At 71.4% G+C, this 57,671-nt stretch carries 45 protein-coding genes (2 of these 45 cut by a window edge); 26 read left to right on the plus strand and 19 right to left on the minus strand.

All coding sequences use genetic code 11. The features are described 5' to 3' along the window. Positions 1–740: the 5' portion of a DUF3866 family protein gene (locus ABD259_RS07735; RefSeq protein ID WP_344105104.1), read on the minus strand. The gene continues 421 nt to the left of window position 1, outside the view; only the first 740 of its 1,161 coding nucleotides appear in the window; it begins with the start codon at positions 738–740; its stop codon lies beyond the left edge, outside the window. Positions 741–825: 85 nt separating this feature from the next. Between ABD259_RS07735 and ABD259_RS07740 the strand changes: the two genes are divergently transcribed. The 7 genes from ABD259_RS07740 to ABD259_RS07770 all read left to right on the plus strand — a co-directional run bounded on the left by ABD259_RS07740 (position 826) and on the right by ABD259_RS07770 (position 9,245). Then, positions 826–2,832 carry a helix-turn-helix transcriptional regulator gene (locus ABD259_RS07740; RefSeq protein ID WP_344161175.1) on the plus strand — a complete coding sequence of 669 codons (2,007 nt, stop codon included), beginning with the start codon at positions 826–828 and terminating at the stop codon, positions 2,830–2,832. Positions 2,833–2,968: 136 nt separating this feature from the next. Further along, positions 2,969–3,217 (plus strand): hypothetical protein, encoded by a 249-nt coding sequence (locus ABD259_RS07745; RefSeq protein WP_344105108.1) that lies wholly within the window; start codon positions 2,969–2,971, stop codon positions 3,215–3,217. A gap of 9 nt (positions 3,218–3,226) precedes the next feature. After that, positions 3,227–3,568 carry a twin-arginine translocase TatA/TatE family subunit gene (locus ABD259_RS07750; RefSeq protein ID WP_344105165.1) on the plus strand — a complete coding sequence of 114 codons (342 nt, stop codon included), beginning with the start codon at positions 3,227–3,229 and terminating at the stop codon, positions 3,566–3,568. A gap of 362 nt (positions 3,569–3,930) precedes the next feature. Further along, the gene (tatC, locus tag ABD259_RS07755) at positions 3,931–4,758 is read left to right on the plus strand and encodes a twin-arginine translocase subunit TatC (protein ID WP_344105167.1); all 828 of its coding nucleotides are present in this window, start codon (positions 3,931–3,933) and stop codon (positions 4,756–4,758) included. Positions 4,759–4,841: 83 nt separating this feature from the next. Beyond that, positions 4,842–5,240, plus strand: coding sequence for a DUF397 domain-containing protein (locus ABD259_RS07760; protein WP_344105110.1), 399 nt, complete (start codon positions 4,842–4,844; stop codon positions 5,238–5,240). Between the two features lie 140 nt (positions 5,241–5,380). Beyond that, positions 5,381–6,265 (plus strand): diacylglycerol/lipid kinase family protein, encoded by an 885-nt coding sequence (locus ABD259_RS07765; protein ID WP_344105169.1) that lies wholly within the window; start codon positions 5,381–5,383, stop codon positions 6,263–6,265. A 121-nt stretch (positions 6,266–6,386) separates the two neighbouring features. Continuing rightward, positions 6,387–9,245, plus strand: coding sequence for a DEAD/DEAH box helicase (locus tag ABD259_RS07770; RefSeq protein WP_344161178.1), 2,859 nt, complete (start codon positions 6,387–6,389; stop codon positions 9,243–9,245). Positions 9,246–9,267: 22 nt separating this feature from the next. Here ABD259_RS07770 and ABD259_RS07775 read toward each other — a convergent pair whose 3' ends face one another. Beyond that, entirely contained in the window at positions 9,268–10,914 is a 1,647-nt protein-coding gene (locus ABD259_RS07775) for a glycoside hydrolase family 13 protein (RefSeq protein WP_344105114.1), read from the minus strand. A 159-nt stretch (positions 10,915–11,073) separates the two neighbouring features. On the opposite strand from ABD259_RS07775, the gene ABD259_RS07780 reads away from it, so the two are divergent. The 6 genes from ABD259_RS07780 (at position 11,074) to ABD259_RS07805 (ending at position 19,252) form a co-directional block, all read left to right on the plus strand. Further along, on the plus strand, positions 11,074–12,231 hold the full coding sequence (locus ABD259_RS07780; protein WP_344105116.1) for a glycosyltransferase family 4 protein: 1,158 nt from the start codon (positions 11,074–11,076) through the stop codon (positions 12,229–12,231). A gap of 651 nt (positions 12,232–12,882) precedes the next feature. Continuing rightward, entirely contained in the window at positions 12,883–14,037 is a 1,155-nt protein-coding gene (locus tag ABD259_RS07785) for an acyl-CoA dehydrogenase family protein (protein ID WP_344161181.1), read from the plus strand. A gap of 281 nt (positions 14,038–14,318) precedes the next feature. Continuing rightward, on the plus strand, positions 14,319–15,563 hold the full coding sequence (locus tag ABD259_RS07790; RefSeq protein ID WP_344105121.1) for an ABC transporter ATP-binding protein: 1,245 nt from the start codon (positions 14,319–14,321) through the stop codon (positions 15,561–15,563). Next, positions 15,556–16,857 carry an ABC transporter substrate-binding protein gene (locus tag ABD259_RS07795; protein WP_344105124.1) on the plus strand — a complete coding sequence of 434 codons (1,302 nt, stop codon included), beginning with the start codon at positions 15,556–15,558 and terminating at the stop codon, positions 16,855–16,857. Before ABD259_RS07790 ends, ABD259_RS07795 begins: the two co-directional genes overlap by 8 nt. A 33-nt stretch (positions 16,858–16,890) precedes the next feature. After that, the gene (locus ABD259_RS07800) at positions 16,891–18,270 is read left to right on the plus strand and encodes a carbohydrate ABC transporter permease (RefSeq protein WP_344105126.1); all 1,380 of its coding nucleotides are present in this window, start codon (positions 16,891–16,893) and stop codon (positions 18,268–18,270) included. A 34-nt stretch (positions 18,271–18,304) separates the two neighbouring features. Then, entirely contained in the window at positions 18,305–19,252 is a 948-nt protein-coding gene (locus ABD259_RS07805; RefSeq protein ID WP_344105128.1) for a carbohydrate ABC transporter permease, read from the plus strand. Positions 19,253–19,379: 127 nt separating this feature from the next. Here ABD259_RS07805 and ABD259_RS07810 read toward each other — a convergent pair whose 3' ends face one another. Then, the gene (locus ABD259_RS07810; RefSeq protein ID WP_344105131.1) at positions 19,380–20,597 is read right to left on the minus strand and encodes an ABC transporter ATP-binding protein; all 1,218 of its coding nucleotides are present in this window, start codon (positions 20,595–20,597) and stop codon (positions 19,380–19,382) included. Positions 20,598–21,392: 795 nt separating this feature from the next. Here ABD259_RS07810 and lnt point away from each other — a divergent pair. The 3 genes from lnt (at position 21,393) to ABD259_RS07825 (ending at position 24,672) form a co-directional block, all read left to right on the plus strand. Beyond that, the gene (gene lnt / locus ABD259_RS07815; protein ID WP_344161238.1) at positions 21,393–23,066 is read left to right on the plus strand and encodes an apolipoprotein N-acyltransferase; all 1,674 of its coding nucleotides are present in this window, start codon (positions 21,393–21,395) and stop codon (positions 23,064–23,066) included. Positions 23,067–23,157: 91 nt separating this feature from the next. Beyond that, complete coding sequence (locus ABD259_RS07820; RefSeq protein WP_344105135.1) at positions 23,158–23,682, plus strand: FxsA family protein; 525 nt, start codon at positions 23,158–23,160, stop codon at positions 23,680–23,682. Between the two features lie 168 nt (positions 23,683–23,850). Beyond that, the gene (locus tag ABD259_RS07825; RefSeq protein WP_344105171.1) at positions 23,851–24,672 is read left to right on the plus strand and encodes an HAD-IIA family hydrolase; all 822 of its coding nucleotides are present in this window, start codon (positions 23,851–23,853) and stop codon (positions 24,670–24,672) included. 104 nt (positions 24,673–24,776) lie between these two features. On the opposite strand, the gene ABD259_RS07830 is transcribed toward ABD259_RS07825, so the two are convergent. From ABD259_RS07830 to ABD259_RS07845, 4 genes are all read right to left on the minus strand, one after another. After that, positions 24,777–25,163 (minus strand): RNA polymerase-binding protein RbpA, encoded by a 387-nt coding sequence (locus tag ABD259_RS07830; RefSeq protein WP_344105137.1) that lies wholly within the window; start codon positions 25,161–25,163, stop codon positions 24,777–24,779. 332 nt (positions 25,164–25,495) lie between these two features. Beyond that, positions 25,496–25,903: a nitroreductase family deazaflavin-dependent oxidoreductase gene (locus ABD259_RS07835; protein WP_344161184.1), complete on the minus strand. Its 408-nt coding sequence runs from the start codon at positions 25,901–25,903 to the stop codon at positions 25,496–25,498. 126 nt (positions 25,904–26,029) lie between these two features. After that, complete coding sequence (locus tag ABD259_RS07840; protein WP_344161187.1) at positions 26,030–27,628, minus strand: MFS transporter; 1,599 nt, start codon at positions 27,626–27,628, stop codon at positions 26,030–26,032. A gap of 146 nt (positions 27,629–27,774) precedes the next feature. Further along, positions 27,775–30,993: an AfsR/SARP family transcriptional regulator gene (locus ABD259_RS07845; RefSeq protein ID WP_344161190.1), complete on the minus strand. Its 3,219-nt coding sequence runs from the start codon at positions 30,991–30,993 to the stop codon at positions 27,775–27,777. A gap of 532 nt (positions 30,994–31,525) precedes the next feature. Between ABD259_RS07845 and ABD259_RS07850 the strand changes: the two genes are divergently transcribed. Then, on the plus strand, positions 31,526–32,986 hold the full coding sequence (locus ABD259_RS07850; RefSeq protein WP_344161193.1) for a S28 family serine protease: 1,461 nt from the start codon (positions 31,526–31,528) through the stop codon (positions 32,984–32,986). A 101-nt stretch (positions 32,987–33,087) separates the two neighbouring features. Here ABD259_RS07850 and ABD259_RS07855 read toward each other — a convergent pair whose 3' ends face one another. Further along, complete coding sequence (locus ABD259_RS07855) at positions 33,088–34,485, minus strand: MFS transporter (protein ID WP_344161196.1); 1,398 nt, start codon at positions 34,483–34,485, stop codon at positions 33,088–33,090. A 17-nt stretch (positions 34,486–34,502) separates the two neighbouring features. Beyond that, positions 34,503–35,309 (minus strand): glycerophosphodiester phosphodiesterase family protein, encoded by an 807-nt coding sequence (locus tag ABD259_RS07860; protein ID WP_344161199.1) that lies wholly within the window; start codon positions 35,307–35,309, stop codon positions 34,503–34,505. A 348-nt stretch (positions 35,310–35,657) separates the two neighbouring features. On the opposite strand from ABD259_RS07860, the gene ABD259_RS07865 reads away from it, so the two are divergent. After that, positions 35,658–36,023: an Rv3235 family protein gene (locus ABD259_RS07865; protein ID WP_344161202.1), complete on the plus strand. Its 366-nt coding sequence runs from the start codon at positions 35,658–35,660 to the stop codon at positions 36,021–36,023. A 345-nt stretch (positions 36,024–36,368) separates the two neighbouring features. Here the strand turns inward: ABD259_RS07865 and ABD259_RS07870 are convergent, their stop codons facing one another. Then, on the minus strand, positions 36,369–38,393 hold the full coding sequence (locus ABD259_RS07870; RefSeq protein WP_344161205.1) for a heavy metal translocating P-type ATPase: 2,025 nt from the start codon (positions 38,391–38,393) through the stop codon (positions 36,369–36,371). Positions 38,394–38,611: 218 nt separating this feature from the next. Here ABD259_RS07870 and ABD259_RS07875 point away from each other — a divergent pair, with 218 nt between their 5' ends. Then, the gene (locus tag ABD259_RS07875) at positions 38,612–38,974 is read left to right on the plus strand and encodes an ArsR/SmtB family transcription factor (RefSeq protein WP_344108459.1); all 363 of its coding nucleotides are present in this window, start codon (positions 38,612–38,614) and stop codon (positions 38,972–38,974) included. Positions 38,975–39,447: 473 nt separating this feature from the next. Next, positions 39,448–41,025: a glycosyltransferase gene (locus tag ABD259_RS07880; protein ID WP_344161241.1), complete on the plus strand. Its 1,578-nt coding sequence runs from the start codon at positions 39,448–39,450 to the stop codon at positions 41,023–41,025. A 220-nt stretch (positions 41,026–41,245) separates the two neighbouring features. Here ABD259_RS07880 and pstS read toward each other — a convergent pair whose 3' ends face one another. Together pstS and aroQ are read right to left on the minus strand one after the other, a co-directional pair. Beyond that, positions 41,246–42,355, minus strand: coding sequence for a phosphate ABC transporter substrate-binding protein PstS (gene pstS / locus ABD259_RS07885; RefSeq protein WP_344108456.1), 1,110 nt, complete (start codon positions 42,353–42,355; stop codon positions 41,246–41,248). Positions 42,356–42,613: 258 nt separating this feature from the next. Then, the gene (aroQ, locus tag ABD259_RS07890) at positions 42,614–43,081 is read right to left on the minus strand and encodes a type II 3-dehydroquinate dehydratase (protein WP_344108453.1); all 468 of its coding nucleotides are present in this window, start codon (positions 43,079–43,081) and stop codon (positions 42,614–42,616) included. 134 nt (positions 43,082–43,215) lie between these two features. Between aroQ and treY the strand changes: the two genes are divergently transcribed. Next, positions 43,216–45,636 carry a malto-oligosyltrehalose synthase gene (treY, locus tag ABD259_RS07895; RefSeq protein WP_344108451.1) on the plus strand — a complete coding sequence of 807 codons (2,421 nt, stop codon included), beginning with the start codon at positions 43,216–43,218 and terminating at the stop codon, positions 45,634–45,636. Positions 45,637–45,680: 44 nt separating this feature from the next. On the opposite strand, the gene ABD259_RS07900 is transcribed toward treY, so the two are convergent. After that, positions 45,681–46,067, minus strand: a complete 387-nt coding sequence (locus ABD259_RS07900; protein WP_344108450.1) for a hypothetical protein — start codon at positions 46,065–46,067, stop codon at positions 45,681–45,683. A 374-nt stretch (positions 46,068–46,441) separates the two neighbouring features. Here ABD259_RS07900 and ABD259_RS07905 point away from each other — a divergent pair, with 374 nt between their 5' ends. Together ABD259_RS07905 and treZ are read left to right on the plus strand one after the other, a co-directional pair. After that, complete coding sequence (locus tag ABD259_RS07905; protein ID WP_412759477.1) at positions 46,442–47,305, plus strand: putative RNA methyltransferase; 864 nt, start codon at positions 46,442–46,444, stop codon at positions 47,303–47,305. Positions 47,306–47,343: 38 nt separating this feature from the next. Continuing rightward, complete coding sequence (treZ, locus tag ABD259_RS07910) at positions 47,344–49,140, plus strand: malto-oligosyltrehalose trehalohydrolase (protein ID WP_344108446.1); 1,797 nt, start codon at positions 47,344–47,346, stop codon at positions 49,138–49,140. A gap of 49 nt (positions 49,141–49,189) precedes the next feature. On the opposite strand, the gene ABD259_RS07915 is transcribed toward treZ, so the two are convergent. Then, positions 49,190–50,188 (minus strand): aldo/keto reductase, encoded by a 999-nt coding sequence (locus tag ABD259_RS07915; RefSeq protein ID WP_344161208.1) that lies wholly within the window; start codon positions 50,186–50,188, stop codon positions 49,190–49,192. Positions 50,189–50,517: 329 nt separating this feature from the next. On the opposite strand from ABD259_RS07915, the gene ABD259_RS07920 reads away from it, so the two are divergent. Further along, on the plus strand, positions 50,518–51,492 hold the full coding sequence (locus ABD259_RS07920; protein ID WP_344108442.1) for an acyl-CoA desaturase: 975 nt from the start codon (positions 50,518–50,520) through the stop codon (positions 51,490–51,492). Positions 51,493–51,732: 240 nt separating this feature from the next. On the opposite strand, the gene ABD259_RS07925 is transcribed toward ABD259_RS07920, so the two are convergent. From ABD259_RS07925 to ABD259_RS07940, 4 genes are all read right to left on the minus strand, one after another. Further along, positions 51,733–52,407 (minus strand): LutC/YkgG family protein, encoded by a 675-nt coding sequence (locus tag ABD259_RS07925; RefSeq protein ID WP_344161211.1) that lies wholly within the window; start codon positions 52,405–52,407, stop codon positions 51,733–51,735. Next, the gene (locus ABD259_RS07930; RefSeq protein WP_344108438.1) at positions 52,404–53,843 is read right to left on the minus strand and encodes a lactate utilization protein B; all 1,440 of its coding nucleotides are present in this window, start codon (positions 53,841–53,843) and stop codon (positions 52,404–52,406) included. Before ABD259_RS07930 ends, ABD259_RS07925 begins: the two co-directional genes overlap by 4 nt. Continuing rightward, positions 53,840–54,580, minus strand: coding sequence for a (Fe-S)-binding protein (locus ABD259_RS07935; RefSeq protein ID WP_344108436.1), 741 nt, complete (start codon positions 54,578–54,580; stop codon positions 53,840–53,842). The genes ABD259_RS07930 and ABD259_RS07935 overlap by 4 nt, the downstream gene beginning before the upstream one ends. 247 nt (positions 54,581–54,827) lie before the next feature. After that, a complete protein-coding gene (locus ABD259_RS07940) occupies positions 54,828–55,694 on the minus strand; it encodes a fumarylacetoacetate hydrolase family protein (RefSeq protein ID WP_344108433.1) in 867 nt (288 codons plus the stop codon). Positions 55,695–56,084: 390 nt separating this feature from the next. Here ABD259_RS07940 and ABD259_RS07945 point away from each other — a divergent pair, with 390 nt between their 5' ends. Further along, a complete protein-coding gene (locus ABD259_RS07945) occupies positions 56,085–56,789 on the plus strand; it encodes a FadR/GntR family transcriptional regulator (protein ID WP_344108478.1) in 705 nt (234 codons plus the stop codon). Positions 56,790–56,797: 8 nt separating this feature from the next. Further along, on the plus strand, positions 56,798–57,379 hold the full coding sequence (locus ABD259_RS07950) for an HhH-GPD-type base excision DNA repair protein (protein WP_344108431.1): 582 nt from the start codon (positions 56,798–56,800) through the stop codon (positions 57,377–57,379). A 16-nt stretch (positions 57,380–57,395) separates the two neighbouring features. Here ABD259_RS07950 and fdhD read toward each other — a convergent pair whose 3' ends face one another. Further along, positions 57,396–57,671 carry the 3' end of a formate dehydrogenase accessory sulfurtransferase FdhD gene (gene fdhD / locus ABD259_RS07955; RefSeq protein ID WP_344108429.1) on the minus strand. It continues 591 nt past the right edge of the window, so the window shows 276 of its 867 coding nt (coding positions 592–867); the start codon falls outside the window, past its right edge — the gene reads right to left on this strand; the stop codon is at positions 57,396–57,398.

A 57,671-nucleotide genomic window follows, 5' to 3' on the forward strand; every position in this document is an offset into this window, starting at 1 on the left:
AGGTTGCCCGGGCCCTGGGTCACGATCGCGACGTCGGCGCCGAGGATGTGCCGCGCAGCGAGCAGCCCCGTGTGCACCGTCACCGTCTCCAAATCCCCGCCGAACGCTTGGCCCACCGTGACCGTGGCCGCGAGCAAGCCGGCCTCGCGTAGACCGGCGACAGAGCGGGAGAAGGCGGCGGGCAGGGCGCCGCCGTCGAGCATCACGTAGACCACGCGGGCCTCGGGCCCAGAATCGTGGACTCCCGCCAGGATCGCGGGCAGGGCCGAGTGCAGGTCGGCGGTGACCACCGGCATGCCGTCGACGCCGTCGGCGTCGCGCAGCAGGGCGTGGTGCGGGGAGTCCTGCTCGTCGGCGCCGAGCACCGTCGTCTGCAGCGGTGTGTAGCGCGCCTTGACCAGATGCCCGGGTGCCGGGTCCGGGTCGGGCGGGAGGCGGTCGGGGAGCGCGACGACCATGGCGTAGCCGCCCGTGCCCAGCCCCATATCCAGCGCCGTGGTGTTGAGCAGCACCCGGTCGCCCTTCTCCGGTCGGCCGACGAGGTCGGTGTAGGCGAGTGCGCGGCAGGTGCGGTCGCCGTTCTCCTCGCTGCCCTGTGCCCGTTGCCCCGTTCCGACGGCGCTGTCCGCTCTGGGGTCGTCGCTGGTGGGGCCGCCCTCGGTGACGCGGACATCGAGTTCGGCCGCCCCGGGCCAGGTGCGTCGGATTGCGGTGACTTCTCCTGAGCGCCATCTGATCACCCTTGGCACGGTACCGTCATGGCCCAGAGGCGTAGGGGGAGAACGCGCGAGAATCGCCTGTGGGCGCGGGAGAAAGGAAGCGGCGATGTCGCGGAAGAAGACCGAACGGCAGCTCAATCTCGTGATCTGCCTGCTCGCCACGCGACGGTTCCTCACCGCGCGCGAGATCCGCGCGACGGTGGCCGGATACTCCGAGGCCGAGAGTGACGCCGCGTTCAAGCGGATGTTCGAGCGCGACAAGAAGGAACTGCGCGAGAGCGGCATCCCCATCGAGACGGGCGGCGGCGATATCTGGAACGACGAGGAGGGCTACCGGATCTCCCGGGCCGACTACGAGCTGCCGGAGATCGAACTGCTGCCCGACGAGGCGGCCGTCCTCGGCCTGGCGGCGCGGGCGTGGCGGCACGCGGCGCTGGGCGACGCCGCGGCCAACGCGGTGATGAAGCTGCGCGCGGCCGGGGTACCGGTGGACTCGGACGCCGCCCCCGGGATCACCCCGGTCCTCGGCACGGACGAACCGGCGTTCCTGCCGATGTGGCAGGCGGTGCGGGACGGCCGCGCGGTGGCCTTCGACTACCGCAAACCGGGCCAGCAGACCTCCGCCCGGCGGGAACTGGAACCCTGGGGCGTGGTCAACGTCAAGGGCCACTGGTATGTGGCCGGCTACGACCGCCAGCGCCAGGCGCGGCGCGTGTTCCGGCTGGGCCGCGTCACCGGCCCGGTGGTGCCGCTCGCGGGCGGCAGGACGGTGCGGGTGCCGGAGAACGTGGACGTGCGGTCGGTGGTCAGCGGCCAACCGCACGAGCCGGAGCGCGTGGCGCGGCTGCGGGTCCACGCCGACTCCGCCCACGAGCTGCGCCGCGGCGCCCTGCGCGTCATCCCCGGCACCGCCGAACAGGGCCAGCACAGGTGGGATGTGGTGGATTACCCCTACACCGACCTGGACCAGCTGGTGGGCACCGTGGCGCGGTTCGGCGACCGGGTGCGAATGGAGGCGCCGGAGGAGGCGCGCGCGGCCCTGGTGCGGCACCTGTCGTTCGTGGCGGACCAGGAGCCGCTGGAAGAGGACGCCGAACCGGTGAACGGCGGCGCCCCGGAGCCCGAATCCCGGCGCTCGGCGTCCACCGCCGAGCAGCTGCGTCGGCTGCTGATGCTGGTGCCCTACGCGCTCAGCCACGACGTCCGGGTCCCGGAGGTGGCCGGGCACTTCGGGCTGTCCGAAGCCCAGGTGCTGAAGGACCTGAGCCTGCTGTGGATGTGCGGGCTGCCCGGGTACACGCCCGGCGACCTGATCGAGGTGGACCTCGAAGCGGCGCGGTCGACCGGCGAGATCATCATCGGCAACGCCGACACCATCGCCCAGCCGCTGCGGCTGACCGCGGACGAGGCGGCGAGCCTGGTCGTGGGCGTGGAGCTGCTCGGCGAACTGCCGGGGATGGGCGGTAGCGACGCGCTGAAGCGGGCCGGGGAGAAGCTGCGCGCCGCGGCGGGGGCCGCGGCCGACCGGTTCGTCGACTCCGTGGGTGTGCGGATCGAGCTCACCGACGAGGTCCGCGAACTGCAGCGCCGCTGCGACGAGGCGCTGCGCGCGGGCCAGCTGGTGCACCTGCGCTACCTGTCCGGCTACGTGGACGAGGTGACCGAGCGCGACGTTGACCCCATGGGGCTCGTGGTGCAGGACGGTCACACGTTCCTGGAAGGCTGGTGCCGCCTGCGCCAGGACGTCCGGCTGTTCCGGCTCGACCGCGTACTGGATCTGACGGTGCTGCCCTATCCGGCCGAGGTGCCGTCGCGGGCGCGCCGCCGCGATCTGAGCGGCGGTGTGTTGCAGCTCTCGGAGGACGACGCGCGGGTGACGCTGGACCTGGACGCGTCGGCGCGTTGGGTGACCGAAGACTACCTGTGCTCGGAGGTGCGGGAGCTGCCCGATGGGCGGCTGCGGGCGACCCTGCGGACGCCGGCCCCCGCGTGGGCGTGCCGTCTGGCGCTGCGGCTGGGGCCGCGGGCGCGTGTGGTGGCCCCGCACGACCTCGCCAAGCGCGTCCGCGAGGACGCGCGCCGCGCCCTGTCCGCCTACGAGGGGGCGGGGTAGCGGATGACGGGCGACCAGCGAGCGGCGACGCCGGGAAACGTGCCGATCACCACACGCGGCGGCGTTCGGATCGTGGCCATGCCCGGTTCGTCCGGGTGTCGGGTGAATTTCGGATACGACGAAGTAAGGTGAGACGGTGCTTGTTTTCGTCGGCCTCGCGGTGGTGACCGCGGTCGGGACACTGGTCGTGGCGGTCCTTGTCGTCCGCATGCTGGCGGAGATGCGGCGGTTGCACGCCGCGATGGAGCGGACCGGCGACGAGCTGGCACCCGGCTACGCGGCGCTGCGCGACGCGGGTGAGCGCGCTCGTGAGCAGGTGCGCGTGGTGCACGCCAGCACTGCGCGTACCATCGATGAGGCAGGTAGCGCCCCGAAGAGAGGTTGAGCCATGGGGATGGATGCCAAGACCATTGCACTTCTGGTGCTGATCGCACTGGTGCTGTTCGGCGCGAAGAAGCTGCCCGAGCTGGCCCGGTCGCTGGGACGTAGCGCCCGGATCCTCAAGGCCGAGAGCAAGGGCCTGATGGACGAGGAGACCGGCGAGCAGCACGGCGAGAAGGCGGACCCCGCCCAGCAGGGGCAGCAGCCCTCGACCCCCGCCCCCCAGGCCTACGATGTCCACCAGGGGCCGACCAATGGGCAGCAGCCTGCGCCCGGCGGCTACCCGGAGCTCCCCTCGGGCCAGCGTATCGTCAACGAGAACGGTGAGCCGGTCCGTCGCGGCTACAACGACTAGTACGACGAGGACGACGAGGACGGCCACCGCGGCCGGGACGGTCGTGCGGACCCGACCGGTGGGACGGCGCGGCCGGTGCGGTCACCGGTTCCTCGCCCGACCGGCCGGACCAGCTGGACCGTCCGGATGTGGCGGCGACCGGAGGATACGGGGGACCCGCCCGGGGGGTGAGGTCGGGAGAAGGCGCCGGAGCCCGGTGCGCTCTCCCGAGACCAACGCCCGGGTGGTAGAGCGAAGAGCAGGACCGGCGGCGCCCCTACGGGACGGGCGGCGCTGGTGACGACGTGCGTTGAGGGTTCGAGGAGCGTAGACGGGCGATGCAGGTGCGGCGACAGCGGCGGGTGAAGGACCCGGAAGGGCGCATGCCGCTGATGGATCATCTGCGCGAACTGCGCAACCGGCTCGTCAAGGCGATGATCGCCATCGCGCTCGGCACCGTGGTCGGCTACTACGTCTACGACCCCGTCTGGGCGGTCCTCAAGGCGCCCTACTGCGCGCTGCCCGAGGCCCAGGCAGTGGTCGACGGCGGGCAGTGCAACCTCATCTTCACCGGGGTCTTCGACGCGTTCTTCGTGGCCTTCAAGGTCTGGGTGATCGTCGGCATCCTGGTCTCCAGCCCCTTCTGGCTCTACCAGCTCTGGGCCTTCGTAGCGCCCGCCCTGCGTCGCCGGGAGCGGAAGTTCACCTACGTCTTCGTGCCGCTGGCCGTCGTGCTGTTCCTGACCGGGGCCGTGCTTGCCTACTACATCACCAAGCTGGCGATGGAGGTGCTCTTCGGCTTCGCCCCCGCCGACGCGGTGCCGATGATCACCATCGACAACTACCTCAACTACATGATGTTGATGATGGTGGTCTTCGGCGTCGGCTTCGTGATGCCACTCCTCGTCGCGCTGCTCAACCTCATGGGCGTCCTGCCGCACGCGGCCATCGCCAAGTGGCGCCGCGTCATCATCTTCTTCTCCTTCGTGCTCGCCGCGGTCCTCACACCCGCCGAGCCGATCTCCATGCTCGCGCTGGCGATCCCGATCATCCTCCTCTTCGAGCTGGCGGAACTCTTCTGCTTCATCAACGACCGCCGCACCCGCGCCGTCGACGCCCTGGCCGACCTCGACGACGACGAGATCTCCTCGCTCGACGACGTGATGGACGAGGATGACAATGAGGGAGCCCGGGGAACGCCGAAGCGCTAGGGTCATCCTCGGATCCGCCCCCTGCGGCCGGATCCGATCCCAACCCGCCGGAGCACATCCCCGAGTAGCAGGAGGCGAGCACGATGAGTGACAAGCCCGCCGAAGAGACCAAGCGCGAGCTTCCGCCCGAGGCGATGGGCAACGAGAAGTGGCACGACACCACCGACGCGGTGTGGATGCGCTCCTCGCTGTCCCGTGAGGACTCCGACGCCATCGTCGAGGTCGCCAAGTTCGACGACGGCTTCCGTGCCGTCCGCGACGGCAAGAACCCGGAGAAGGGCATCCTGTTCTTCACGCCCGCCGAGTGGGAGGCGTTCGTGCTGGGCGCTAAGGACGGCGAGTTCGACATTCCGGAGGAGTACCTCACGCCCGAGGAAGCGGCCATCCAGCGCGGTGAGGTGCCGGTCACTGCGGTTCCCTCGCCGAACAACACCAGGCCCGCCAAGGACGCGGAGACCGACGAGAACACGACGTCGGACTAGCGGAGAACGGCTCGGTCCGGGTAGAGATAGAGGGCACTGACACGGAGCCGGTGGACGGGAACGTGCCGTGCGCGTCGCGGTACATCACCCCCGTGGACCGGCTCCCCGACCGTCCCTCGCTGCCCCCGATCGGAACCGCCATGGCTCAGCAGATCGCGCTTTTGGTCAACCCCGCCGCCGGCCGCGGCCGTTCTGCCGTGGTCGGTGCCCGCCTCCTGAGTGCGCTGCGGGGCCGCGGCGCTGACGTCTCGGTCCACATCGGCCGCAGCCCGGCGGACACCGTGCGCCTGGCCCGCGACGTCGTCGCCGAGGGCCCTGACGCGCTGGCGGTCGTCGGCGGTGACGGACTCGTCCACGGCGCGCTGCAGGCCGTGGTGGGGACCGACGTACCGCTGGGGATCGTTCCCGCGGGAACCGGAAACGACATCGCCCGCGCCTTCGCGGTCCCCCGCTCCGTGCCCGAGGCCGCCGAGGCGATCCTCAACGGCCGCACCACCGACGCCGACACCGTGGCCGCAGGAGGCCGCTACTACCTGAGCGTGCTCGCCTGCGGCTTCGACTCACGCGTCAACGAGCGGGTGAACGGTTTCCGGTTCGGGCTCGGCCGGATGAATTACCTCATCGGGCTGGCCGCCGAACTGTCGTCCTTCTCGCCACTGCCCTTCACCGTGGAGGTCGACGGCGAGCGCCTGGAGGCCGAGGGCATGCTCGTGGCCGTCGGCAACACCTCCTCCTACGGCGGCGGCATGCGCGTCTGCCCGGGAGCCGTCGCCGACGACGGCCTGCTGGAGGTCGTGTTCGTGCACGCCGTTCCCCGCGCCTCGTTCCTCCGCTTCTTCCCCCATGTCTTCGACGGCAGCCACACCGGTCTGGACGAGGTCACCGTCCTGCGCGGGCGCACCGTCGCCATCAGCGCCCCCGACCGCGCCGCCCGCCCGGTCGTCGGCTACGCCGACGGCGAGCGCCTCGCTGAACTGCCCATCACCTGCGAGGTGGTGCCCCGTTCGGTGCGCGTGCTGACCTGACGCGGCGGGCCGCACTGTCGGCCGGTTGTCGCCTTTCCGGGGGGAACCACCGGCCACCGCCACCGCCCGCGGCGGGTTCGCCGTCCGCGTCACTCGCTCACACGCCATAGGCTTGATCAATATGAGTACGCACGCCGCGCGTTACGCCGAATTCCGTCGGCGTCAGGCTGAATCCAGCGGGACGATCGAGGAATTCCAGAGGCTCTACGGTTTCGAGTTCGACCCCTTCCAGATCCGCGCCTGCAAGGTGCTGGAGTCGGGGCACGGCGTGCTGGTAGCGGCGCCCACCGGGTCGGGCAAGACCATCGTCGGCGAATTCGCCGTGCACCTCGCGCTGCGCGACGGCGCCAAGTGCTTCTACACCACCCCGATCAAGGCCCTGTCCAACCAGAAGTACACCGACCTGGTGCGCCGCTACGGCCAGGACAGGGTCGGCCTGCTCACCGGCGACAACAGCGTCAACGGCGAGGCACCGATCGTGGTCATGACCACTGAGGTGCTGCGCAACATGCTCTACGCGGGTTCGCACACCCTCGGCGGTCTCGGGTACGTCGTCATGGACGAGGTGCACTACCTCGCCGACCGCTTCCGCGGAGCGGTCTGGGAGGAAGTCATCATTCACCTGCCGGAGTCGGTGCAGGTCGCCGCGCTCTCGGCAACGGTCAGCAACGCCGAGGAGTTCGGCGAGTGGATGCAGCAGGTGCGCGGCGACACCACGGTGATCGTGGACGAGAAGCGCCCCGTGCCGCTGTGGCAGCACGTGATGGCCGGCAAGCGGATCCACGACCTCTTCGTCCCGATCGAGGACGAGGCCGCGGACGGAGGCGACGACGCCGAGGCGGAAGACGGGCGCGGCCGCAAGCGGAAACGCAAGCGCGACCGCCGCGAGAACGGCGTCCGCAGCGCCGAAGTCGTGTTCAACGGCGAGAAGCAGCGGGTCAACCCCCGGCTCATCCGCCTGGCCCAGGAGGACGACCGGATCACCCAGCTCGCCCATCGGCGCCGCCACCCGCAGACCCGGGCGCGGGGCGGCCCCCGGCCGCGCGCCAAGTTCGCTCCGCCGAGCCGCGTCCAGATCATCGACGAGCTGGACCGCGAAGGCCTGCTCCCGGCCATCACCTTCATCTTCAGCCGCGCCGGGTGCGACGACGCCGTGCGCCAGTGCATGGCCACCGGGCTCTCCCTCACCACCGAGGACGAGGCCGACGAGATCCGCGAGTACGCCGAGCGGCAGTGCGCCGAGATCCCACCCGCCGACCTCGCGGTGCTCGGTTACCACGAGTGGCTGCGCGCCCTGGAGAACGGGGTGGCCTCGCACCACGCTGGACTGCTGCCCACCTTCAAGGAAGTCGTGGAAACCCTGTTCGCTCGGGGGCTGATCCGCGCCGTCTTCGCCACGGAGACCCTGGCGCTGGGCATCAACATGCCGGCGCGCACCGTGGTCATCGAGAAGCTGGACAAGTGGAACGGCGAGACGCACGCGGCCCTCACACCGGGGGAGTACACCCAGCTCACCGGTCGGGCCGGGCGGCGCGGCATCGACGTCGAGGGCCACGCCGTGGTGATCTGGCAGCCCGGAACCGACCCGGAGGCGGTCGCGGGCCTGGCCAGCACCCGGACCTACCCCCTGAACTCCAGCTTCCAGCCCTCCTACAACATGGCCGTCAACCTCGTCGGCCAGGTGGGCCGCGAGCGCAGCCGCAACATGCTGGAGGCGTCCTTCGCCCAGTTCCAGGCCGACCGCGCCGTCGTCGGCCTGGTCAAGCAGCTCCGCAAGCACGAGGAAGCGCTGGAGGGCTACGCCAAGGCGGCCGAGTGCCACCTGGGCGACTTCATGGAGTACGCGCGGCTGCGCAGGGAGCTGAGCGACCGCGAGGCGCAGGCGTCCAAGGGGCGCGCCTCGCGGCGCCGCGAGGAGGCCGTGGCCAGCCTGGAGCGGCTGCGGCCCGGCGACATCATCCGCATCCCCGCCGGGCGGCACACCGGCTTCGCCGTGGTGCTGGACCCCGGCACCCGCGGTGAGCTCCCGGCCCCGCTGGTGCTGACTTCCAACCGGCAGGTCAAACGCGTGAACGCCGCCGACTTCCCGGTGCCGGTGGAACCGGCGGGCCGACTGCGGATCCCGAAGAACTTCTCCGCGCGCTCCGCTCAGGACCGCCGCGACCTCGCCTCGTCGCTGCGCAACCGCCTCAAGGAGACGGGCGGGGAGGGCCGTCCGCCACGCGGCGGCGAAGGCGACCGCGGTCCGGAGGATCCGGAAATCAACCGGATCCGCCGGGAGATGCGGTCCCACCCCTGCCATGGCTGCGCCGACCGCGAGGACCACGCGCGCTGGGCCGAGCGCTACTTCCGCCTGCTCAAGGAGACCGACAGCCTGCGCCGCCGGGTTGAGGGCCGCTCACACGTCATCGCGCGCACCTTCGACCGCGTCTGCGGTGTGCTGCAGGACCTGCACTACCTCGACGGGGACACCGTCACCGAGGAGGGGCGGCGGCTCGCGCAGGTCTACTCCGAGCTCGACCTGCTGGTCGCCGAGTGCCTGCGCCGCGGCCTGTGGGAGGAACTGGACCCGCAGGACCTGGCGACCTGCGTCGCGTCGCTGGTGTATGAGTCGCGGCGCAACGACGACCCCTTCCCGCGCGTGCCCGACGGCGCCCCGGCCCAGGTGCTGGAGGAGATGGAGCGGCTGTGGGGCGAGCTGCACGACGTCGAACACCGCCACAAGGTCTCCTTCCTGCGCCGCCCCGACCTGGGCTTCGTGTGGATCACGCACCGCTGGGCACGCGGCGACCGGCTGGACCGGATCCTGATGGAGGCCGACATGCCGGCGGGTGACTTCGTGCGCACCACCAAGCAGTTGGTCGACATGCTCAGCCAGATCGCCGGTGCCGCCCCCGGAGGCAGCAAGGTGCGGGCCAACGCGCGCAAGGCGATCGACCTCGTCCGGCGCGGCGTGGTGGCGTACTCGTCGGTGGGCTGAGCGGGGGAGGCCCCCGACCGGGTCAGCCGGTGCGCAGCCATACCGCGGCGTCGCCCGGAAGCTCGTACGGGGGCAGATCCGCGCTGGCGACGACCACCTCACCCGGCGGCAGCGGGACCGGTGCGCTCCCCGTGTTGACCAAGATCAGGTGGTCGTCGCGGCGGAAGGCCAGGACATCGCCGACATTCAGCTCACGGTCCCAGGTGAACCGTGTGCCGGAGGAGAGCGCGCGACGCGCGCGCAGAGCCGCCCGGTACATCTCCAGGGTGGAACCGGGGTCGCCGGTCTGGGCCGCCACGGAGAGTTCGGACCACCCCTCCGGCTGGGGAAGCCACCCCGCCGCGCGCCCAAAGCCCAGGGAGGGGCCGGACTTCTCCCAGGGGATGGGCACCCGGCAGCCGTCCCGCCCCTTGGCGGTGTGCCCGCTGCGCTCCCACACCGGATCCTGCAGCTGCTCCGGCGACAGGTCGGCCACCTCCGGCAGTCCCAGCTCCTCGCCCTGGTAAATATAGGCCGCACCCGGCAGGGCCAGCTGCAGCAGCGCCGCCGCCCGCGCGCGGCGCAGCCCCAGGGCGGGGTCGGCGGGCGGCGCCGTGCCGTCGCTCATCAGCCACGACGTCAGGTCCGTTCCCGGCGGCAGGCCGAACTTTGAGGCGGGGCGCACGGTGTCGTGGTTGCCCAACACCCACGTTGGCACGCTCCCGGCGGCGGTCGCCCCGTCCACGGCCTCCTCGATCACCGCGCGGTAGGCCGCCGCATCCCAAGGACACAGCAGGAAGTCGAAGTCGAACGCCTGGTGGAGCTTGTCCGGACCCAGGTAGCGCAGCCTCCGATCGGTCGGCAGCCAGATCTCGCCGATGGCGACGCGCGGCGGAGTGAACCCGTCCAGGATGCGCCGCCACTCCCGGTGGATGTCGCGCACCTCGGGGCGGTCCAGGAACGGGTGGTCGGGGTTGGCGGTCACCTCGTCGGCGTGGCTCGGGACCATGACGACGTCCCGCAGCGGCTCGTTCAGATCCTTGACCATGGCGTAGGCGACGTCGATCCGGAAGCCGTCGACGCCGCGTCGGCACCAGAACCGCAGGATGTCGTCGAACTCGGCGCGCACCTCGGGGTTGGACCAGTTGAGATCCGGCTGGTCCTGGTGGAACAGGTGCAGGTACCACTGCCCGTCGGGCGTCCGCGACCAGGCCGAGCCGCCGAACCGCGACGCCCAGTTGCTCGGGGGCCGCTCGCCACTGGGGCCGATGCCGTCGCGGAACACGTAGCGGTCGCGTTCGGGGGACCCTTTCGGCGCGGCCAAAGCGGCCTGGAACCAGGGGTGGGCCGAGGAGGTGTGGTTCGGGACGATGTCGATGTAGATCCGGATACCCCGCCCGTGTGCGGCCTCGACGAGGGCGTCGAAATCGTCGAGGGACCCGAAGCGCGGGTCGACATCGCGGTAGTCGGCCACGTCATAGCCGCCGTCGGCCATCGGGGAGGGATAGAAGGGAGACAGCCACACGGCGTCGACACCCAGGTCGGCGAGGTGGCCGATCCTCCGGGTGACGCCGATCAGGTCGCCGGTGCCATTGTCGTCGCCATCGGCGAAGCTGCGGGGGTAGATCTGGTAGATGACGGCGTCGCGCCACCACGCATCGGTCTCAGGGGTGCCTCGGGGAGCGCTCATGCCGGGAGTGATCACCGGTCCTCACGCCGGGGAAACGTCCGCGGGCCAGGTCTTCAGCGGGGATCGCAGCGGGTATCGTCCGGGAGGATTCGCCGTTCCCGTCCACGCGAGTCCGTCTTCTTCCGTACGCTTCGGGCCGGAATGTAGGTCTATAGCACCATGCCACCGCGCACTCTGCTGATCACCAATGACTTCCCGCCGCGCCGCGGCGGAATCGAGACCTTCTGCTATGAGGTAGCACGGCGCATGCCCGGCGCTGAGAGCGGGGGCCTGGTCGTCTACACGTCATGCACCGAGGGGCTAGAGGAGGCCGAGCGCGACTTCGACCGGCGGCAGCCGTTCCCAGTAGTCCGCGACAGCTCCCACATGCTGCTGCCCACCCGGCGCGTCGCACACCGGGCCGCCGGACTGCTCGAACGGTATGGATGCGAGCGCGTCCTGATCGGGTCGGCGGCGCCGCTGGGGCTGCTCGCCGGAGGCCTGCGCGACGCGGGGGCGCAGCGGATCATCGCGATGTCCCACGGCCACGAGGTGTGGTGGGCCCGCGTCCCCGGCGCGCGGCTGGCGCTGCGCCGCATCGGGGAGAAGGTCGATGTCCTGACCTACCTGGGCGACTTCACGCGCGACGAGATCGGTCGGGCGCTGCGTCCGGCCGACCGCGATCGCATGGCCCGACTGACGCCGGGCGTCGACCCCGGGGCGTTCACCGCTAACGGAGACGGGACACCGGTGCGAGAACGCTACGGCCTGGGCGACGGCCCGGTCATCCTGTGCGCCTCCCGGCTGGTACCGCGCAAAGGCGTCGACACCCTGATCCGCGCCATGACCTGGGTCCGGACGACCCTGCCCGACGCCCGCCTCGTCGTGGTGGGCCAGGGGCCGGACGAAAAACGCCTGAGAGAACTGGCGGCATGGACAGGAGTCAGTGAACACGTCGTGTTCGCGGGAGGCCACGGCCACAACGACATGCCGTCCTTCTACGCCGCCGCCAACGTCTTCGCCATGCCCTGCCGAACGCGCAAAGCAGGCCTAGAGGCCGAAGGACTCGGCATCGTCTACCTGGAGGCGGCCGCCAGCGGACTCCCCGTCCTGGTCGGCTCCTCCGGCGGCGCCCCCGACACCGTCCGCCACGGCGAAACCGGCTTCGTCGTCAACGGCCGCGAACCCCGCTCCGTCGCCAGCAAGCTCCAACGCCTCCTCATCGCCCCCGATCAAGCCCAGGCCATGGGCCAACGGGGTCGGGAGTGGGTCCTGAAGGAATGGACGTGGGATCTCTCCGCCCAGCGCCTGGAGGAGCTGTTTTCCGCAGGACGGTGACCGACTGCTCTGGTGACTCGCCGCAGGTTTCGGCCGGATCCCCGCCTGTGCGGGGCGCACTCGATCACGGTGGACGGCTGGTACGGGCCGCAGGGACCATCCCCGCCTGTGCGGGGCGCACGGCGTGCACGACGTGGCGCTGTGCGGCAACGGGGGACCATCCCCGCCTGTGCGGGGCGCACACCAGGTGGTGACGGTGCACCCGGATCGCGTGGGGACCATCCCCGCCTGTGCGGGGCGCACTGGATCACCGGCCTGCTCACCTGGGTCATCGGGGGACCATCCCCGCCTGTGCGGGGCGCACCCGGATCGGTCGCCGCGGTAGAGGAAGTTGCGGGGACCATCCCCGCCTGTGCGGGGCGCACCCCCCTCCCGGGGATCTCCGAGTTCACGTTCAATGGACCATCCCCGCCTGTGTGGGGCGCACCTTCGTGGCCTGCGTTGATGCGGGGCGTTATCCAATTTTGGTGTTCGTTTTTTTCCTTCACTGAGAAGTGATCCTAGCTCGGGCTAGAGCCAGGTGGGTCTGCCCGCTGGGAGGCCTGGGGGCCGCCAGGGTCAGACGTATCGTGAGATAAGGTGTTCTGCGTCACCATATAGTTGGACGACCTACTAATTGCTCGGTCGTCTGTGGCGTAGGAGAGGGAAAGCATGGCCGTGGACCGCACGCTTCCAACGTCGGAGGCAGCAGACCTGCTGGAGCTTGTTCGGGAGATCGCGAGCAAGGAGCTCTCGGGGCGGGTCGCGGCCGATGAGGAGAACGCGGCGTTTCCTCGGGACGTGTTCACCCTGCTCGGGCGGGCCGGGCTGCTTGGGCTGCCCTATCCGTCCGAGTACGGCGGGGGTGACCAGCCCTACGAGGTCTACCTTCAGGTGGTCGAGGAACTGGCCACCACCTGGCTGGCCGTCGGCCTCGGGTTAAGCGTGCACACGCTCTCCTGCTTCCCCGTGGCCACCTATGGCACCGAGGAGCAGCGGGCCGCGCTGCTGCCCGACATGCTCGGTGGTGAGCTGCTCGGCGCCTACTGCCTGTCCGAGGCCCAGTCCGGGTCCGATGCCGCGGCGATGTCCACGCGCGTGCGGGCCACCGAGTCGGGATACCGGGTCGACGGTGCGAAGTCGTGGATCACCCACGGCGGGCACGCCGACTTCTACACCCTGTTCGCGCGGACCGGTGCGCCCGACTCTGGCAGCCGAGGCATCAGCTGCTTCCACGTACCCGCCTCCACCCCCGGCGTCTCCGCCGATGCGCCCGAGCGGAAGATGGGGATGAGCGCCTCGCCGACCGCCGTCATGCGGTTCGACGGCGCCGAGGTCGGGGCCGATGCGCGCGTCGGCGAGGAGGGGCAGGGGTTCTCCATCGCTCTGGCCGCGCTGGACTCCGGGCGGCTCGGCATCGCCGCAGGCGCGGTCGGGGTCGCCCAGGCCGCGCTCGATGTCGCTCTCGACTACGCCCGCGAGCGGCAGCAGTTCGGTCGGCCGATCATCGACTTCCAGGGGCTGAGCTTCATGCTCGCCGACATGGCCACCCAGATCGTGGCCGCCCGCGAGCTGTACCTCGCCGCGGCCCGACGCCGCGACGCCGGGCGGCCCTACGGCAAGCAGGCGGCGATGGCCAAGCTCTTCGCCACCGACACCGCGATGCGGGTGACCACCGACGCCGTCCAGGTCCTCGGCGGGTACGGCTACACCCGCGACTTCCCGGTCGAGCGGTTGATGCGCGAGGCCAAGGCGCTGCAGATCGTCGAGGGCACGAACCAGATCCAGCGACTGGTGATCGGCCGCCGCCTCTCCCAGGGGGAGTGAAGGCGACACTGTCTGTTCGCTGAGTGTTGAAACCGATGCTCTCCGAAGTCCTCGGCAAAGTGAACGGATGCCGCACGGGGAACCTTGAGCCCCGCTGTTTCATGGGAACCGTTTGCCCGACACGGATTGGTAACAGGGGATTCGATCCCCTGTTATGTGTGAATATTCGCTGATACGACATGTTCATAGGTCGGTGGGGCATGCGTCACAGCCGCGTGTGTCCCGGTGATCGGACCCGCGCCGTCATGGCGCGCCCATAGTGAGGCCGACGGAGGCGGAACGTGGCGAGAGTCCAGCTGGCGGGGGTTACCAAGACCTACCCTGACGGCACGAGCGCGGTGAGCGGTCTCGACCTCGATATCGACGACGGGGAGTTCCTCGTCCTCGTCGGTCCCTCCGGGTGCGGCAAGAGCACCGCGCTGCGCATGATCGCCGGGCTGGAAGAGATCACCGCGGGGACGCTCACCATCGACGGCCGCGTCGTCAACAGAACGCCCGCCCGCGCCCGCGACGTCGCCATGGTCTTCCAGAGCTACGCGCTCTACCCCCACCTGTCCGTTCGCGACAACATCGGGTTCGGCCTGCAGCTGCGCAAGCTGCCCAAGTCCGAAATCAACAACCGGGTCGAGAAGGCCGCCGACACCCTCGGCCTGACCGAACACCTCGACCGAAGACCGCGCAACCTTTCCGGTGGTCAGCGCCAGCGGGTGGCCATGGGCCGGGCCATCGTGCGCAAACCCAAGGCCTTCCTCATGGACGAGCCCCTGTCCAACCTTGACGCCAAGCTGCGCGTCCAGATGCGCGCGGAGATCTCCCGCATCCAGCGGAACCTCGGCGTCACCACCATCTACGTCACCCACGACCAGGTCGAGGCGATGACGCTCGGCGACCGCGTCGCGGTGCTGAAAAAGGGCGTGCTCCAGCAGGTGGCGCCGCCCCAGGAGCTCTACGAGCGCCCCGCCAACATCTTCGTCGCCGGGTTCATCGGCTCTCCGGCGATGAACCTGTTGCAGGCCCGGGTGGAGCACGACGACCACACGGATGCGGGCGCCCGGCTGGTTGTCGGCGGACAGAAGCTGGACCTTTCCGCCGCGATGGTCGAGGAGCGTGGCCTCGGCGCGTACGTGGGACGCGACATCGCCGTCGGCATCCGGCCCGAGGACATGGAAGACGCCGACCTTTCCGCCGAGGCCGACGGGACCGTGCTGACCTCCACCACCGAACTCGTCGAGGCCCTCGGCTCCGAGTTCCTCGTCCACTTCCGCCTGGACGCCCCGCCGGTCGTCACCGAGGACACCCGCGAGCTCGCCCGCGACGTCGGTGTCGATGTGGACACAGCCGAAGCGGGCTGGGCGGGGAGCGAGATCACGGCGCGGTTCAGCCCGCGTTCGAGTACCGCGATCGGCCGGCCGGTGCGAGTGCGCGTCGACACGGCGCGGTTGTACTTCTTCGACCCCGAGACCGGTGTCGGCATTTGGGGAGACCCGGCGTCCCACAGCAGCGAAGTGGAGGACACACATGCCTAAGCACGTGTGGATAACGCGCGGACTGGCCGCGATCGCCGTCGGCGGACTGCTGGCCGCCACCGCCTGCAAGCCGGGCGACGGGACGTCCGGCGCCGGGGGAGAGCTCGACGGCGTCACCCTGACGGTCGCGGCGAAGTGGACCGGCACGGAGCAGAAGAACTTCGAGGAGGTTCTCGACGGCTTCGAGAAGGACACCGGGGCCACCGTCAACTACGAAGCCACCGGGGAGGACACCGGAGCCTACCTCGGCCCCAAGATCGAGGCGGGGGAACCACCGGACATCGCCGCCCTCCCCCAGCCCGGACTGGTGCGCGAGTACGCCGAACAGGGGGCGCTGAAGCCGCTGCAGGGCGAGGCGGCCACCGCGCTGGAGAGCAACTACACCGGTTACTGGCGCGATCTGGGCTCCGTCGACGGCGAGGCCTACGGGGTCCTGCTCAAGGCCGCGCACAAGTCGATCATCTGGTACCGGCCGAGCGCCTTCGACGCCGCCGGGGTGACACCGCCCGAGACGTGGGACGAACTCGTCGACACGACGTCCCGCACGCTCTCCAACGCCGGTATCACCCCGTTCGCGATGTGCGGCGCCTCCGGGTGGACGCTCACCGACTGGTTCGAGAACGCCTACCTGTCGCACGCGGGCCCGGAGAACTACGACAAGCTCGCCGACCACGAGATCCCGTGGACCGACGACACGGTCGTGCAGACCCTCACCACACTCAGCGAGGTGTGGGGCGAGGACGACATGATGAAGGGCGGTCAGAAGGGAGCCGTCCAGACCGCCTTCCCCACCTGCGTCTCCGAGGTCTACGGCCAAGAGGAGGCCGCCATGGTCTTCGAGGGCGACTTCGTGGGCTCCAGCGCGGCGGAGGCCGGGGCGACGGTGGGCGAGGACGCGGTGGCGTTCCCCTTCCCCGCGGTCGGTGACAAGGCGCCGGTGGTCGTGGGCGGGGATATCGCCGTGGCCATGACCGAAAGGAAGGGCGTCCAGGAACTGATGGCCTACCTGGCGTCGCCCCAGGCGCAGTCCACGTGGGCGGGGCTCGGCGGCTACCTGTCGGCGAACTCCGGTGTGCAGCCCGACGCCTACGCCGACGAGTTCACCCAGGACCTGTCCGCGACCATCGTGGAGGCAGGCGAGAACGTCCGCTACGACCTCTCCGACCAGGTCCCCAGCAGGTTCGGCGCCACCGAGGGCCGGGGCATGTGGTCGATCCTGCAGGACCTCCTGCGCGGCTCCACCGACCCGGAGGGCGCGGCGAAGGCACTGGAGAAGGCCGCCTCGGAGGCGTAGGCGCGAAGCCGACCGGCGGGAAAGTGGGGTTCGATGGCGACGACCGGAACACCTGCGGGCGGGCCGGACGCGGGCGTTCCCGCGCCCGATGAGAGCACGGGGACAGCCCCGCCCGGCGGTACGGGCCGCCTGGGCCCGCCCTCGTGGCTGGCGCTGGTCTTCCTGCTGCCCGCGCTGCTGTTCCTCGGCATCTACATGGTCTATCCGATCCTCTTCTCCATCTACCGGAGCCTGTGGGACGCCCAGGGGACGGCGTTCGTCGGGATCGACAACTACATCACGATGTTCACCAACCCGGAGACGTTCATCGCGCTGCGCAACAACGTCATCTGGGTTGTTGTGGCGCCTGTCCTGGTGACCGTCACCGGGCTCATCTTCGCGGTGCTGACCGAGCGCGTCCGCTGGTCCACCGCTTTCAAGATTGTCGTGTTCATGCCGATGGCCATCTCCTTCCTGGCGTCCGGCGTGATCTTCCGGCTCGTCTACGAGCAGGACCCCGAGCGCGGTCTGGCCAACGCGATCATCACCACGGTCCACGACACCATCTCTCCCTCAGCCGCCTACCCCGACGCCCGCCCGCGCCCCGAGGCGCCGCTCACCGAGGCGTCCGGCGGGGGGTACGAGCTGGCCGGCGAGGTGCGCACGGGGGAGACGGTCCTGGTCCCCCTGGTGGGCCTACCGCCCGACGACGTGCCCGACAGCGCCGAACCCGCTGTGCCGGCGCAGGAGACCGGGGGCGCACTTTCGGGCACCGTGTGGCTCGACTTCACCCGCGGCGGCACCGGCCGGCACGGCGCCATCGACTCCACAGAGATGGGCCTGCCCGCGATGCGGGTCCAGGCGGTGCGGGACGGCGAGGTGGCCGCTCAGGCCCTCACCGAGGACGATGGCACGTTCGAGCTCGCCGGGCTGGACGGCGACGGCCCCTACACCCTCCGGCTCGCCGCGGACAACTTCACCGAGCCCTACCGCGGCCTCACCTGGCTGGGGCCCACGCTTATCACCCCGTCGATCATCCTCGCCTACCTGTGGGTGTGGGCGGGGTTCGCGATGGTGCTCATCGCGGCCGGGCTCGCGTCGATCCCGCGCGAGGCGCTGGAGGCGGCCCGCGTCGACGGGGCCACCGAATGGCAGGTGTTCCGCCGGGTCACGGTGCCGCTGCTGTCGCCGGTGCTGATGGTCGTCTTCGTCACCCTGATGATCTACGTATTGAAGATCTTCGACCTGGTGTTCATCATCGCCCCGGGCTCGGTCCAGCGCGACGCCAACGTGCTGGCCGTGGAGATGTGGCGGGTGTCGTTCGGCGGCGGCAACGACCAGGGGCTGGGCAGCGCGCTGGCGGTCTTCCTGCTGGTGCTCGTGATCCCGGCGATGATCTTCCAGATTCGCCGGTTCCGGCAGGAGAACCAGTGAGGAGCCGGTGCGAGGCGCAATCGGAGGCGAGCCGATGAGTACACGCGAGGAGACGCGTCCGGAACGCCCCGAGGGGGTCCCGGACGCCGCGGCCGGGAGCGGCGTCGCCCCCGGGGACGAGGGCGGGCCGCCGCGGGCCCTGGCGGAGCGGATCGTGGCCCGCGTGGGCTCGGGCGCCATCCAGGTTGTGCTGGTGCTGGTGGCCCTGTTCTGGCTGATGCCCACGCTGGGGCTGTTCGTCTCCAGCCTCCGCTTGCCGCAGGACAACGCCTCCTCCGGGTGGTGGACGGTGCTGGCCGCGCCCTCGCAGCTCACCCTGGAGAACTACGCCGGTCTGCTGGACAACGAGGGGTTCGTCGCCTCGTTCTTCAACACCGTCCTGATCAGCGTGCCCTCCACCGTGTTGATCGTGGTGATCGCCGCGCTGGCCGCCTACGCCTTCGCCTGGTTGGAGTTCCCCGGCCGCGACTGGCTCTTCCTGGGCGTGGTCGGGCTGCTCGTGGTGCCGTTGCAGGTGGCGCTGATCCCCATCGCGCAGGTGTACGGGCCCCTGGGCGTCTACGGCTCGATCCTGGGCGTAGTGCTGTTCCACGTCGGCTTCGGCCTGCCGTTCGCGATCTTCCTGCTGCGCAACTTCTTCGCCGCGATTCCGCGCGATTTGCTGGAGGCGGCGCGGATGGACGGCGGCAAGGAACTGACCATCTTCCGCCGGGTGATCCTGCCGCTGGGGGGTCCGGCCATCGCCTCGCTGGCGATCTTCCAGTTCCTGTGGGTGTGGAACGACCTGCTGGTGGCGCTGGTGTTCGCCGATTCCGCCAACCAGCCGATGACCGTGGCCCTGCAGTCGGAGATGCGCCAGTTCGGCGCCAACATCGACATCATCTCCTCAGGCGCCTTCCTGTCCATGGTGGTGCCGCTGCTGGTGTTCTTCGCGTTCCAGCGCTACTTCGTGCAGGGCGTCATGGCCGGCGCGGTCAAGTAGCCGCCGAAGCGCCCGGAGAACGAGGGCGACGAGGGGGAGGAGCGGGGCGGAAGGCGACCAGCGGCCCGGTCGGACGCGCCCTCGGCGCGACCGACCGGGCCACGGCGGTTCCCGCGGGCCGGAGCGATCAGCGGTTGGCGGGGTGGCCGATGGCCAAGCCGCTCTCCCGGTCGAAGTAGTGCAGCTGGGTGACGTCGACGCTGAGCGTGACGTCCTGGCCCCGGCGCACCCAGCTGCGCGGGCTGACCCGGGCGGTGAACAGTGTCTTGTCCTCGCCCAGCGGCAGCGTGGCCGATTCCGCTCCCGGGCCGCCCGCGGCGTCGGCGGCCAGAGCGGCGGCGTCTTCGTGCTGCACCGGCGGGGCGTTCACCGTGAAGATGACATTGATCTCGGTGCCGAGCTCCTCGGTGACATCGGCGGTCACGGTCATCGCGGCCGGGCCGTGCGAGGAGATCTCGGCGTCTTCGAAGTCGGAGGGGCGCAGGCCGAGGATGACCTGGCGGCCCAGGTAGGCGCGCAGTCCGTCGCGGGCGTCGAGCTCGGCGGCGGAGATCGGCAGCGTGTGGTCGGCGAACTTCAGCTGTGCGCCATCGCCGTCCTGCTGCAACTCGGCGACGACGAAGTTCATGGCGGGCGAGCCGATGAAACCGGCGACGAACAGGTTGACCGGCTGGTCGAAGAGGTTTTTGGGGGTGTCGACCTGCTGGAGGCGGCCCTCGCGCAGCACCGCGACGCGGTCGCCCAGGGTCATCGCCTCGACCTGGTCGTGGGTCACATAGACGGTGGTGACACCCAGGCGCTCGTGGAGCTGGTTGAGGGAGGCGCGCATCTGGACGCGCAGCTTGGCGTCGAGGTTGGACAGGGGCTCGTCCATGAGGAAGGCCTGGGGTTCGCGGACGATGGCCCGGCCCATGGCCACCCGCTGGCGCTGCCCGCCGGACAGCGCCGCCGGCTTGCGCTTGAGGTAGCCCTCAAGGCCGAGCATGGCGGCGGCCTGGTCGACCCGCGCCTTGATCTCGGCCTTGGGGATCTTGCGCAGCTTCAGACCGAAGGCGAGGTTCTGCTCGACCGTCATGTGCGGGTAGAGCGCGTAGTTCTGGAAGACCATGGCGATGTCGCGGTCTTTGGGGGGAAGGTCGTTGACGACCTGGTCACCGATGTACAGCTCGCCGTCGGTGATCTCCTCCAGCCCGGCGATCATCCGCAGCGCGGTGGACTTGCCGCAGCCGGACGGGCCGACCAACACCATGAACTCGCCGTCGTTGATCTCCAGGTTGAGGTCATCGACGGCCTTGACGTTCCCGGAGTAGACCTTGTCGACGCCGTCGAGGACGATCTTCGCCATTGGCGATCATCTCCCGTGCTCGTAGCCCGCCCGGAGGCCCGGAACGAGCAGCTGTTCTTCTGTGATGATCGATTCGTATCGAATCGTTGGATCAATTGAACAGCAGTGCCACATCTTCTGTCGAGAGTTTGCACGGTTCCGATCATGCGGCGACCACGATGTGAGATATCCCGATGCTGGGCGCGGGGGAGCCGGGTGTTCCCGTCCGCGCGGCCCCGCCTCCGACACGTCGCCCGCTGATTTCGGACGTTCGTCCCATACGCCCCTTTGGAAAAAGCGGGGGGCGACACCGCCGGGCCGCCCCATCACCCGCCCCACCACGGCGAATACACTGCTCAGAGAGGGTGCGAGACCGGTGGACTGGCATGGATTCGGCGGGTGCGTTAGCCTGTCGGCGGTTATCCGATTCCAGTTACTTCGTGCGCTCGACGGCCTTGGGTTGGTATGCCCGGCCTGCACGCCCTCGGGTGTGGCCCCGGCGCCCGACACGGGTCGCGGGGGTTGCGGCGGAGGACGGAGAGTCTGGGTAATCTACTGACCAGTCCAGCACTGGACGGACCGGTTGAGCGGTCCGCTTCTCGTCCTACCGGACGTCGCACCACGCACCAGGTGCGGTCGGAGGTTTGGCGGGATTCGGGGTTCCGCGACCGGGCGGGGGGTTGGACCCGGAAAAGGCCCGGACATCCAGTAGACAACGGTCTCCGCGCTCGCCGCCGACGAGACGGATCCGGTCCGAAGGGTGGTCTCGGGCCTTTTCCGCGTCCCCCTTACACGTAGGTGGAGAGGGCGAGCCGCGTGGTGGCTGAGGGCATCCGGCAGGAACCGGCGGAGTCCGCGACAGGACTGACCGGGGCAGCTCAGGACGCGCCAGCCACCGGGTACAGGGAGCGGATCCACCTCGCCGCGCGCGTCCTGGCCGCGGTGGGATCCGGACTGGCCCAGCTGCTCGCCCTTCCGCCTTACGGACTGTGGTGGCTGGGGCCGTTCAGCGCCGCGCTTCTGACACTCGCCGTGCTGGGCGTACGGATGCGCCGTGCGGCCTGGCTCGGATTGGTGTCCGGCGCGACGCTGATGGTCCCCCTGATCAAGTGGCAGGACGTCTTCGGTACCGACGTGTGGCTGCTGATCGCCGCCGCCGAGACCGTCTACTACATCCCGATGGCGATGGGCATCGCCTGCGCCGCCCGCCTGCGCGCCTGGCCGGTGTGGACCGCCGCGCTGTGGGTGCTGCAGGAGGCGGTGCGCGCCCGGTTCCCCCTCGGCGGCTTCCCCTGGGGCAAACTCGCCTTCGCCCAACCCGACACCCCCTTCTCCGGCTACGCCGCGTGGGGCTCCTCAGCGCTGGTCACGTTCATGGTGGCCCTGACCGGGACGGTCCTGCTGGCCGGTCTCCTGCGCGCCGTGCGCTCCTACCGCGAGGCCGGGGTGCGCCGCGCGCTCGCCCCGCTGGCGGCCGGGCTGGCCGCCACCATCGCCATCGGCGCGGCGGGGCTGGCCGTCCCCTGGATCGGCGCCCCCACCCGCGACCACACCGCCACCGTCGCCCTGGTGCAGGGCAACGTCCCACGCGTCGGCACGATGAACATCCTCGGCGAGCGCACGCAGGTGCTGCGGAACCACGTCGACGGCGTACACGAACTCGCCCGCCAAGTGCGCGACGGGGAGGTGCCCCAGCCCGACCTGGTAGTCCTCCCGGAGAACTCCGCCGATATCGACGTCTACAACGACCCGTGGGCCGCCTCGCTCATCTCCGACGCCGCCAGGGACGTCGACGCGCCCCTGCTCTTCGGCCTCACCAAGTTTTATGACGGCGGTGCCAAGCGTGAGATCCGCAGCGTGGTGTGGGACCCCGAGGAGGGCCCCGGCGACTACTACACCAAGCGCTATCTCGTCCCCTTCGGCGAGTACATCCCCTACCGGGACTTCTTCACGCGGTTCGTCTCCCGGCTGGAGAAGATCGGCAGCGACGCCATACCCGGGTCCGCACCGGGCGCGGTGGAGCTGGGCGGCACCACGCTGGCCACCGCCATCTGCTTCGACGTCGCGTTCGACCGGCCGGTGCGCGAGGCGGTGGCGGCCGGGGGACAGATCATCGTGGTGCCCACCAACAACGCCAACTACAACTTCACCGGCCAGTCCGACCAGCAGCTGGCCATCACCCAGCTGCGCGCGGTCGAGCACGGGCGCCCGGCGGTGGTCGCCTCGACCAGCGGCATCAGCGCCGTGACCACGGCCGACGGCACCGTCACCTACCGCTCCCCGGAGAACGAGCCCGCCGTGCACGTGGCCGAGCTCCCGGCGATGTCCGGTCAGACACCCGCGACCCGGCTCGGCGCGCTGCCGGAGGCGGCGCTGAGCGCCGTCGCGGCGGCCGCGGTGATCGCCGGTGTCGTCGCGGCACGCCGGGCGCGGAGGGGCGCCGACGCCAACGGCGGAGCGGCCGCGGTCGGCAGCGCGGCGGACGGCTGACCCGCGCGCCCGCCGGATCGCGGCGGCGGGAACGATCCCGCGGCGCGGGACGTTGCGCGGAGGGACAAGTGCGATGTCGAGGATGGTGCCCATGCCGCTGCTGATCGTTCTAGCGCTGATGGCGCTGCCCTTCCTGGAGATCTGGCTGATGATCCTGGTCGGGTCGCAGATCGGTGTGCCCTGGACGATCGCCGCCCTGTTCCTGCTCAGCGCCTCGGGTGTCGTGGCGCTGCGTGGGGCGGGGACCAAGGCGTTCCGCGAGGCCGACGCGGCCATGCGCACCGGCGCCCCGCCGCGGGGCGGGCTGCTCGACACCCTGATGGTGATGGTCGGCGGCATCCTGCTGATCACGCCGGGCTTCCTCACCGGAGCCGTGGGCGCCGTCCTCGCGCTTCCCTTCACCCGGCCCGCGCTGCGCTGGGCGTTCATCGCCTGGGCCGACCGCAGGATCAAGAAGATGGGTGTCGGCGTGGACGGCGTGTTCGCGCCGAGCGCCGGGCCCGCCCCCGGCGGCCGCCCCGGCTCCGGAAAGGTCGTTCCGGGCGTCATCGTCGAGGACGACGCGCCCGGTGCCGCCTCCGGTGAGGACGGCGACGGCCAGATGCGCCGCGACTGAGGTGCCCGCGGAGATGGCCGAAAATGGGTCCCCCGTTGCGACAGGGCGCCGGAGATTCACCGGCCCCGCGCCATTGTTCCCGCTCAACGGAGTGTCCGGGGTGGCGGGCACGTCCGTGATCGCGGGACAATCGGAGACGTGAGCAAACAAATCCGGTGGAACTACCTCATGGACATGGACGGCGTGCTCGTGCACGAGGAGCACCTCGTCCCCGGCGCCGACACCTTCGTCTCCGAATTGCGGGACCACGGCATCGGCTTCATGGTGCTGACCAATAACTCCATATACACCCCCCGCGATCTGCGGGCGCGCCTCCTGCGCACGGGCCTGGACATTCCCGAGGAGTCCATCTGGACCTCCGCGCTGGCCACCGCCCGTTTCCTGAAGCAGCAGCGGCCCGGCGGCTCGGCGTTCGTCGTGGGGGAGTCCGGACTGACGACGGCCCTGCACAGCATCGGCTACGTGCTGACCGACCGCGACCCCGACTACGTGGTGCTGGGGGAGACGCGCACCTACAGCTTCGAGGCGATAACGCGCGCCATCCGGCTGGTGGAGGGCGGCGCCCGCTTCATCGCCACCAACCCCGACGAGAAGGGACCCAGCCGCGAGGGCTCACTCCCGGCGACAGGCGCCGTCGCGGCGCTCATCGAACGGGCCACCGGACGCGCGCCCTACTACGTGGGCAAGCCGAACCCCCTCATGATGCGCTCGGCGCTGCGCGCCCTGGGCGCCCACTCGGAGAACACGCTGATGATCGGCGACCGGATGGACACCGACGTGCGCTCGGGTCTGGAGGCCGGGCTGCACACGCTGCTGGTCCTCTCGGGGATCTCCGACCACAGGACCGCCGACCTGTTCCCCTACCGGCCCACGCGCGTCCTCGACTCCGTCGCCGACCTGATCGGCGCCACAGCCGACCCGTTCGGCGAGGACTGGTCGGGCGAGGCGGACCTGCCGCAGGAGAAGGTCAAGGAAGCCCAGGCGGACTGAGCGTCCGCGGCGCGCGCCGCACGGCGGCGCCCGCGCGCACGACGAGGGGCGGTGGCCTGGACCAGGCCACCGCCCCTCGTCGAATGTGCGGGGAGACGGACGCGTCAGGCGCTCTGGCGCTCCTCCTCCTGCATCGCCTCCAGGTGCTCCTGCTCCTCCTTGCGGCGGGCGCGAAGGAGCGCGAGGCGTTCGGCGAGGACCTCCTCAAGGTCCTCCATGCTCCGGCGCTCCAGCAGCATGTCCCAGTGCGTCCGGGCGGGCTTCGCCTTCTTCTCCTGCGGCTCCTCCCCGTTGACCATCAGGGCGTTGTCGCCGCAGAACCGACACTCCCAGTTCGTCGGCGTCTCGGCCTCAGTGGCGAAGGTGACGGAGAAGCGATGGCCCCGGGGGCAGTCGTAGGTGACCTCTTGGCGAGGTGCCAGGTCGGTGTTGCGGTCGTTCTCGTAGCTCGTCGCCCCGAGTCGTGTGCCGCGAAGTGCTCGCTCGGCCATCGTGTACGTGCCTCCAGGCGCTCTAGCGGTCTTCGTGGATGTAACGTGTCGGTCCGTGTCAAGATTCCCCTGACAGCGGTAATCCAACCGTGCGATAATGTTCAGCTCTTTGTGGCGGACTTATCGCCCAGTGTGACAGCAGGGCCATTCTCTCGCCCTGCCACTCCTTCGCGTTGCGGCACATCGCCCCTGGTTGTCCGTTATTTTGACGGATTTTTACCGTGCGGTGGTGGTATGCCACACGAGGATGTCAACCTCGTCCGGCGGGAAAAACAAAACAGACCCGCCCGCGCATTCCCTCGACTCTGGGAAGGCGCGGCGCGGGCCGGTGGTCACGCGGCGCGCTGGAGGATGACGACCGGGATCGGGCGGTCGGTTTTGGCCTGGTAGTCGTCGTAGTCCGGCCACACCTCGGTCATGAGCGGCCACAGCCGGGCCTTCTCCTGCGTTGAGGCGCTCCTCGCGTGCGCGGTGAACCGGTCGCCCTTCACCTGGACCCCCACCTGCGGATAGGCGGTGAGGTTCTTGTACCAGGAAGGGGAGTCCGGCGCGCCGCCGTTGGAAGCGACGACCACGTAGTCGTCGCCGTCGGTCCGGTAGATGAGCGGGGTAGTGTGCTGCTTCCCCGTCTTACGGCCTGTTGTGGTGAGGAGAAGGACGGTCGTGCCCTTCAGCCAGTCGTGTCCCTCCTCGCCGTCGGTCGCCTCGTAGCGCTCGACGTGTTCCTTGCCGAACAGCATGATGCCACTCCGCCCTTCGTCGGCCGCGCGGGACCGCTCTCGCCGTCGGCCTTCGGGACGGCCGCGGCGGTAGCGCCGCCTCCGCGGCCGCTCTCAGCGCTGGCGTGCGACGCCCTCCGAGAGCTGTCACCCGTGTCGGCCTCCCGCGCTGGTTGCGTTCTCGGTGTCGCCCGCGGTCGAGTCATCGTAATGCGGGCGGGTGTGCCGCAGCAGATAGGCCGTCAGCACCGCCGTCACGATCAATACCCCGGCACCGAGGTAGGAACTCACGTGGATTCCCTGGGTGAAGGCCGCTCGGGCCACGGCCAGCAGCTCCTGTGCGGCGGCCGGTGGCAGTTCGGCGGCCACGCCCGTGGCCCCGGCCAGGGTGTCGCGAGCGGCGTCCACGGCCGTGTCCGGCAGCCCGCCGGGCGCGCTGGCGCTGATGTAGGCGCGGTACACGGCCGTGGCGACGCTTCCCAGGACGGCGATGCCGACCGCGCCGCCGAACTCGTTGGCAGTCTCCGAGATCGCCGAGGCCGCGCCAGCGCGTTCCGGCGGCGCCGAGCTCACGATGAGGTCGGTGATCAGGGCGGTGACCGCGCCCAGCCCACCGGACATGAGGATGCCGCCGACGACGATGTAGGGCAGCCCGGAGTCCGCGCTGATCCCGGTGATGACCAGGATGCCGGAGGCCGCCACCAGCAGGCCGCCGCTGACGATGGAACCGGCCCGGACGACGCGCACCAGGACCGTGGCGAGCGCGACGCCGACCATCATGCCCAGCAGCGCGGGCATCGTCCACAGGGCGGCCATGAAGGGGCGCAGGCCCAGCACCAGCTGCAGATACTGGGAGATGAAGAACATGGCGCCGAACATGGCGAACATGGCCAGGGTGACCGCGCCGAGAGAGGCGCTGAACGTGCGGGCGCGAAACAGGCGCAGGTCGATCATGGGGTGATCCACCTTCCGTTGCCGCCGCAGGAACACCGCCCCGAGGGCCAGTCCGACGACGACGCACAGCGCGTGGGTCCACGCCCAGCCGTGCTCGGCGAACATCTTCATCCCGTAGATCACCGGGAGGACGGCGGCCAGCGAGAGCACGGAGCTGACCAGGTCGAACCGCCCGGCCCGGGGGTCGCGGAACTCGGGCACCATCAGCGGGGCCAGGGTGAGCACCAGCACCATCGCCGGGAGGTTGAGCAGGAACACCGAACCCCACCAGAACGACTCCACCAGCAGCCCCCCGATGATCGGTCCGAGCATCGCTCCCCCGCTGAACCCGGCCGTCCAGATACCGATGGCGGTCCGCCGCTGCTGGGGCGAGTGGAACATGGTGCGGATCAGCGAGAGTGTCGACGGCGCCAGCGTCGCACCGCCGATCCCGAGCAGGGCGCGGGCGGCGATGAGCATCTCGGCGCTGGCCGAGTAGGCCGCGGCCAGCGACCCGACGGCGAACAGGGCGGCGCCGCCCATCAGCATCCGGCGCCGCCCGATGCGGTCGCCAAGCGAGCCCATGGTGATCAGAAGGCCGGCCAGCAGGAACCCGTAGATGTCGATGATCCACAGCAGTTGGGCGCTGCTCGGCCGCAGGTCCTCACCGAGCCAGGGGAGGGCCATGTACAGCACCGACATGTCCATCGAGACGAGCATGCCGGGCAGGACCAGCAGCCCGAGCCCGATCCATTCCTTCCGTCCTGCGCGCCCGCCGCTGTCCGGGGGTGGGGTGGTCGCGGTTGTCTCCATGCTTGCACCGTGGTCCGCTCCGCTGACAGCGCACGCACCGGGCGCTGACCGCCCCGTCAACGCGGCTGGCAGGACACGCACACGCTGATGCGTTGATGCGGAGGGGTAGATCGGCGCCGAAGAAAAGACGCCGCTGCGGCACCAACTCACGCACCCGCGGCCGAGGGGACGGCGCCGATCAGCGCCAGCGCCTGGTTCAGGGGCATCGCCGAGCCCCGGTCGCGCGCCGCATCGAAGGCGGTGTCGCCCAGGGCGGCGCGGCACCGCTCGGCCAGGTCGCGGCCGTCCGGCGGCACGGACTCGGGGGCGCCGCGCAGAGCGGCCGACGTGCCGAGCAGGACGGCGGCGCCCTCGGCGTCGCCGTCGATCAGCGCGACGGCGGCCAGGCCGTCGGCCACCGGAGCGGAGATCCGCGCACCCGGGATGGACTCCAGTGCCTTGCGGTAGATGGAGCGGGCCCGCGCGGTGTCCCCCGCGGCCGCGGCGATGCCGCCCAGCGTGATGTGGATGAGCGCCCGCGTCTCGATCGCCGAGCTCGACTCCGCCTGGCATTCCGTCAGCGCCGCGTCGCACAGCCGCCGCGCCTCGCCCGGGTCGCCGCGTCGCAGGGCGAGCTCGGCCAATCGGCGGTAGGCCCCGGCCAGGGCCTCGTGGGCCCCGGCCCGGCGGGCGATCTCCGCGGCGTGCCGGTGGTCGGCCTCGGCGCCGTCGATGTCGCCCAGGCTCGCGCGGCCCGCCCCGCGCAGGGACAGGATCTCCACGGTGTCCTCCGTGGCGTCCAGCGCCTCGGTCATGGCCAGGGCGTCGTCGGCGTGGGCGATACACCGGTGGCCGTCGCCGCGCAGCTCCGCCAGGCCGGCCAGGCCGGTCAGCGCCAGCACCATGCCCCAGCGGTCGCCGAGCGAGCGGAAACCTTCCAGCCCGGCGGTGAACGCGTGCTCCGCCTCCTCGGCCACGTCTCCGGCGAACGCGGCGTAGCCGAGCTGGACGTGGGCGATGGCCCGGGTCCAGGGGTCGGGGGCGGCCAGGTTGTCGCGCATCAGCGGGGCGATGTCGACCTGCCGCTCGGGGGCGCCGCTCGCCACCGACCACAGCATGTCGACCAGGGGCAGCCGCAGCGGCCGCGGCGTGTTGCGGACGATCGCCTCTGCCACCGCCAGGTGGGGCTCCAGCTGCTGGGCGTCCACCCCCGCCGAGGCGGCGTTGACGACGCACAGCACGTACTCCTCCTCGCGTCCCGCCGGGGGAGTGGGCGCGGACGACGGGTCGTTGGCGGAAGCCGTGATCGCCGCCAGGATCTCGCCCGCCAGGGGACCGGCCTGCCCGCGCAGGCCGCGCAGCCACCAGTAGGGGGACAGCGCGCCGACGAGCCGCAGCGCGGCGTCCAGGTCGCCGGATTCCACCGACCACCGCAGCGCCGCGTGCAGGTTCTCCTGCTCGGCGGCGAGCCGGGGCAGCCAGTCGATCTGCTCGGCGCGGCGCAGGCGCGGCTCGGCGGTCTCGGCGAGGTCGAGGAAGTGCTGGGCGTGGGCGGTGCGGAAGCGGCCGCGCTCGCTGGCCTCCTCCAGCCGCTCGGCGCAGAACGCGCGGATGGTCTCCAGCATCCGGTAGCGCCCGTCGGCGGTCTCCACCAGCGACTTCTCCACCAGGCTGGTGAGCAGGTCAACGGCCTCGGCCTCGGGCATACCGCACACTCGGGCCGCCGACTCCAGGGTGGCGCCGCCGGAGAACACGGTCAGGCGGCGGGCCAGCCGCCGCTCGGCGTCGCCGAGCAAGTCCCAGCTCCAGGCCACCACGGCGCGCAGGGTCTGGTGGCGGGGCTGGGCGGCGCGGTCGCCCCTCGACAGCAGCCCGAAGCGGTCGTCGATCCGGGCGGCGACCTCGGCGGCCGGGAGCGAGCGCAGCCGTGCCGCGGCCAGCTCCAGCGCCAGCGGAAGGCCGTCGAGGGCCGAGCAGATCCGCAGCACGGCCTCGGCGGTCCCGCCCTCCTCGGTGAAGTGGGGGCGGACGGCGGCGGCCCGATCGGCGAACAGCCGCACCGCCGGGTAGTCCAGCGCGGCCGACAGGGTGCTGTCGGCGGGGGCGGAGGCGAGCTGCGGCACTGGGCACAGCCGCTCGGCGGTCAGGCCCAGCGGCTCGCGGCTGGTCGCCAGGACACGCACGCCGGGGCAGGCGCGCAGCAGGCGATCGGTGAGCCGTGCGGCGTCAGCGACGAGGTGCTCGCAGTTGTCCAGGACGAGCAGCAGCCGCCGCTGCGCCACGACCCCGGTCAGCCGGGCGACGGCGTCGGGTGCCTCGCCGAGGCGGCCCGGCATCAGGGCGGGGAGGGCGGCATCGCGCGCGCCGAGGGCGTCCAGGATCGCCAGGGGCAGGTCGGTGCCATCGCCGAGCGGGGCCAGCTCGGCGAAGTACACCTCGCCGGGGTAGCGGGCCGCCGCCTCGGCCGCCAGCCGCGTCTTACCCACCCCTCCCGGGCCGGTGAGGGTGACCAGGCGCTGGGTGCCGAGCAGGGCGGCGACGCGCTCCAACTCCTCCTCACGCCCCACGAAGCTGGTGAGCTGGGCGGGGAGGTGCCGCGTGGGGACCGGGGCCGCGGGCTGGGAGGCAGCGCTGAGGGCGGGGTCGCCGCGCAGGACCGATAAATGCAGTTCGGCCAGTTCGGGGGAGGGGTCGGTGCCCAGCTCCTCGGCGAGGACGCGGCGAGCGTCCTCGAACTCGGTGAGCGCCTCGGCCCGGCGGCCCGCCCGGGAGAGGGCACGGATGAGCTGGCCGCGCGGACGCTCCCGCAGGGGGTGAGTGGCCACCAGGTCGCGCAGCTCCGTCAGCAGGGCGCGGTGCTCGCCCAGGTCCAGTCCGGCCTCGACGAGGTCCTCGCGGGCGGCCAGCCGCAGCTCCTCCCAGCGCTCGGCCTGGGCGCGCACGAACGGGGTGGGCGGGGCGTCGGCGAGGGCGGGGCCCCGCCACAGGGCGAGGGCGTCGCGCAGCTGTTGGGCGGCGTAGGCGTGGTCGCCCGCGTCGAGCGCGGCGCGGCCGTCGGCGGCGAGCCGCTCGAAGCGGTGGGCGTCGACGTCGGAGGGGTCGACCGCGAGCCGGTAGCCGGCGGGGTGGAACTCGATGGCCGGGCCGTCGCCACCGGAGTCGGCCAGGCCGCGCCGCAGCCGCGACACCAGGGACTGGAGGGCGTTGGCGGCGCCCTCGGGCGGGGTGTGGCCGTACAGTCCGTCGATCAGCCGCTCGGTACCGACCACCCGCCCGGCGTCGAGCAGCAGGAGGAGCAGCAGTCCGCGGAGCCGTGATCCGTTGATCGCAAGGGGCGTGCCGTCGCTGGAGCGCGCGTGGAGGGGGCCGAGGATACCGAACCGCATGGCAATGATTTTCGCCCACCTCCGGCGCCAGCGGCGACATGTCGAGGGGTGTGGTCCCGCTCCCCGGGGCGCCGCCCGTTCGCCTGGATCATGGCATGTCGACCGGGAAAGGCCGGATGCCGCGAACGCCCCGTTCTCCCCGCCGCCACCCTATCCGAGCCGATGATCACGGGGCGGGGCCTTTCGGCCGGTCCCCCGGTGTCCTCCGATCGGTCATGGGGACCAGACGGACCCGCCACGGGCGGGGATGGAGAAACGCCCCCGATCGCCCGTGCGGCCGACGACCGCTCAGCGAGCCTGGGTGTTCCCGCACACGGTCCCGTCAATGCCCATCACCGGTTTCGGGTCCCCCGGTGGCAGGAGCCCGCATCGCCCACCGATTCGCGCTTCCGGGCCTTGACGCCGGGTGCCCGGCCACCCAATGATCGGTCGGGCGGCATAACAGCGGATATCCGCTGAATCACCCCATGTCGCTTTCCCCATGCCCCTCTACTCCCCCCTGATCCCCCACCGTTCGCAGGAGGTTGACCGGGTGACCCCCCGAAAGCATCCCCTCGCGTCGTGGCGTGCCACCACCCTGGCCGCGCTCACGGCGTCCGCACTCGCCCTCACCCTGGCGCCCGCGAGCGCCGGCCCCCGCCCCGCCGACGCCACCTCAGCCCCGGCCGACGACGGCATCGTCGAACGCCTGGAGGCCATCCCCGGTCTGCGGATCGTGGAGGAGCGGGACACCGAACCCGGTTTCCGCTTCTTCGTCCTCGGCTACGAGCAGCCCACCGATCATGGCGACCCCGACGGAGCGACGTTCGAACAGCGTCTGACGCTGCTGCACCGCGGCCTGGACCGGCCCACGGTGCTGCACACCACCGGGTACAACGTCCCCGACTTCCCCTTCCGGGCCGAGCCCACCCGGATCGTCGACGGCAACCAGATCTCCACCGAGCAGCGGTTCTTCGAACCGTCCCGCCCCAACCCGGCCGACTGGTCGAAGCTGGACATCGAGCAGGCCGCCGCCGACCACCACCGCATCGTCGACGCGCTCGACGACATCTACAGCCGCGAGTGGCTGTCCACCGGCGCCTCCAAGGGCGGGATGACATCGGTCTACCACCGCCGCTTCTACCCCGACGACATCGACGGCACGATCGCCTACGTCGCGCCCAACGACGTCCGCGACCACGAGGACAGCGCCTACCTGGAGTTCTTCGACAAAGTCGGCGCGGACCCGGCCTGCCAGCAGAGCCTGGCCGACCTGCAGCTCGAGTCGCTGGAGCGCCGGGACGAGCTGGTCGGGCACTACGAGAGGCGCGCGGCGGCGGAGGGGTGGACCTTCGACCGCACCCTCGGCAGCGCCGACGCCGCGTTCGAGATGCTGGTTGTGGACACGCCCTGGGCGTTCTGGCAGTACCAGCCGGAGGCGCGCTGCGCGCAGGTGCCCGCCACCGACGCCAGCACGGCCGAGATCGCGGCGTTCCTCGACGACGTCGCCGGGTTCGAGTTCTACAGCGACCAGGGCACCGCGCCGTACGTCACCTACTACTTCCAGGCCGCGACCCAGCTGGGATCGCCGACCTTGCCCACCGGCCACATCGACGACCTGCTGCGGTACCCCGACCAGTTCGGCGGGGACGCCTACGTGCCCGATGACATCCCCGTGCCGGCCTTCGACCGGCGCGCCATGCCCGACATCGACCACTGGGTGTACAAGAGCAGCGAGCGCATGTTGTTCGTCGACGGCGAGTTCGACCCGTGGGGTGCCGAGGCGTTCCGCGTCCGGTCGAGCAGGCGCGACGCGATGCGCTTCGTCGCCCCCGGGGCGAACCACGGCGCCGACATCGCGCGGTTGGGAAACCAGGACCGGGCGGCGGCCACGGCGGCGGTCCGGCGCTGGGCCGGTGTCGCGGACGAGGTGACGCTGCGGCGTGCGCCGGTCGCCTCGGAGCTGGACGCGGCCGGTGACGCGCTACGGCAGCAGCGGCGCCACCACCCCTAGCGGTCACCGGGGCGGGGTGGGCGGGAGCGCCGCCCACCCCTCCGTTGCGCCGCGGCCCCCACGGCGGCGCCGTTAGGGGCAGCGGGACACCGAGCACCGGCTCAGAGCCGTTCGGGCACCTCGTTGCCGACCTCGCGGATACCGCGCCGCATGTCGGTCTTCCACAGCAGATATCCGCCGATCAGGAAGAAGATGATCAGCGAGAAGATCGCGGCCCGGTACCCGCCGGTCAGCGTGACGGCGATGGTCACGGCCAGCGATCCGAGGAACGTCGATCCCTTGTCGCTGATCTGGTAGAGGCTGAAGTACTCGGCCTCGCGGCCGCGCGGGATGAGCTGGGAGTACATCGAGCGCGCGAGGGCCTGCGCGCCGCCCAGCACCAGGCCGATTCCCACCCCCATCGCGAGGAAGAGCAGCGGTTCGCGGGCGGGCAGGAAGTAGCCGAGGGTCACCAGCACGCACCACACGACCAGCGTTCCGAGGACCGCTCGCTTGCTTCCCACGTGGCGCGCGGCCATCCCGACGAGCAGCGCCCCGGCGAACGCCACGAACTGGATCAGCAGGATGGTGCCCATCATGATGCCCTGGTCCAGCTGCAGGTCCTGGGCGGCGAAGGGCGCCGCGTAGCGGACCGCCGCCTGGATGCCGTCGTTGAAGAAGATGAAGGCAAGCAGGAAGAGTAGGGTCTGCGGGTACTGGCGCATGTGCCGCACCGTGTGCACGAGCTGGACGGTGGAGGCCCGCAGGTTGGGCCGGGCCGAGCGAGCGGCGAGCTCACCGAACCGGTTGCGCAGCGGCTTGAGCGCGATGATCGTGAAGCCGGTCCACCAGATCCCCACCGACGCGATCGCGATCCGCACGGCCTCTCCCTGGCCGATGCCGAGAGCGTCGGCCTGGAGCACGAGCACGAGGTGGGCGGCGAGCAGCAGCGCGCCGCCGAGGTAACCGATCGCCCACCCCGTGGTGGAGACCCAGTCGCGCTCGTCCGGCGTCGCGATCTCCGACAGGAAGGAGTTGTAGATGACCAGCGAGGCGCCGTACAGAACGTTGGCGACGAGGAACAGAGCCGCGGTCGTCGCGTAGTCGTCGCCGGTGAAGTAGAGCAGCGAGGTGGCGAGGGACCCGAGGAAGGCCAGCCAGAACAGCCAGCGCTTCTTGTGCTTGCTGTGGTCGGCCAGGGACCCCAGCAGTGGTAGCAGAAGGATCTGCAGCAGGATCGCGACGGTGGTCACAGCCGGGTAGACCGCGTTTGCGTGCAGCTGGATGCCGAGCGGGTGGACATAGAAGGCGCCGCCGGTGCAGGTGGCGGTGTCGGGAGCTCCGGCCGTGGTGCAGGCCAGACCGCTGAGGTAGGGGCCGATGAGTACCGTGACCACCGAGGTGATGAACACCTGGTTGGCCCAGTCGTAGACATACCAGCCGCGCTGTTCGCGCCGTCGCTGCGCGGGATCGGCGGAGGGGGAGTTGTCCGGGACCTGCGCCGCGGGCCGTGAATTCATGGAGGGCAGGGTCCGTCCTATTCGTCGCTTTGTTCGGAATTGTGCCAGGTGCCGCGCTCGATCAGCAGCCCCCTCAGCGCCGTGATGTTGTCGCTCACGATGCCGTCCACCCCCGCGTCGAGCAGGCGCGCCATCAGCGCCGGATCGTTGATCGTCCACACGTGGACCTGCATGCCGAGCCGGTGCGCGGTGGCGATGACGTCTCTGCTCAGCAGGGGGAAACCACGCATGCGCAGCGGGATCTGCACGGCCTCGACGCCCCGACGCGCCAGCCACCCCAGCAGCGGGGTGAACGAGGCGAACCGCAGCCGCGCCACATCCACCGGCCCACAGGACGTGGCCACCGGCCGGTCGAACGCGGCCCGGGCGCGGTCCAGGCGCAGCTGGTCAAAGGAGCCCACACACACCCGGTCCCAGGCGCCGGTGCGGCGCAGAACGCGGACGAGCGGCCACACGGCTGCGTCGGACTTGATGTCGATGTTGAACCGCGCCTCGGGCCAGGACCCGAGCAGGTCCTCCAGCACCGGCACCGGTTCACTCCCGCCCACCCGGGCTTGCGCCACTTCGGAATAGGGCAGGTCGGCGATCGCCCCCGACCGGTCCGTGGTGCGGTCCAGCGTGTCGTCGTGGAAGGCCAGCAGCACACCGTCGCTGGTGGCGTGCACGTCGGTCTCCAGATACCGGTAGCCCAGATCGATCGCGTGCTGGAAGGCCAGCGCCGTGTTCTCCAGCTCCGTGCGGATCCGACCGTCCTCATCGGTCAGCCATCCGCCCCGGTGGGCCAGTCCGATGGGCGTGGGGAGATCGAAGTATCCGTGATTCATGCGGTTCCTAGCGGACGATCCCGACCTTTTCGGATACTCGCGTCCTCGAAGGCCGAGAGGTTGACACCAGAAGTATGGGGTGACCCGGAACACGGAGCAACGGCGGGGTCGGCGTCGGGCCGGGGCCGGACGCCGGCGGCTCCGAGGCTCGCTCCGGAGGGTGTGCCCAGAAAGTTGGAATTCCAGGTGGCAATAGGCATCCGCCGCGGGCCCCTAGGGAGCGGATGGGTCGGCGGCCCATCCACGGACCCACGGTTGGAAGGGAAAACGCAGATGCCCTGTCAGCTCTCCCGGTCACCCCGTCCCTGCCCCGTTCTGCGCGCGAACGCCCCTGTTGATCGGCGTCGCGTGCACCAGCTGTCCCAGTTCGCCCAGTACACGGCCGAGGTCCTGGCCGGGGAGCGGGCGCCGGGGCAGATGCGCAACCTCTTCTGCGGCACCGCCTACGAGCGTCTGGTGCGCCGCGCCGGCGATTACGCGGCGTCGGTGCACCGTCCCCGCGTCAGCGGCACCGTCGTGCGCAACGAGACGGATGCGAGCGTGTTCGAGGTCAGCGCCGTCGTCGCCTGCGGGCCCCGCCACCGCGCCCTGGCGATGCGGGTGGTCTTCGCGCAGTACGCGTGGCTGTGCACACACATCGAGACCGATCTTGAGGGCGGCCGACTGCCGTGCGGACGGGTCGGCGTGCGCCGACGCGGCCGCCGGGTCGCGTGATGCGCGGGACGGCGACCCCTGCTGGCCGCCGGACCATAAGGCCCCTGAAGGCGCGAGTCGCCGGATCGCGAGGTCGTTGGATCGCTGGACGTTCCGGACGCCGCTGACCGGCCCGCCATCAAACCCGTGTCCGGCCCCACCGGTCATGGGGGCCGGACACGGGTTCCGAGTGAATTTTCTCCACGACGGGCCGCGTGCGGGGCAGGTGCGGGCGTTGAGTCGCTGATCCGCCGACCGCATCGCGCCCGACCTCGGTACGAATCGGATCGAATCCTCTCAAGCCGGCCGCGCGTCAGCCGCGACCGGGTGTCCGGGTCGGTACGGCGGGCCGCAACGGGGTGGGCGTCACGAGTCCACCGCCTGGCTCCACGCTGTGTCGCGGAGCAACCGCAACCCGTTGAGCGCGACCAGAATCGTGGACCCCTCGTGCCCGGCCACGCCCAGAGGGAGGGGGAGAGTGCCGACGATGTCCCAGGTGGCCAAGGTGACGATCACCGTCCCGGCGATCACGAGGTTGGCGATCACCAGCCGTCGCGCTCGGCGCGCCAGGGCGATCGCCGCCGGAACCGCCGTGAGCTCGTCGCGGACGACCACGGCGTCGGCGGTCTCCAGGGCCAGGTCAGAGCCTGCTCCGCCCAGAGCGATTCCCGAGCGCGCGGTGGCCATGGCGGGCGCGTCGTTCACCCCGTCGCCGACGAACGCCACCCGCTGTCCGCCATCGGCCAGTTCCCGGACCGCCGCGGCCTTGTCCTCGGGGAGCAGACGCGATCGCACGTCACCGATACCGACGGCGGCGGCCACCCGCTCCGCCGCCCCGGCGTTGTCACCCGTCAGCAGCACCGGCGGGGCGGAGCCCAACTCGACGCAGCGTCGTACACCGCGTTCCGCGTCGGGACGCACCGTGTCGCCGACCCCGATGACGGCCACCGCCACGCCGTCGGCGACGACCGCCACGGCGGTACGGCCACTTGCCTCCACCTCGGCCGCGACCGCGCACGCGCGGGCGTGGGAACTCGCCGGGGCTCCGTCAGCCGCTGTGCTCGGCCGCATTCGCCGCGGCTCGCCCACCTCGATACGCGCACCCTCCACCGTGGCGGCCACGCCCCGCCCCGGAGCGGCCGTGAAATCCGCGGCGTCGGGCACAGCGATCTCCGCGGCCCGTGCGGCGGCCACGATCGCCGCGCCTACGGGATGCTCACTGGGGTGCTCGGCGGCCGCCGCCGCGCGCAGCACCTCGGTCTCGGTGCGGTACCCTCCCGACGCCCGGCGCTCCTGGCCATCGGGGTCGATGAGCCGGATGTCCTCCACCTGGGGGCGGCCCGCGGTGAGCGTTCCGGTCTTGTCGAAGGCGACCACCGACGTCGCCGCCAACCGCTCCATGGCGACCGCGTTCTTCACCAGGACGCCGTTGCGTCCCGCCGTCGCCATCGCGGCGAGCAGGGGCGGCATGGTGGCCAGGACGATGGCACAGGGCGACGCCACGATCATGAAGGTCATCGCGCGCAGCAGCGCGGACTCCAGGTCGGCGCCCAGCAGCAGCGGGATGGTGAACAGCGCGATGGTCGCGACCACGACGCCGACCGAGTAGTGCTGCTCGAAGCGCTCGATGAACAGCTGGGTGCGGGCCTTGGTCGCGGTGGCGCGCCGCACCTGCTCGGCGATGCGGGCGACGACGGTGTCGTGCGCGGGACGGCTGACACGGACCCGCAGGGCGCCCGAGCCGTTCATGGTCCCGGCGAACACCTCGTCGCCCACGGACTTGGCAGCGGGGACCGACTCCCCGGTGACCGTCGCCTGGTCCACCTCGCCCGCGCCGTCGACGACCTCCCCGTCGGCCGCGATCCGCTCGCCCGGTCGGACCAGCACGGTGTCGCCGACGCGGAGGCGCGCGGCGTCGACGCGCTCCTCGGAACCATCGGCGTGGATGCGCGTCCCCCGGTCGGGGGCGAGGTCGAGGAGGCCGCGCACCGAGTCCTCGGTGCGCCGGGTCGCCAGGGCCTCCAGCGCACCAGAGGTCGCGAAGATGATGATGAGCAGAGCGCCGTCGAAGATCTGGCCGATCGCGGCCGCGCCGATGGCCGCGACGATCATCAGCAGATCGACGTCGAGGGTCCGTTCCCGCAGCGCCCGCAGCCCGGACAGCGCCGGCTCCCAGCCGCCGACGGCGTAGCAGGCCAGGTAGAGCGTCCAATACGACCACGCGGGCGCCCCCGCGAGGTGAAGCAGCCCGCCACAGCAGAACAGGACGAGCGCCGCCGCGGCCCATCGCACCTCGTTAAGCGCGAACAGCGGCGTGCGCCGCCGGGGGGCCGCCACACGGGCCTGACCTGCGGGCCGCTCGGTGGTGGGAGCGGATACGAGTGTCGGCATGGGAACTCCAGGCAGGACGCTGACAAAGGCGATGGACACTATACACGCTCATATGAAGATATCTTCATATGATGCGCCATTGCGCCCTCGGTCACCTGGTCGCTCTCCCGTGTCCCGCCCCTGGTCGGCGGCCGTGGCGTCGGCGAGTGGTGGCAGCGTCCGCCAGCGCCCGCGGCGGCATCGGCCTGGGATTCCCGCGCGGTCAGTACCATGGCCGCATGGGGCACAGGCCGATCGTAGGTACGCAGGCGGCGGAGATCGCAGCCCCGGCGAGTCTCGACGCCGCCGGGGCGGCGAAAGTCGCCGAGACGCTCCAAGCCCTCGCGGCCCCCAGCCGCCTCCTCATCCTCACGGCCCTGCGCTCCGGCCCCCAGACGGTCGGCGAGATCGTGGACACTGTGGGCCTGTCACAGTCGGCCGTCTCCCACCAGCTCCGCCTGTTGCGCAACCTCGGCCTGGTCACCGCCACCCGCGACGGCCGCAGCATGAGCTACGCCCTCTACGACCACCACGTCGCCCAACTCCTCGACCAGGCCGTCCACCACATCGAACACCTCCGCCTGGGCATCTCCGACAGCTGACCGCGCCCGTCGCGCGGGCAGGAGGAAGCGGGGGCGGCGGGGCGGCCGAGTCGGCGTTCGTCGCTCCGGTGTTCTCTGCCGCATTTCGCCCCGGGACGCCGGAGAAAAAGGGCGCAGACAGGGCCGCCCAGCGGTCCGGGGCCCGTGGCGAATGGGGGTGGGCGGACGTGGGCGGGATTTGAGGTGGGTCAGATGGGGTGTTTCGGTCGGGCCGTAGTGGGGCGGTGCGGTCCGTTAGGTGGGGATCCGACGTCGCTCTGACACGCGCTGTGACCACTCTTTCGAGGGGTTTTGCGTAGTGTGCACCGAACGCCGTGAACGTCGAGTGCCCTCAAGCAGATTTCTCCTTTCGTAGCCGGTGGTTTCGGGGCTTGACCGCAAGCTAAAGTAACTCTGTGTCGTCTTTTGAATACTTAGAGTCGCGGGCGGATGGGGTTACCCACCGTGGACGCGCCGAACAGGTTCCCACACGGATCTTCCGGAACGACTGGGGACGACTTGCCCCACCCCAACTGGGAGCGTGGACGCCAACGTTGACCGTGAGTGTGGTCATCCCCGCCCGGGGGGAGCCGGAGCGACTGGCGCTGACGCTCGCCGCGTTGGCCGGACAGACCTATCCGGCTCGACTGTTGGACGTCGTAGTCGTGGATGACCACTCTTCGCCACCTCTCACGCTTCCCTCATTGCGACCGGCACGGTGCCGCGTCGAGCGCGCCCCAGCCATTGGCCGAGGCGCCGGGCACGCGCGGGCCTACGGGGCGCACGTCACCTCCGGCGAGATCATCTGCTGGCTGGACCCCGACATGGTGGTCGGGCCGCGCTTCATCGAGGCGCTGGTGCGATGGCAGCACGTGCACGCCGAGTGCGTGTCGCTGGGGCGGGTGCTCTTCTGCTCCCGCGGGCCGGAGGACCCGACCACCCTGACCGGGCTGGCCCGCTCCGGCAGTCTGTCCTCGGCGCTCGGCGGGTGTCATGGCCATGCCGGAGTCACGCGGCTGGTGGAGCAGAGTTATGAGCTGCGCGACGCCGACCACCTTGGCTTCCAGGCCTACGTGGGTTCCGCCGCCGCGCTGCGGAGGTCGCTCTACGAGGCCGCGGGCGGCGTCGACCCGGCCCTCGACCTCGGTCAGGACACCGAGTTCGCCTACCGGCTGTGGCAGGCCGGAGGGTTGTTCCTCCCCGAGTACGCCGCACCCGCCTGGCACATCGGCCCCGCCACCCCGGCGCGCACCCGTCTGCCCTCGTCCCGGTTCCAGTCGACCGCCCTCGCCCCGCTGATGCCCCACCCCCGCTCCCTGCGCGGACGGCCGGACGCCGACGGTCGCCGGGTTCCGCTCGTTCGCGCGGTCGTGGATGTCTCCGGTGCCCCCTACGAAACCGTCAGCGGCTGCGTGGACCGCCTCCTGGACGGAACCGAGCAGGACATCGCTGTGACGCTCGTCGCCGACTGGGACGGGGGCGTCTACGGCGGCACACCGGCCGACCCGCGCCTGGAACTGCGCCTGATCCAGGCCCGCTACCTGTCCGAGCCCCGTGTCTCTTTTTCCGCGGTGGCCCCGCGCACGGGGTTCCCCTCGCCGTACCTGCTGCAGGTCCCCGTTGCCTGGGGGCTGGGCCGCGACACGCTGGCCCGACTCGTCGCCCGCGCCGAACGCGCCCGGGCCGGGCTGGTCGAAATGGCCCCCGAGTGCGCGCCCACGCGCGGCGCTGGGGTCCGGCTGTGGCGGACCCGCGCCCTGACCCGCGCACTGCGTGTACGAACGGAGGGCGAGTCCCTCGCCGACGTCGTGTCCGAAGTGCATGGACGGTACCGGATGCACGCCGGGCACGAGTGCCTGAAGGACCTGATCGCCCCGCGAGCGACCGTGGCTCGTGCGCGCACCCGCCGGCCTTCGGACAGGAGGTCCGGCGCGGTAGCGGTCGCGAGCGGCGGGAACACGGCGGTGGAGCCCCGCTGGGAGGTGTCACAGACGGGGAAGCGGCAGGGCGCGGTGCGGCGCTTGGTCGGCTGCCTGGGGCGGGGCTTGGCCCGGTGCCGCCGACGGCCGTGACGGGTGCGGGGCGTCGACGGCGATGCTGTCCGGGGCCCTCCCGGTCTCGGCCAGTGGGGGAAGACACCGGCCGAGCGGCAGCGGGCGGGCCCCGGTTTCAGCGGACAGCCATAACACTGTGCCACACATGTGAAACGCCAGGTGAGGTATTCGGGTGAAAAGAAAAGGCCGCGTGTCGCGGCCTCTTCAGTCCATCGCGGACCGTATCTGGGAAGTCGAGCTAGGACGCGCTGATGGCGTCGATCGATTCCTGCAGGTCAGAGCGGATTTCCTCGGGAAGAGGCGCCGAACCGGTCTCCGTGGAGGCCGACTCCTGTCCCTCAGGACTGATGACATAACTGAGGAAGTCGCGAAGCCGCGCGGCGTCCTCGGAACTGTCGTACGTCAGGCACACGACCTCGTAGCTGACCAGCACGATCGGGTAGGCGCCGGACGCCGTCGTCCCGTAGTTGATGTCGATCGCCCGATCGAGGGGGTTGCCCCCTTCGCGCTGCGGCGACTCCGCGACCACGCGCGCCGCCGACTCCGGAGACAGCTCCACGAACTCGTCGCCCACGCCGACCTTGGCGGCGCTCATGTTCCCGACGTGCGAGGCCTCGACATAGCCGATCGTGCCCTCGCCGCCCTTGACCGTGTCGGCGACGCCGCTGTTTCCCTGCGCCGCTTCCGCCGGAGGCACCGGCCACTGGCCGCCCGGCTTGTGCGGCCAGTCGTCCCCGGCCGCCTTGTGCAGGTACTCGGTGAAGTTCTCGGTCGTACCGGACTCGTCCGAGCGGGACACCGGGGTGATCCGCGCATCGGGAAGATCGGTGTCGGGGTTGGCCCCGGCGATGGCCGGGTCGTCCCACCGCGTGATCTGACCGTCGAAGATTCGGGCGATCACCCGCGGTGTCAGGTTGAGCGAGTCGACGCCCTTCAGGTTGAACACGACGGCGATCGGCACCACATAAGCCGGGATGTTGATCGCGTCCGACCCCAGGCAGCGCGGCGCGGCATCCTTGTTCTCGGCGGGCGAGATCGCGGCGTCCGACCCGGCGAAATCGACCGCGCCATCGATGAACTGGCTGCGCCCGCCGCCAGAGCCGATCGCGTCGTAGAAGATCTGCGCGTTTTCGCAGTTGGTCTGGTAGGCGGCGATCCAGGTCCGCATCGCGTTCTCCTGGGCGCTGGACCCCGCCCCGGAGATGTTGCCGTCGAAGCAGGCCAGATCAGCGGGCATGGGGTACGGATCGCCACCGCGCACCGCCTCGTCGCTGCCGCACCCGGCCGTCACTGCCAGGGCGCCGATCAGCGCAGCGGCGGACAGCTTGCGCGAAGTGGACCGGAGCACGGTGAGTCAATCCCCCTTGTGAATGCCGGCGACCCAGTGTGCCCACGTAGACCAATCCGACGGTGACTGCTGAAAGCGATGGTGATCGAACACCGTCGAAGAATTTAACAAGAGGTGAAGCCGGATACCGAACGGGAGCGCTGTGGCGCCACTCACCCTGGCGGAGGGGCGATCCCGTTCGGTTCCGGTGCGCTGGGGCTCGTTTGCGACCATGTCCGCCCCACCCGACGCTCCCGGTCCGGTCGGCGGTGGGGCGGGTCAGGCGCTGCCCCGGGCCTCCTCGATGCGCCGCAGGACGGCGCGCAGCCCCAGCTCGTATCCGGCCACCCCGCATCCGGCGATGTACCCCTGCATCACCGGTGCCGTCACCGACGTGTGCCGGAAGGGCTCGCGCGCGTAGACGTTGGAGATGTGCACTTCCACACACGGGGTGTCCACGGCGTCGACGGCGTCGCGCAGCGCGATGCTGTAGTGGGCGAACGCGCCGGGGTTGATGACGATTCCGTCGAGGTCGCGCGCCGCGTGGATGTGCTCGACCAGTTCGCCCTCGTGGTTGCTCTGCGCGCAGACCACCGTTACGCCGAGCTCCTTGCCGAGGGCGGTCACCGCCGCCTCGATATCGGCGAGCGAGGTGCTCCCGTACTGCTCCGGATCGCGTTCGCCGAGCAGGTTCAGGTTCGGGCCGTTGAGCAGCAGCACGGTGGGGTGCGGGGTGGAGTCCGGCACGGCGATGCCCTTCTGCGGATCACGAGTGCGCGGGGCGCGGCGCCCCGGGGCTGACCCGCGCCAGCCTAGTGGCAGTCGCCGCCCGTGACCGGGAACGGCATGATCCGCAGGTCGAGCGGGCATGCCCTCAGGCGATGGACACACGCGCCTCCACCTATCGGTTGCAGCTGGGGCCCGGGCGGACTTTCGCCGATGCCGCCAGCCTCGTCGACTACCTGCACCGCCTCGGAGCCGACGCCCTTTACGTCTCGCCGATCCTGGCCGCGGCCCCCGGTTCCGAGCACGGGTACGACGTTGTGGACCCGGCGCGCGTCTCCCCGGTACTCGGTGGTGAGGAGGGGCGCAGCGCACTGGTCGCGCGGCTGCGCACGCTCGGCCTCGGCATCGTCGTCGACATCGTGCCCAACCACATGTCGGTGGCCGTCCCCGCCGCTAACCCCTGGTGGTGGGACGTACTGCGCGAGGGTCCCAACTCGCCCTACGCCCGCTGTTTCGACATCGACTGGACGCGCGGCTTGATCCCGCTGCCGGTCCTGCCCGACGACGGTGACGGGGGTGATGCCGCTGCCGCCGCGTTGGCCGGGCTCACCGTCGTCGACGACTGCCTCAGCTGCGGCGACCAGCGCTATCCGCTGGCGCCGGGCACCTACGCCCCGGGCGATGACCCCGCGGAAGTGCACCAGCGTCAGCACTACCGGCTGGTGCCCTGGCGCAGCGGCGCGGCCGACCTCCCCTATCGGCGCTTCTTCGACATCAGCGGCCTGGCCGCCGTCCGCGTGGAGGACCCCGACGTCTTCACCGCCGCGCACGCCGAGGTCCTGCGCTGGGCCGAGCGGGATGAGGTGGACGGCCTACGGGTCGACCACGTCGACGGGCTCAGCGACCCCGGCGGCTATCTGCGGCGGTTGCGGGACTCCTACGCCGGATGGATCGTCGTGGAGAAGATCCTCGCTCCGGGGGAGACCCCGCCGGCCTCCTGGCCCGTGGCCGGAACCACCGGCTACGACGCGCTGCGCGAGGTGTGCGGCCTGTTCATCGACCCGGAGGGGGAGCGCCCCCTCACCGATCTGGCCGAAACTCTCGGTGTGCCCACCGACACCGGCGCGGTGGAGGCCGAGTGTCGGCGTGCGGCCGCCACGGCGCTGCTCCGACCGGAAGTCCGCCGGATCGCCGCCCTGGTCGACGACCATGACGACGGCGCGGCCGGAGAACCCGAGACGGAGGCCGTCGCGGACGGCGAGGACACAACGCGGCTGAGCCGTACCGAGCAGGCCGTCGCCGAGCTTCTGTCCCACTTCCCCGGCTACCGCTCCTACCTCCCCGAAGGCGAAGCCGACTGGACGGCGGCCGTGGCCCGCGCCCACCGCACCCGCCCCGATCTCTCCTCCCTGCTGGACCGCATCGACGGCCGCGTACGCGCCGACCCCAGGGGCGAGCTCGCCCGCCGTGTCCAGCAGACCAGCGGCACGGTCGTCGCCAAGGGCACCGAGGACACCGCCTTCTACCGGACCACCCGCTTCATCGCGCTCAACGAGGTCGGCGGCGACCCGGACCGCTTCGGAGTGAGCCTCGCGGAGTTCCACGACGCCGCCGCCCGCCGCGAGGCGTCCTGGCCGCGCGCCATGACCACGTTGTCCACCCACGACACCAAGCGCTCCGAGGATGTCCGCGCGCGGCTGGCGGCGCTCACCGAGATCCCCGCGGAGTTCGCCGCGGCCGTGCGCGACTGGACCGAGCGGTGCGGCATCGGGGAACCCTCGCTCAACCTGCTGGCCTGGCAGACCCTCGTGGGCGCGTGGCCCATCAGCGCGGCCCGCCTGCGCGACTACCTGCTCAAGGCGGCACGCGAGGCCAAGCTGCGCACCTCCTGGCTGGAACCCGACACCGACTTCGAGAAGGAGGTCCGCTCCTGGCCGGAACGCGTGCTCTCGGACGCGTCGCTGGCCGACGACGTCGCCGCGCTCGTCGCGCGCATCCGCGAGGCCGGGTGGAGCAACGCGCTGGGCCAGAAGCTCGTCCAGCTCACCGCGCCGGGTGTTCCCGACCTCTACCAGGGCACCGAGCTGTGGGACCTGTCCCTGGTCGACCCCGACAACCGGCGGCCCGTCGACTTCGCCACCCGCATGGTGATCCTGGAGCGCCTCGAATCCGGCTGGCTGCCTCCGATCGACGCGGCGGGCGCCGTCAAGCTGCATGTGGTCCGCCAGGCGCTGCTGCTCCGCCGCGACCGCCCCATGCGCGGCTACCGCCCGCTCGCCCCGACCGGCGCGGCCGCCGCCCACGCGGTAGCCTTCGCGCGCGGCCCCGCGTTCGACGTCGTCACCATCGCCACCCGGCTCCCGCTGCGCCTGGCCGACTCCGGTGGCTGGCGCGGCACCGCCGTACCCCTGCCGTCCGGCCCGGGGGTCTGGAGCGACCTGCTCACCGGCCGTGGCATTGCCCCCGAGCGCACCGACGGCTTCACCACCGCTCGACTCGCCGAGGTCCTCAACCCCTACCCCGTGGCCCTCCTCGTTCGGCGCACCGCCGACACCGTCGAGCCGAGACGCCCCTGAGGTCCGCGGCCTCGCGAGCCGATCCGGCGGCCGCCCCCTCCCGCTCAGGAGGGACTGGTGAGGGCGGAGACCGCGACCAGGCCAACGAGGGCGAGGAGGATCACCGCGAACGCGATGGCGCCGGGCCGCTGGGGGACGGGCTTGCCCGGGTCGAGCGGCGGGTGCCACCCACCGGAGGGGTAGGCCAGCCGGTACAGCTGCCGCCGGGCGACGAGATTCATCAGCAGGACAATGGGGTTGATCACCAGGGAGAAGGGGCTCCACCACCCCTGCCACAGCGATTGCGCCGTCATCCGCCGGTAGACGGCGACCCCGCAGGGGCGGCAGAACGGTCCTGACTGGGACAGGAACGTCATGAGCGCGATCATGCCCCGGTGCGCCCGGATGGTGACGAAGGCGGCCGGCCAGCCGCCGCAGATCTTGCACCGCACCGGGGCACCTCCGGCCCACGGCGTGGCGCCGGGATGGCCCGCGCCCTGGGGGGAAGCGGCATAGGGCGCGTCCTGCCGCTGAGGGTGCGGCGCATGTGGCTGGGCGTGCGGGGGGTGGGGGTGCGGCGTGGTCACGAATTAGTCTTTCTGTCGGTAATGGTGCGATTTCGAAGGGGCATGCTAGCGGTCGAACCGGACACCACGTTCGGGCCGAGAGCTGCGCGGTGCGCGTCGGACCGCCCCCGTGGGGCCGCTCCACGCCCCGGCCCGACGGCCGCCCGGCGCACCGCCGCGCCGCCGATAGGCTGATCGCGATCATGTCGAGTTCCTCTTCCGCCACCGGGGGCGACCGCGCCGTCACCGACCGGCTGCGCATGCCCGCCTCCGTCCTGGCCGCCCTCGCCTGTCCCCACTGCGGCGCTGGGATCGCCCCCGCCGGAAACGCGCTCTCCTGTGCGCGCGGGCACGGCTTCGATGTCGCGCGGGAGGGCTACGTCAGCCTCCTCACCGGCCAGCGCCCCACCGGCACCGGGGACACCAAGGAGATGGTGCGGGCCCGGCGGGAGTTCCAGGAGGCCGGACACTACGCCCCGCTCGCCGCGCGATTGGCCGCGCTCGCCGCGGACCATCTCCCCGCTCTCCCCGCCGCTGGTTGCGGTACCGAAACCGGGCTCATCACCGACATCGGCGCGGGCACCGGCTACTACCTGCGCGAGGTGCTGGAGCGCTGCGCCCACTCCACCGGGCTGGCCCTGGACGTCTCCAAGTTCGCGCTGCGCCGCGCCGCCAAAGCCCACCCCCGCGCCGGGGCCGCCGCCTGCGACGCCTGGCGGGGCCTGCCGCTGCGCACCGGCGCGGCCGCACTGCTCCTCAACGTCTTCGCTCCCCGTGGCGGCGCCGAGTTCCGCCGGGTCCTCCGCGACGACGGCGCGCTCATCGTCGTCACCCCGACCGGCCGCCACCTGCACGAGCTCATCGACCCTCTCGGTCTCGTCACCGTGGACGCGCGCAAGGAGGAACGGCTCGAAGCGACGCTCGGCGGCCACTTCTCGCTGACGCACCGCGAAGAGCTCGACCACCCCATGCGGCTGCCGCACGCCGCCGTGGCCACCGCCGTGGGCATGGGACCCAGCGCGCGCCACCTCGACCCGGGCGAACTAGAGCGGCGGATCCGCGGGCTGCCCACCCCCGCGCCGGTCACCGCGTCCTTCCTCGTCTCCGTCTACCGGCCCGCCTGACGGCGTGGCGCCGCTCACGATCGGGTAGGCACAAGTCCGTGGGCGAGTGGGGGCGGTTCTCCGTGTGGGCACCCGGGCGCGACCAGGTGCGGGTCCAGGCCTGCGGGGCCGATCACGCCATGGCGCGCGGCGAGAACGGGTGGTGGCACGCCGACGTGCCGGGCGCCGGACCCGACACCGACTACGCGTTCCTCCTCGACGACGACCCCACGCCGCTGCCCGACCCCCGCTCCCAACGGCAGCCGCATGGTGTCCACGGCCCCTCCCGCCGCTACGACCACGCCGCCTTTCCCTGGAGCGACGCCGCCTGGACCGGGCGGGCACTGCCCGGCTCCGTCCTCTACGAGCTGCACATCGGCACCTTCACCCCCGAAGGCACGTTCGAGGCGGCCGCCGGCCGCCTCGACCACCTCGTCGACCTGGGCATCGATCTGGTCGAGGTCATGCCCGTCAACGCCTTCGACGGCACCCACGGCTGGGGTTACGACGGGGTGCTGTGGGGCGCCGTGCACGAACCCTACGGCGGCCCGGACGGCTTCAAGCGCTTCGTGGACGCCTGCCACACCCGCGGATTGGGGGTCGTGCTCGACGTGGTCTACAACCACCTCGGGCCCTCGGGCGCGTACCTGCCCCGGTTCGGCCCGTACTTCGACGGTGAGACGCCGTGGGGCCCCTCCCTGAACCTGGACGGCCCCGGCTCCGACGAGGTCCGCCGGTACGTCCTCGACACCACCGCGGACCTCCTGCGCCACTACCACCTCGACGGCCTGCGCCTGGACGCCGTGCACGCCCTGCGGGACCACCGCGCCGTCCCCCTGCTCGCCGAACTGTCCGCCGAAGTCGACGCGTTAGCCGCGGGGCTCCGCCGCCCCCTCGCCCTCATCGCCGAATCCGACCTCAACGACCCGCGCACCGTCACGTCGCGCGACGCCGACGGGCACGGCATGACCGCCCAGTGGTCCGACGACCTGCACCACGCGCTGCACACCGCGCTCACCGGCGAGAAGCACGGTTACTACGCCGACTTCGCCGTCCCCGCCTCCCTCGCCCGCACGCTGCGCCACGTCTTCTTCCACGCCGGTACCTACTCCTCGTTCCGCGGACGCACCCACGGCGCGCCCGTCGCCACCGGGACCGGGCGCCTTCCCGGACACCGCTTCCTCGCCTACCTGCAGACCCACGACCAGGTCGGCAATCGGGCGCGGGGCGACCGCATGGCCGCGTCGGTGCCACCAGGCCCGCTGGCCTGCGGTGCCGCCATCGTGCTGTGTTCGCCCTACACGCCCATGCTGTTCATGGGGGAGGAGTGGGCCGCGTCGACGCCGTGGTGCTTCTTCGCCTCATTCCCCGATCCGGTCCTGGCCGCGGCGGTGCGCGACGGGCGGCGCCGCGAGTTCGCCGCGCACGGCTGGGCCGAGGAGGACGTCCCCGACCCTCTCGACCCGCGCACGCGCGAGCGGTCGGTGCTGCGGTGGGACGAGCGCGCCGCCGAGCCCCACCGCTCGGTGCTGGAGGTGTACCGCGCGCTGATCGCCGTCCGCCGCGCCCATCCCGAGCTGGCCGACCCCCGCCTGGACCGGTTCCGGGTGGACGCCTCGGAGGACGGCCGCCTGCTGGTCCTGCACCGCGGGCGGCTCCGGCTCGCCTGCAATCTGGGCCCGTTCCCGGCCGAGGCCGCCCTGGACGCCCCCGCCCGGGACGTTCTCCTGGCCGTTCGGGAGGGGACCGTCGTGCGCGGCACGGCATCCGACGGCACGCCTTCCGACGGCGGGGAGGCGCCCGGCACGACGGTGCGCCTGCCGGGCGCGTCCTTCACGATCGTCGCGGTCGGGTGACGTCCGGTCGACGGAGGGGCGGGGCGGAAAACCACCATCGCGCGCGGGCTCAGCGGCGGGACAGCCGGTCGCGCAGAAGGCGGGGGAGTTCCCGCACCCGGTCGAGGCCGCCCAGGCCCTGCGACGCCCGCGCGAGCTCCTCGCACTCGGCCGGGGTGAGATCGAGGTCGGCGGCCGCGACGTTCGACTCCAGCTGGGCGACGCTGGAGGCGCCCGGGATCGCCATCACCGATGGGTGCCGGATCGTCCAGGCCAGCGCGACCTGGGCGGGCGTCGCCTGGTGGGCATCGGCGATGTCCCGCAGGAGGCCGAGCAGGGGCCGTACCCGCTCCAGGTTCTCCGGAAGGAACAGCGGGTTCATCGTGCGGATGCCGCGTGACGGGCGGTGGTCCACGTCGAACTTGCCGCTCAGCAGACCCTGGGCGAGCGGGCTGTAGGCCATGACGATCCGCCCCGTCCGCTCGGCGTGGGGGATGAGGTGGTCCTCAGGGGAGCGCGCGAGCAGGCTGTACTCCACCTGGTTGGTGAGCACCGGTGCTCCGAACTCGGCCTCGGCCCGCCGCCAGCGGGGAAGGGAGAAGTTGCTGACCCCGACATCGCGGATCACGCCCGCCTCACGCAGCACGCGCATGCCGCGCATGGTCGTGGCGTCGTGGACGAGGGGGTTGGCCTGGTGAACCTGGTACAGGTCGATCGACCCCAGGCCTAGCCGGGCGTTGCTGGCGACCCCGCGCTGCTGCACCACCGGCGACAGCGGGAGCACGGGAAAGACCTTGGTGGCCACCACGGCGACGTCGCGGGGCGTCCCGGTCTCCTCTAGAGCCGCGCGCAGGGCGGCGCCCAGGATGCGCTCGCTGCGGCCGAAACCGTAGGCCTCGGCCGTGTCGAACACGGTCACCCCGAGTTCCAGCGCGCGGCGCACGATCCGCGCCGATTCGGTCCGGTTGTATTCGGCCCCGTACCCCCATTCCGGCGACCCGAACTGCCATGTACCCAACCCGATTTTGGAGTAGCGGCGGGTTGTGTCCGCCTTCTCGATGTAGCGCATGGCTCAGGCTATCGAGCGGTGTCGCGGTAGCCACGGTGAAACACGCACCGCGCGATCCGTCGCGATGGCACCGCCGCGCCGCGCCTCAGACCGCACCCGTCCCCGTGGCGCTCGCGGTCCCCGGACCGGGAGCCGTCCCGCCCCCCGCGGCGCGGGCCTCCCGGTGACACGGAGGCCACGCGCTGTCGCTTGTTCGTCCAGTTCATGGCGTTTCATCACGGTCCGCTGGGGGACGCTAAGGCTTTACTTACCTTCGCTTGCGTAACCTACGGGTCCGTAAGTTATGGTGGCGTAGGTTCACATAGCCATCTGAAGGAGAGTCGACCCTCATGGGAGAGTCCCAAACCGCCGTTGCGACAGCGGAACGACGAGCGTCCAAGCTGGAACTCGACGTTGAACACGCGCCGAAGGGTCCGGGCGCGAAGTTCCTCTTGGGCGTGTACATCGGGCTCCCGATCCTCGCCGTCGCCGCGGCCGTCCCCTTCGCCTGGGGATGGGGGTTGACCTGGGTCGACGTCGCGATTTTCGTGGTGACCTACATCTTCACCGGTCTGGGCATCACCGTCGGTTACCACCGCTACTTCACCCACGGCTCCTTCAAGGCGAACCGCCCCCTGCGCAACGTGCTGGCCGTGGCCGGGACCGCCGCCATCGAGGGGCCGGTCATCCAGTGGGTCGCCGACCACCGCCGCCACCACAAGTACGCCGACCGCGAGGGCGACCCCCACTCGCCGTGGCGCTTCGGCACCGACTGGAAGGCCCTGGGCAAGGGCCTCGTCTTCGCCCAGTTCGGCTGGCTGTTCTCCGACGAGCGCACCTCCATCCAGCGCTTCTGCCCCGACCTGCTCGCGGACAAGGACATCGCGCGCATCTCCCGGCTCTTCCTGCCGATCGCGGCGCTCTCGCTGCTCCTGCCCGCGGTGGTGGGCGGCCTGGTGACGATGTCCTGGTGGGGTGCGCTGACCGCGCTCTTCTGGGGCGGCCTGGTGCGCCTCTTCCTCCTTCAGCACGTGACCTGGTCGATCAACTCCATCTGCCACGCCTTCGGCGTGGAGGAGTTCGAGGTCCGCGACAAGTCCCGCAACGTGTGGTGGCTGGCGATCCTGTCCTTCGGGGAGTCCTGGCACAACCTGCACCACTCCGACCCCACCTGCGCCCGGCACGGCGTGCTCAAGGGGCAGATCGACCCGAGCGCCCGCGTCATCTGGGCGTTCGAGAAGCTCGGCTGGGCATGGAACGTGCGCTGGCCCAACCAGAACCGGCTCGCGGCCAAGCGCGTCGACAAGATGGACCAGGCAGCCTGATCAGCGACCACGGCCGGGTCGGAGACGACCCGTCGGAGTGAATCGCGGCAGCACGCGAACGGCGGCCGCACACCCCGCGAACGAGCGCGGGTGTGCGGCCGCCGCCGTGTCGTATTCGCGCCTTGCGGTGCGACTCTCGACGTGGTGCGGGGCGGGCGTCGCACGGTTAACGCGGGCGCCTCTCTGGTGGCAACCGGTCGGCCCGAGGGCTTTCGCGCGGCCCTCGGCCGTGCCCCGGGCCTACTCCGCGATGAGGACCTCCAGCGTGCGGGGGCCGTGAACGCCCTCCACCCGGTTCAGCTCGATGTCGCTGGTGGCCGAGGGGCCGCTGATCCAGGTCAGCGGGCGGCGCGGGTCCAGACGGGCGACGGCGTCGGGGACGTCCTCGACGATCTGGTCGGCGCGGACCACGCAGAGGTGGTAGTCGGGGACCAGTGTGAGGACGCGGCGGCCCTGGGCCTCGTTGCCGTCGAGGACGATCGTGCCGGTTTCGGCGATGGCCACGGCGCACCCGGTCACGACGCCGTCGACCGCGTCGAGGGCGTCGAGGCCGACACCGCCGCCGATGTCGCGGAGCACCGGCGCCCCGGCCGCCGCCGTGTCCACGTCCCCGTCCTCGACCATGTCCGACCACGCCGCGGTCCACGGCTCGGGCAGGTCCGGGGGGACGACGACGCGGCGGGCGCCGCGTCGGCGCAGGGCCGCGGCGATGGCGTCCGGCAGGGTGTCGGCCGCTACCCGGTGCGCGACCGCCCCGTAGTCCTGCAGGCGGTCGGTCAGGGTGCCGGCCCCGCCGCGCCCGTGCGAGCGTGCGTAGTCGCGCGGCACCTCGACATCGGGCGGGTGCTCCTCGGCGGGAACGTCGGCCAGCGCGGCGCGCACGCGGCCCAGGATCTGCTCGCGGGATCCGCTCATGGCCGCTGCCTCTTCTCCTTGTCCCGGCTGCGCCACCACCGGCGGAACGATTCCTCGGGGATATCCGGAAGGTCGCGTGTGTCGGTCCATCCGCCGGCCGGGCCGGGCAGGTGCCGGGGAAGCAGCGACCGTGCCGAAGCCGCCGCGCGCTGGGCGAATCCCAGCCGCCGGTCGTCGCCCAGCACCCACCCCGCGGCGGCCATGGCGGCCTTCTCGGCGCGGTGCCCGGCGCCCCCGGACGAGGCCACCTCCTCCCGGAGATGCACCAGCGCCTCGGGGATATCGATGGCCACCGGGCACACCTCGTAGCAGGCGCCGCACAACGACGACGCGTAGGGGAGCGAGGCCTCCAGCTCACCCCCGGTGCCCTTGAGCTGCGGGGTGAGGATCGCGCCGATCGGGCCGGGATAGACCGACCCGTAGGCGTGCCCGCCGGTGCGCTCGTAGACCGGGCAGATGTTCAGGCACGCCGAGCACCGGATGCAGCGCAGGGCCTGCCGCCCCACCTCGTCGGCGAGCACGTCGCTGCGCCCGTTGTCCAGCAGCACCAGGTGGAACTCCTGGGGCCCGTCACCGGGCGTCACACCGGTCCAGGTCGAGGTGTAGGGGTTCATCCGCTCTCCGGTGGAGGAGCGGGGCAGGGTCTGCAGGAAGATGTCCAGGTCGGCCCAGGTCGGAACGGTCTTCTCGATCCCGACCACGGAGATCAGCGTCTCGGGCAGGGTCAGGCACATCCGCCCGTTGCCCTCCGACTCCAGGACGACCAGTGTGCCCGTCTCGGCGACCGCGAAGTTGGCCCCGGAGACGGCGACCCTGGTGCTCATGAACTTCTCGCGCAGGTGCACCCGCGCCGCCTCGGCGAGCGCGCGCGGATCGTCCGTCAGCCCGTCGGGGGCCGCGGTGCCCCACGCGGCCATCTCACGCAGGAAGATCTCGCGGATCTCGGAGCGATTGCGGTGAATGGCCGGGACCAGGATGTGGGACGGCAGGTCGTCGCCCAGCTGCACGATGAGCTCGGCGAGGTCGGTCTCGTAAGCGGTGATCCCCGCCGCCTCCAGCGCCTCGTTGAGCCCGATCTCCTGCGTGGCCATCGACTTGACCTTGACAAGCTCGCGCTCCCCGGTCGCGCGCACCAGGTCGGTGACGATGCGGTTGGCCTCGGCCGCGTCGGCGGCCCAGTGCACCTGGCCGCCCGCCGCCGTCACCGACGCCTCCAGCTGCTCCAGGTAGTAGTCGAGGTGGCGCAGGGTGCGGTCCTTGACGGCCTTGCCCGCGGCCCGCAGCCGCGTCCAGTCGTCGAGTTCGCCCACGGCCTCGGCCCGCTTGTCGCGGATGGTGTGGGTGGCCGCGCGGAGGTTGTGCCGGAGTTGGGCGTCGGCGGTGGCCGCACGGGCGGCCTCGGGGAACGGCGGCATGCCGAGGAAAGTTCCGGTCATATCTGGGCGGGCTCCTGTTCCGTGGAGGCGAGGATCTCGGCGAGGTGGACGACCTTGACGCCGGCGCGCTGCCGGTCGAGGGTGCCGCCGATGTGCATCAGGCAGGAGTTGTCCACCGCGCACAGCACCTCGGCGCCGGTCGCGGCGACGTTGCGGGCCTTGTCCGCGCCCATGGCGGCCGACACGTCGGGGTTCTTCACCGCGAACGTGCCGCCGAACCCGCAGCACTCGCGCGCCTCGGGCAGGTCCACCAGCTCCAGTCCGCGCACGTCCCGTAGGAGCGCGTAGGGGCGCTCGCCCAGGCCGAGCAGGCGCAGGCCGTGGCAGGTGGGGTGGTAGGTGACCGTGTGCGGGAAGTAGGCGCCGACGTCGGTGACGCCCAGCACGTCGACCAGCAGCTCCGCGAGGTCGTAGACGCGGGGCGCCAGCGCCGTGGCGGCGCGTTCCAGCCGACTGCCCGAAGCGCCCAGGCGCGGGTAGTTGTCGCGGACCATGGCGGCGCAGGAGCCGGAGGGCGCCAGGACCACGTCGGCGTCGTCGAAGGTCTCGACGAACCGGACCGCCAGCTTCTGCGCGTCGCGCCGGTAGCCGGTGTTGTAGTGCATCTGTCCGCAGCAGGTCTGCGACTCGGGGAAGACCACCTCGTGGCCGAGCCGCTCCAGCAGCCGGACCACCGCCCGCCCGGTGTCCGGGAACAGGGTGTCGTTGAGGCAGGTGACGAATAAGGCGATCCGCATCGTTTTCCTCGTGTGCTCCGTGGTGGGGATGGGCTGCCCGTGGCGCCGTGCCCGACTCTAGGGGTGCACGGCCGGGTCTCCTCCGTGTGTCGCGCGTTGTGCGCCGCGTGTCGGGCGCGAGGGCGCTCCGGTGGGAGGGCGGCGCCGTGGCCGCGGCACGTCCCTCCCACCGGCGGTGGTCACGTCATGGCGTCAGGGCTCCTGTCGTCGTGCGGCTGCGTGTGCTGATGGATCGGCACCCGTCGGCTCAGGCGGCGACGAGGCGCTGGCGCTGCCGGCCCAGGCCGTCGACCTCCAGCTCCATGACATCGCCGGGGCGCAGGAACGAACGGTCGGGGCTGCCCATCGCGACTCCGGCCGGAGTTCCGGTGATAACGACGTCCCCGGGCCGCAGCGCCATGAACTGGCTCAGGTACCACACGATGTGGTGGACCCCGAAGATCATGTTCTTGGTGGTGCCGTCCTGGACCGGGGCGCCGTTGACCCGGAGCCGCAGTCCGAGCGCCGCGACATCGTCGACCTCGTCGGGCGTGACCAGCCAGGGGCCCAGGGGCGTGAACGTCTCGCATGACTTGCCCTTGTCCCACTGGCCGCCACGCTCCAGCTGGAACTCGCGCTCGGTCACGTCGTTGGCGATGGCGTACCCGGCGATGGCGTCGGCGGCGGCGCCGAGGTTCTCCAGGTAGCGGGCGGTACGGCCGATGACGACGGCCAGCTCCACCTCGTGGTCGGTCTTGCCGCTGCCGCGCGGGATGAGGACATCGTCGTCCGGCCCCACGATGGTGTCGCTCGGTTTGATGAAGACGACCGGCTCGACGGGGGGCTCGGCCCCGGTCTGGGCGGCGTGGTCGGTGTAGTTCAGGCCGATGCCGATGAGCTTGCCCGGCGTGGCGACGGGGGCGCCGACGCGCTCGCCGAAAGCGGTGGTGTCGAGGTCGGCCACGGGCCGCAGGTCTCCGGCGTTCAGCGCGGCCCGGGCGCGATCGACTCCGCTGCCGGAGAGGAAGGCGCCGTCGATGTCGGGGGTGATGGCGGACAGGTCCAGCAGGGTGCCGCCGTCGTCGAGCACTGCCGGACGCTCGGCGCCCAAGGGTCCGATTCTCAAGAACTTCACGTTGCTCCCACACAGCTCGTGCTCCACGCTCACGATAATTGGTCTGATGACTATCGCGTTCGTGGATACCGACAATTGTCGTTTTCCTGGTGATCGCATATGTGAGGTGCCACACAGAGGCGAATTGGTCGGATCACTTGTACGCGTGTGAGGAAGAAGGTGTCAAGATGGGAGGATCGGGGCTTCCGTCGGGCGGCGCGCACGCCGAATGGGGCCGATCAGGGCTCCGGCACCCGCCCGCACCATCGGCCCGACCATCTGCCCCCGAGCAGCCGACGACGTGGAGGACGACGCGTGACCATCCCCGACGCCGCACCGGACGCGACGCCGGATTCCGCCCCGGGCGCCGGATCGGGGCCGGTGGCCCCCACAGAGCCGGCCGACCGCGGCATGCCGGTGACCCAGCGTGCGATCGAGCGGATCAAAGAACGCATCGCCGACGGCACCCTGAAGCCCGGCGACCGGCTGCCCACCGAGCGGGAACTCGCCTCCGACCTCGGTGTCTCACGCAGCTCGATGCGCGAGGCCATCCGCGCGCTGACCACCCTGGGCGTACTGGAGGCACGGCACGGCGCGGGCGTCTACGTCACCGCGCTGCGCCCGGCCGACCTCCTGGAGACCTTCTCCGTGCTCGCCGAGGTCTCTCAAGGGGAGACCCTCATCGAGGTGCTCCAGGTGCGGCGCATGCTCGAACCCGCCGCGACCGCACTGGCCGCCGCCCGCGCCGACGACGCCCAGCTCCGCCGCCTCGGCGAGATCCTCAACCGGATGGACGCCGACGGCGGCTCGGCCGGGGCGGACGCGTACGCGGATACCGTCTCGGCCGACCTCACCTTCCACCAGGCCATCGTGGAGATCACCGGAAACGCCACGCTGGCCGCCATCAACGACGGCCTGTCCTCCCGCACCTTCAACGCCCGGGTCTGGCGCGGCCACCGCGAGGCCGGGATCACCGCCCGCCTCCGCGAGGACCACGAGCGGATCTACCGCGCACTGCGGGCCCGCGACCCCGACGCCGCCCGCGCCGCCGCCACCATGCACGTTCTTGAGGTCGAGCGCTGGCTTCGCGCCGATCTCACCGACGACGTGGGATGATCGGGATCATGACACGCAGGTTGTACTTGGCCGGGGACGCCGACGCCGACGAACTGCTGGCCCGGGAGCCGCTGGCGCTGCTCATCGGCATGCTTCTGGACCAGCAGGTACCGATGGAGACGGCGTTCGCCGGGCCGAAGAAGATCGCTGACCGCATGGGCGGGCTCGATGCCCGGGCCATCGCGGAGGCGGACCCCGAGGGGTTCGCCGCGACGTGTGCGCGGTCGCCCGCCGTGCACCGCTTCCCCGGATCGATGGCCAAGCGGATCCAGGCCCTGTGCGCCTACCTGGTCGAGCACTACGACGACCGCCCCGAAGCGCTGTGGAGCGAGGGTGACCCCGACGGGCGCGAGGTCCTGCGCCGGCTGAAGGCCCTGCCCGGCTACGGTGACCAGAAGGCCCGCATCTTCCTGGCCCTCCTGGGCAAGCAGTTCGACCTCGACGTCCCGGGGTGGCGCGAGGCGGCCGGCGCCTACGGGGAGGAGGGGGCACGCAGGTCCATCGCCGACGTGCTGGACGAGCAGACGCTGGCCGAGGTGCGCGCGTTCAAGAAGAGCACCAAGGCGGCGGCCAAGGCGCGTAAGGGCTGACGCCCGGCGTCGGGCGTCAGCCCGCTGCGGTCGCGGACGGCGACGCCGCCGTATCCTGCTCCAGGACAACGCGGTGGCGCCCGGCGTAGACGTTCATCGAGGCACCGCGCAGGAACCCCACCAGGGTGAGGCCCGCGTCCGCCGCGAGGTCCACGGCCAGGGACGACGGGGCGGACACGGCCGCCAGCACGGGGATCCCCGCCATCACCGCCTTCTGTGCGAGCTCGAACGAGGCGCGCCCCGACACCATGAGCGTGCCGCCGCGCAGGGGCAGCCGGTTCTCGCGTACCGC

The sequence above is a fragment of the Nocardiopsis rhodophaea genome (genome assembly GCF_039530945.1).
GTDB lineage: Bacteria > Actinomycetota > Actinomycetes > Streptosporangiales > Streptosporangiaceae > Nocardiopsis_C > Nocardiopsis_C rhodophaea.

Excerpts from the sequence above, each read along its gene's own strand:
- ABD259_RS07925 (WP_344161211.1), bottom strand. The coding sequence starts at position 52,407 with ATGAGCGGATCCCGCGAGCAGATCCTGGGCCGCGTGCGCGCCGCGCTG.
- ABD259_RS07840 (WP_344161187.1), bottom strand. The coding sequence starts at position 27,628 with ATGGAGACAACCGCGACCACCCCACCCCCGGACAGCGGCGGGCGCGCA.
- ABD259_RS07825 (WP_344105171.1), top strand. The coding sequence starts at position 23,851 with ATGGACATGGACGGCGTGCTCGTGCACGAGGAGCACCTCGTCCCCGGC.
- ABD259_RS07915 (WP_344161208.1), bottom strand. The coding sequence starts at position 50,188 with ATGCGCTACATCGAGAAGGCGGACACAACCCGCCGCTACTCCAAAATC.
- ABD259_RS07750 (WP_344105165.1), top strand. The coding sequence starts at position 3,227 with ATGGATGCCAAGACCATTGCACTTCTGGTGCTGATCGCACTGGTGCTG.
- ABD259_RS07805 (WP_344105128.1), top strand. The coding sequence starts at position 18,305 with ATGAGTACACGCGAGGAGACGCGTCCGGAACGCCCCGAGGGGGTCCCG.
- ABD259_RS07860 (WP_344161199.1), bottom strand. The coding sequence starts at position 35,309 with ATGAATCACGGATACTTCGATCTCCCCACGCCCATCGGACTGGCCCAC.
- ABD259_RS07875 (WP_344108459.1), top strand. The coding sequence starts at position 38,612 with ATGGGGCACAGGCCGATCGTAGGTACGCAGGCGGCGGAGATCGCAGCC.
- ABD259_RS07935 (WP_344108436.1), bottom strand. The coding sequence starts at position 54,580 with ATGCGGATCGCCTTATTCGTCACCTGCCTCAACGACACCCTGTTCCCG.
- tatC (WP_344105167.1), top strand. The coding sequence starts at position 3,931 with ATGCCGCTGATGGATCATCTGCGCGAACTGCGCAACCGGCTCGTCAAG.
- treY (WP_344108451.1), top strand. The coding sequence starts at position 43,216 with ATGGACACACGCGCCTCCACCTATCGGTTGCAGCTGGGGCCCGGGCGG.
- ABD259_RS07775 (WP_344105114.1), bottom strand. The coding sequence starts at position 10,914 with ATGAGCGCTCCCCGAGGCACCCCTGAGACCGATGCGTGGTGGCGCGAC.
- ABD259_RS07920 (WP_344108442.1), top strand. The coding sequence starts at position 50,518 with ATGGGAGAGTCCCAAACCGCCGTTGCGACAGCGGAACGACGAGCGTCC.
- ABD259_RS07765 (WP_344105169.1), top strand. The coding sequence starts at position 5,381 with ATGGCTCAGCAGATCGCGCTTTTGGTCAACCCCGCCGCCGGCCGCGGC.
- ABD259_RS07760 (WP_344105110.1), top strand. The coding sequence starts at position 4,842 with ATGAGTGACAAGCCCGCCGAAGAGACCAAGCGCGAGCTTCCGCCCGAG.
- ABD259_RS07785 (WP_344161181.1), top strand. The coding sequence starts at position 12,883 with ATGGCCGTGGACCGCACGCTTCCAACGTCGGAGGCAGCAGACCTGCTG.
- ABD259_RS07820 (WP_344105135.1), top strand. The coding sequence starts at position 23,158 with ATGCCGCTGCTGATCGTTCTAGCGCTGATGGCGCTGCCCTTCCTGGAG.
- ABD259_RS07930 (WP_344108438.1), bottom strand. The coding sequence starts at position 53,843 with ATGACCGGAACTTTCCTCGGCATGCCGCCGTTCCCCGAGGCCGCCCGT.
- ABD259_RS07780 (WP_344105116.1), top strand. The coding sequence starts at position 11,074 with ATGCCACCGCGCACTCTGCTGATCACCAATGACTTCCCGCCGCGCCGC.
- ABD259_RS07830 (WP_344105137.1), bottom strand. The coding sequence starts at position 25,163 with ATGGCCGAGCGAGCACTTCGCGGCACACGACTCGGGGCGACGAGCTAC.
- ABD259_RS07740 (WP_344161175.1), top strand. The coding sequence starts at position 826 with ATGTCGCGGAAGAAGACCGAACGGCAGCTCAATCTCGTGATCTGCCTG.
- ABD259_RS07845 (WP_344161190.1), bottom strand. The coding sequence starts at position 30,993 with ATGCGGTTCGGTATCCTCGGCCCCCTCCACGCGCGCTCCAGCGACGGC.
- ABD259_RS07810 (WP_344105131.1), bottom strand. The coding sequence starts at position 20,597 with ATGGCGAAGATCGTCCTCGACGGCGTCGACAAGGTCTACTCCGGGAAC.
- ABD259_RS07800 (WP_344105126.1), top strand. The coding sequence starts at position 16,891 with ATGGCGACGACCGGAACACCTGCGGGCGGGCCGGACGCGGGCGTTCCC.
- ABD259_RS07945 (WP_344108478.1), top strand. The coding sequence starts at position 56,085 with ATGCCGGTGACCCAGCGTGCGATCGAGCGGATCAAAGAACGCATCGCC.
- ABD259_RS07870 (WP_344161205.1), bottom strand. The coding sequence starts at position 38,393 with ATGCCGACACTCGTATCCGCTCCCACCACCGAGCGGCCCGCAGGTCAG.
- ABD259_RS07835 (WP_344161184.1), bottom strand. The coding sequence starts at position 25,903 with ATGCTGTTCGGCAAGGAACACGTCGAGCGCTACGAGGCGACCGACGGC.
- ABD259_RS07855 (WP_344161196.1), bottom strand. The coding sequence starts at position 34,485 with ATGAATTCACGGCCCGCGGCGCAGGTCCCGGACAACTCCCCCTCCGCC.
- ABD259_RS07905 (WP_412759477.1), top strand. The coding sequence starts at position 46,442 with ATGCCCGCCTCCGTCCTGGCCGCCCTCGCCTGTCCCCACTGCGGCGCT.
- ABD259_RS07795 (WP_344105124.1), top strand. The coding sequence starts at position 15,556 with ATGCCTAAGCACGTGTGGATAACGCGCGGACTGGCCGCGATCGCCGTC.
- ABD259_RS07950 (WP_344108431.1), top strand. The coding sequence starts at position 56,798 with ATGACACGCAGGTTGTACTTGGCCGGGGACGCCGACGCCGACGAACTG.
- ABD259_RS07770 (WP_344161178.1), top strand. The coding sequence starts at position 6,387 with ATGAGTACGCACGCCGCGCGTTACGCCGAATTCCGTCGGCGTCAGGCT.